Genomic DNA, 42,343 nt, shown 5'->3' with positions numbered 1-42,343 from the left:
TCACTGATCGAAAGTTGATTTTCAAGAACCGTTCTGACAGCTTCGGCTTTGAACTCTTTAGAGTAACGTTGGTTTTTTCTGCTCATTATTAGCTCCTTCTGATGCCATTCTATTTCAGGAAGGAGTGTCCGTTAAACTCAGGCTACCTCAGTCATCGCCACGCATATCGCCAATAAACTGTAAGTTATCACTGTACTGATCGCTCCAGAACCACGGCGGCGGCAGTAGCGGTAGCCCTAACATTGCGGCAGCGGCAATTTGCGCCTGGTTATTGGCGTTTTCCCAGCTTTCGCAGCGGTGTAGTGCACCATTATCAAGACGAGTGATTGCCACATCGCCACCGGCAAAGATCGCGGGATCGCAGGTGCGGCAAGCCTCATCAATGACAATGCCATTGGCAGTATCAAGGTTGGCCTCGCGAGCCAGTTGCTCGTTGGCGCTGATACCAATACCGTAAATCACCACATCAGCCTGAAGCGTTTCCCCACTTTGCAGCGTCAGTTCTACTTTTTCACCATCGACCACATGTTCAATGGCATTATTGAGCAGAATGCGCACACCAGCCTGCTGGTGGCGCTGTAAAAGATAGCGTTGCACGGGCGGTGGTGCATTACGGCCCATGACGGTTGCCGCCAGTTCAATCACTGTCACCTTACATCTGCGCTGCGTGGCGCTGGCAGCCAGTTCCAGACCAATAGTTCCGGCACCGACAATCACGACTGACCGTTCGGGCTGCAGAACTTCTCGCAGTCTGGCGGCATCACCGGCATGGCGTAGGGTAAAGCAGCGTTCTCCCAGTGCATCAAGCAACGGCAGCGGTCGAGCTGCCGCGCCGGTTGCTATAAAAAGCTGATCCCAGTGCCAGCTTTCGCCGTTGGTTAACACTAACTCTCGTGTGTCGCGACCCAGCGTTTTGATGGTTACACCGGAATGCAGATGAACATTGTTTTCCTGCCACCAGTTAGCGGGTAACACCTGCTGTAACTGCGGGGAATCTTCCAGCAACATGGATTTCGAGAGTGGAGGTCGTTCATAAGGAAGATGTCGCTCATCGGAAAACAGATGCAGCTCACCGGTGAACCCTTGCTGGCGTAGCGAGGCCGCAGCCATTGCCGCCGCTTGCACGCCACCGACAATAATGATCGTTTTTTCTTTCATCGTGCTTCCTTAAAGATCCAGCCCAGCCGCTACGTGGCGAATGCCGCGAATCGCTAAACCCGCATCAGCGTTGATCATCACACCGCTTAATGCGCGATTATTGCGCCGCGATGCCAACATCACATACGGCCCCGTAAAATCCGCCGGTTGCGGGAAAAATTGCAGCGGTAAAATGGCGGCAATTTTCTCCGGCGTCAGAGACTGCATTATCGAGGTTTCACTTTGCCCGAGCGCCTGTGGGCCGCGCAGGTCGCTGGCCATACCACACGGGCCGACGCCATTCACCCGCACTTTCGGTGCCAGTTCATAAGCCAGTTGGCGAATAAGTCCGGTTGCGGCATGTTTACTGGCGGTGTACAGCGGGCCACCGCCGCCAGGATACCAGGCGGCATTTGACAGTGTGAAAATCATGCTGCCTTCACTGGCGATTAACGCCGGAGCGCAGGCTTTTGCGCCCAGCAGGTAACCGAGTACGTTGACGTTAAACAGCTCGTGGAAGCCGGTTTCGAGCGTCTCTGCGGGAGTATTAACCAGTGAGGCATTGTGATCCCAGATGCCTGCATTGCCGATAAAACAATCCAGCTTGCCGGAACGAGTCAGGATCTGATCGACCGCGCGTTGATAATCGGCATAACAGGTCACGTTACCTTCCACCGCCAGAATATGTTCGCCAAATCGCTGACGCAGACTGGCGACTTTTGCCGCCGACAGTTCCAGCGTGGCAACCTGCGCGCCTTCTTCGATAAATCGCTCGACCAGCGCCAGCCCTAATCCCGATCCGCCGCCGGTAATAAAAATGGACTCGTTATGCAGATCGCTCATGGCTGCGCCTCCGGTAAGTCGATGAAAATGTCACCACCTTCAACGTGTACTGGATAAGTGGTGAGCGGATCGGTGGCGGGCAGGCATAACGCTTTCCCCGTTTTCAGGCAAAAACTGGCGGCGTGTAGCGGGCACTCCACCGTGGCGTCATCTTCCAGATACCCTTCTGACATCGACGCATTACCATGGCTGCAACGATCGTTAATGGCATAAAACTCGCCGCCAACGTTGAACAGGGCGATGACGGGCGAGGTATCGATCCGGAGAGCCTCACCCTCCGGCACATCCGCAACGGGACACGCATAAATTCGATTCATCAGAACAGTACACTCAGGTTATGGGAAGTGATTACCGCTTGATCCAGGACGATATCCCGTTCCAGCAAGCGCCAGTTGTCATCTTCCAGACGGCGAACTTTGTCGAAACGCGTTCCAACATAGAATGTATCATCGCGCTCTTTTTGTGCCCGATAAAGCAGATAATTTACCCGCACAGCAAATACGTTTGGGATGTCGGTTTCGCTTATCTGGCAGTTGCTGATTAAGTGACGGGTGCGTGACGGCGGCTCTTCTGCCCAGGCCATGCCCGTTTCCAGACGGGCGATTCGCCGCTCCAGCTGGTCTTTGGTGTCATTAAAAATCCAGGTTGTCGGTGGCTGGACGCCTTTGCGGCGGTCGCGTGTTTGCGCGTTAACTGTGGTGCGCATGGTGTAACGAATCTCTTCGTCGAGCTGCGCCAGCCAGTCACGAAATTTCCAGTCGTCCAGTAAGCTGGCTTCGTGAAAGAGAAACTGGCTAATGCGGAGATGTAACTCTAGTGAAACTTGCGCACTCATTTCATCACCTCCTGCTGGTAAGCGGCGGTTTTATCGAGCACTTCCTGCCAGCTTTCGCTACTCAGAAGATCGGCCCAGCGTTGGTACATTCCACGAGCGGCAGTTTCTGAAAAGATATAGTTAGTAATGCCAGGAATGCCGTCGTCGCGGCGCTTTTCCTGACCAAGCCCCATTTCCAGACACAGTTTGCTGTTGCGGGCGCGGTGGCCTTTAAGCAATTTCTGGATTTCACACCAGTTCTCCGAGTCATCCTGCTCGAGAAAACCAGCAGGACCAAAAGCACGAGTGGCGCTGTTTTCAAAAGCGGCTTTAACTTCATCGGAGGCGGCTTTGTCAGTAATACAGAACGCCCACACTTCAACTTGATCAGGGCCGCGCGGATGCCAGACGCGGAGTGTGGCAGTGCCGTTTAGCCATGAAAGCGTGGGGAATATATTGTTATGACCCGCCAGGCGCAGGGCGCAAACTTCACCTAAACGTTGTTCTGCTTCGGCATAGGTTTCGCGGTAATAGCTGGAAACCGCGCCATCGACCCAGACATTAGCATCCGGTTTTTCAGTAAAGAAGAAACCGCTACCGTGACCGTCCTGACCAAATTGCAGCGCATCTTTGGCGGTTTCCCACACCGGGCGGGCGGTTTGTCCATCACCGAGACGCTTATCGCTGCCATCATCTTTCGCCCCTAATACCTGAACGGCAGAAGCATGGCTGAACAGAGCATGATATTGGTCACTGGCGAACTGCTCTGCCGGGGATTTCCAGTTACAGTTGATCACCCACTTTTGTACGCCGCCGACAATTTCGGTGCCGCCTTCGCGACGATCCAGCATGCCATCCAGATACCAGGCAATGTCACCAAGGTAATCACGCAGGCCCGGTGCGCTGGTATCCCAGTTGCCAAAAATCAGCCCTTTATAACTCTCCACACAAGGAACTTCGTTTAGCCCCCAGTGGGATTTACACAACCCTTGTGGGTAGGCGCGAGGTTCCAGCGGTACATCGATCAACTCGCCGTTAATGCCATAAGACCAGCCGTGATACGGGCAGGTAAAGGCGCGAGTGTTGCCGCAATCTGCATAACTCACACGCATGGCCCGGTGGCGGCATTGGTTGAGAAACGCCTTGATGCTGCCGTCTTTCTGACGCACTACGACAACCGCATCTTCTCCCATGTAGGTGTTAAAGAAATCACCGGGTTTTGGGATCTGGCTTTCGTGGGCGAGAAATAGCCAGCAACGACCGAAAATACGCTCAAGCTCCAGTTGGTAAATATCCGGGTCGGTATAAATACGCGGAGTGACCCGACCATTTTGGGTGTCAATCAGTTGGTAAATGTTCAAATCTGAGGGTGTGGTCATATTTTTTAATCCTGAAAGATAAGATGTATTGACCTTCTATTTTTGTGCCATAAGGATATTGCTGGTTGGTTGCTAATATGTGAAATAGTTAATTTCTACCAGCTGAGACGTTTTTTCGATAACAAGGGGAAGGTGATGGAACTACGGCATTTACGCTATTTCGTCGCAGTGGCGCAGGCACTGAACGTTACCCGTGCGGCGGAAAAACTGCATACCTCACAGCCTTCGTTAAGCAGCCAGATCCGCGATCTTGAAAACTGTGTCGGTGTTCCGTTACTGGTGAGGGATAAGCGCAAAGTCGCGTTGACGGCGGCGGGAGAATGTTTTCTCCAGGACGCGCTGGCAATTCTCGAACAAGCGGAAAATGCCAAATTACGGGCGCGGAAAACTGTTCAGGAAGACAGACAATTAACCATTGGCTTTGTGCCATCGGCGGAAGTGAATTTACTGCCAAAAGTATTACCGATGTTTCGTCTCAGACAGCCAGACACCTTGATTGAGCTGGTGAGTTTAATCACCACGCAACAGGAGGAAAAAATTCGCCGTGGTGAACTCGACGTCGGCTTAATGCGCCATCCTGTTTATAGCCCGGAGATTGATTATCTGGAGCTTTTTGACGAACCATTAGTGGTTGTGTTACCGGTTGATCACCCTTTAGCACATGAAAAAGAGATCACCGCCGCGCAACTGGATGGCGTGAATTTCGTCAGTACCGATCCGGCGTATTCCGGTTCGCTTGCGCCGATCGTTAAAGCGTGGTTTGCGCAAGAAAACAGCCAGCCAAATATCGTCCAGGTGGCAACGAATATTCTGGTGACCATGAATCTGGTGGGCATGGGGCTGGGCGTCACTTTGATACCCGGTTATATGAATAATTTTAATACCGGACAGGTTGTTTTTCGTCCCATTGCCGGAAATGTGCCTTCCATTGCTTTACTGATGGCGTGGAAGAAAGGGGAGATGAAGCCGGCATTACGCGATTTCATCGCCATTGTGCAGGAACGTTTGGCAAGCATAACGGCATAATTACGCATTATTTTTGCAACATGCGTCGCGGATCGCAGTTTTTTAGTGCTTGTGAACTGGCGTTACAGACATCGGGAAGCAGGCTCGAATATTCTTATTTTTCAACTTGCACCAACATTCGATTAACCCCAGACTAACGCCTCCTGACGGGAGGGACTCATGGTTTTGCAATCCACGCGCTGGTTGGCGCTCGGCTATTTCACATACTTTTTTAGTTATGGCATTTTTCTACCTTTCTGGAGCGTCTGGCTTAAAGGGATTGGTTTAACGCCAGAAACCATCGGCCTGTTATTGGGGGCAGGTCTGGTTGCCCGTTTTCTCGGGAGTTTGCTCATCGCGCCCCGCGTCAGCGATCCTTCTCGCCTGATTTCCGCCTTGCGCGTGCTGGCAATGATGACACTTCTCTTTGCTGTCGCCTTCTGGGCGGGGGCGCACGTAGCGTGGCTGATGCTGGTGATGATTGGCTTTAACCTCTTTTTCTCACCGCTGGTACCGTTGACCGATGCACTGGCGAATACGTGGCAAAAGCAGTTCCCGCTTGATTACGGCAAAGTGCGACTGTGGGGCTCGGTGGCGTTTGTCATTGGCTCGGCGCTGACGGGCAAACTGGTCACTATGTTTGATTATCAGGTGATCCTCGCGCTGTTAACATTGGGCGTGGCATCCATGCTGCTCGGCTTTCTCATCCGTCCGACGATTCAGCCACAAGGGGCAAGCCGCCAGCAGGAGAGCACCGGTTGGTCAGCGTGGTTGGCGCTGGTTCTTCAGAACTGGCGCTTTCTGGCCTGCGTTTGTTTATTGCAGGGGGCACATGCGGCCTATTACGGTTTTAGCGCCATTTACTGGCAGGCAGCTGGCTACTCGGCCTCGGCGGTGGGGTATTTGTGGTCGCTGGGCGTGGTGGCGGAAGTCATTATCTTTGCGCTGAGTAATAAACTTTTCCGCCGTTGTAGTGCACGCGATATGCTGTTGATCTCGGCGATTTGCGGCGTAGTGCGCTGGGGCATTATGGGAGCAACTACGGCGTTGCCGTGGTTGATAGTGGTGCAAATTCTGCATTGCGGCACCTTCACGGTCTGCCACCTGGCCGCCATGCGCTATATTGCCGCTCGCCAGGGTAGCGAAGTCATCCGTTTACAGGCGGTTTACTCTGCCGTCGCGATGGGCGGCAGTATAGCTATCATGACCGTTTTCGCCGGTTTCCTGTATCAATATCTGGGCCACGGCGTGTTCTGGGTAATGGCGCTGGTGGCGCTTCCGGCAATGTTTTTGCGCCCGAAAGTTGTTCCCTCATGCTGATTCGAGCATTTTGCGGATCTGCTCCTGTTGATGTGTTGTCAGTGTCAGGTCCGTATAGATCAGCGGTGGTGAAAAGAGCGGTAACGGCATGGTATAAGGCGCAATAATCAGTGCCGCGCCGCGCCGCGCCGCGCCGCGCGGAGCGCCTGTCTGCAAAAATGCCTTTACCGACATATGTTTAATGTTGAGCGGCAGTAACGTTAGTTCGCGTAACTGCTGCTCAATCTGCGCTTCTCGCTCGCTATCATTCCCGGTAAGAAGAATAATCTGTTTTTCATGCAGATCGTTTTCCTGCATTAGCTAGGCACCGAAAATCACCGCGACCAGACCACTTTCCTCATCAGAAAGATGGACGCCGTATTCACTTTCAAATCCGGCCAGCGCCGCGCGGGTGGTGCGCACTAGGCGTGGGTACAGTCTGGCGAACTCTTCTGGCAGGGTATTATCAATACCGATGGCAAACAAACTGCGATTTAACGCCTGGGCGAGGTGGGTATAAAGCTGATCGCATAACCCCTGTTCATCATAAAAACGAACATTTCCCAGCTCACGAAAATGGTTTACCAGACGTTTGATAGACTGACGCAATTGTCTGTCTCGCTGATGCGCATCACGCAATGGATCGGGAACCCGCAACATGGAAAAAAGTAATGCCATAAACAGTGGCTCATCAGGCGGTACAGGCTGGAGCGCCCGACGCTGCCAGTGGCGTCCAATTTCCTGCGCTACCTGAAATTCAAGGCAGGATTCCGCCCAGCGACGTTGGAGCGGATTAAACTGAGGCGTAATTCCAGCGTGGTGTTGCCGCAAACAATATTGCAGATACAGACACAGGAAATGAATATCGCGCGTTTCAAAGCGTTTTTGCAGCCGTCGGGAGCAGAGATTCACTAACGCTTGTAGATTGGTATCGTCGTAAAAGTTACGCGCAATTCCGCGCCGCTTCAGTTCACTCTTCAGGGCGGGGGTGAATTGGCTGGTAATAAATGACGGACACAGACGGAAACCACGTCGTAGCCAGTGAAATAAACACAAACGTTGGTTAAGCACTGTACCTTCAACCCGGTAGCTACCGTCATAACCAGTCGTCAGTGTGAGTTGATGATAGCGCAGGATCTCCCGTCCTGTTTCGCTGATATCAAGACTGGCAATATCATCATCCACACCATTAAGCTCGCTGAAGGTTGCCATGGTGGCGGTCAACCCCGGCTGAAAGAGCGTCAGCAAGATCTGGCAGCGGCGCTGGGGAGCCGAAAGGACAGATGGTGGAGCAAGCGTAGGCATCATCTGTAGATCTCCCATAAGCATAATTGATAAGAATAGCTAAAGTTTGCTCAGGGAAATGGCGAAGGGAATGCTAATCATCAGAAATGTTGGCAAGCGTCACAGAATTTTTCTCATCTTAAACTGTTCTGACCAGTGGATTAGCATGTCTTAAGGTGGTTTTGTGAATGATTATCGTGCTAGCGATCATGGGTTAGTTCTGCGGATTCAACGCGCTAAGGATAAAGTCCACCATCTGTTCGCGATAAACATCGCCGTGACGATCGGAAAAAGCATCAATGTGTTCGCCATCCGGGATTAGGATCAACCGTTTTGTCTCTTTTGCCAGGCTATACAACTTTTCGCTGTGCTGCCATGGGATAACGTGATCAGCTTTACCGTGAATGAGTAAAAGCGGGATCGGGCTGACGCTGGCGATATAATTTTCGCCGCTGTAACTCTCATCAAGTAAGTAGCCACTGCCGGGGATCATCTGATTGGCGATGGTTGCATAAGAGGCAAATGTGGAGTCGAGGATCACCGCACGTATGCCTTCACGATCATCCTGACCAATAACAGCAAGAATATTCGCCCCGCCAATACTCTGCCCGAACAGCACCAGCCGTTGTGGGTTTACATCACTACGATGGCGCACCACATTGATGGCACTTTGCGTATCGTCCAGCAATCCGGCCTGGGACGGCGTGCCTTTTGATTTACCAAACCCGCGATAATCAAACATAAAAACGTTGAAATTACGCTCGGGTAACCAACTGACCAGCAGCCAGTGGGCGGACATATTTCCGGCATTGCCGTGAGCATGAATGATGGTTGCGATGGCATTGTCAGCAGGGCCCGTCGAAGAAGGAATAAACCAGCCTTGCAGACGAGTACCGTCCTTAGCCGTAAATTCGACGGATTCCGCCGACCAGGGGTCGGGACCGTAAATTTTATCGTCAGGATAATAGAAGAAGTTGATGGCAACGCGCGGCACTAAATAAACGCAGAAGGCAACAACAAAGAGAATAAACAGAATTTTGAGAACGCGTTTGTTCACTGGCAGGGCCATAACCTTTCCTTGTGACTTCTTTATCATCCATTAATCGGGGAAAGATGGTGGGAGAGTGACGAAAGAAAGTAAAGCGGTGAGGAAGTATTTCGGAATAGCGCCTGAAAGGCGAGGGCGGGTGAGTGACATCACCCGCCTGAGTCATTAACGCTTCAGAGCGTCGCTTAACTCGTCACGCATGTTCGCCAGCATGGCTTTCACAACACGCGGGTTACCAGCAACGATGTTACCGGTCAGCATATAGTTATGACCACCGGTGAAGTCGCTGACGATGCCGCCCGCTTCACGAACCAGCAGCTCGCCTGCCGCGAAATCCCACGGACGCAGACCGATTTCAAAGAAACCGTCAACACGACCCGCAGCGACGTAAGCCAGATCCAGCGCCGCAGAACCGGTACGACGGAAGTCTGCACATTCGTTGAACAGTTTGCCGACGATGTTGATGTAGGTAGTGGCGTACTGTTTTGCTTTGAACGGGAAGCCGGTCGCCAGAATGGTACCGTCGAGATCGCGAGCGGTGCTACCGCGCAGACGGTAGCCGTTCAGCTGTGCGCCCTGACCGCGAGTGGCGGTGAACAGTTCGTTACGCATAGGATCGTATACCACAGCAACTTCGGTGCGGCCTTTGATACGAACGGCGATAGATACCGCGAAGTGCGGCAGACGTTTGATAAAGTTGGTAGTACCATCCAGTGGATCGATAACCCATTGAACATCCTGATCAGTACCTTCAAGTTCACCGCTTTCTTCGGTGATGATGGTGTGCTGTGGGTAAGATTTACGAATCGTGTCGATAATCACCGCTTCGGCAGCTTTATCTACGTTGGTCACGAAATCGTTACTGCCTTTCTGGCTCGCTTCTACAGCGTCCGGGGTTTCATAGTTTTTGGCAATTAAATTACCCGCCTTGCGCGCTGCGCGCACGGCGATGTTCAGCATCGGATGCATCGGTCTCTCTCACTGGATGTTAAAGAACGGGAAAACGGCGCAGAGTATAGCAGCGAGATCGGCATCTGTCTTCGTTTTATGATAAGATGCGTGAATAATCTTTAGATGAAGAAAGACAATGCTGCAAAATATTCGAATTGTGCTGGTGGAGACGTCACACACCGGCAATATGGGTTCTGTTGCCCGTGCCATGAAAACAATGGGATTAACCAATCTGTGGCTGGTTAATCCACTGGTGAAACCCGACTCCCAGGCGATTGCCCTGGCAGCAGGGGCCAGCGATGTGATTGGTAATGCTCACATCGTCGATACGCTCGACGAAGCGTTAGCCGGTTGTAGCTTGGTGGTGGGCACCAGCGCACGTTCCCGCACGCTGCCATGGCCGATGCTCGACCCGCGCGAATGCGGCCTGAAAAGCGTCGCTGAAGCGGCAAATACCCCGGTGGCGCTGGTGTTTGGTCGCGAGCGCGTCGGCTTGACCAATGAAGAGTTGCAGAAATGCCATTATCATGTCGCGATTGCGGCTAACCCGGAATACAGCTCGCTGAACCTGGCGATGGCGGTTCAGGTTATTGCCTATGAAGTGCGCATGGCCTGGCTGGCAACTCAGGAAAACGGCGAGCAGGTCGAGCATGAAGAGACGCCGTATCCGCTGGTCGATGATCTGGAGCGTTTTTATGGTCATCTGGAACAAACGCTGCTGGCAACCGGTTTTATCCGTGAAAACCATCCGGGGCAGGTGATGAATAAATTGCGCCGTCTGTTTACCCGTGCGCGCCCGGAAAGCCAGGAATTGAATATCCTGCGCGGGATTCTGGCTTCTATTGAGCAGCAGAATAAAGGTAACAAGGCCGAATAACAGTAGTTGCCTGATGCGACGCTTAACGCGTCTTATCAGGCCTACAATGTACAGAACCGTAGGTCGGATAAGGTGTTCACACCGCATCCGACAACAGGTACAAACGCCACGATAAAAAAATGGCACTGAAGGTTAAATACCCGACTAAATCAGTCAAGTAAATAGTTGACCAATTTACTCGGGAATGTCAGACTTGGCCCTGCTATTCAATACCCCCACTTTTACAATAAAAAACCCTGGGCAGGGGCGAGTTTGAGGTGAAGTAAGACATGAGACTGACATCTAAAGGGCGCTATGCCGTGACCGCAATGCTTGACGTTGCGCTCAACTCTGAAGCGGGCCCGGTACCGTTGGCTGATATTTCCGAACGTCAGGGAATTTCCCTTTCTTATCTGGAACAACTGTTTTCCCGTCTGCGTAAAAATGGTCTGGTTTCCAGCGTACGTGGACCAGGCGGTGGTTATCTGTTAGGCAAAGATGCCAGCAGCATCGCCGTTGGCGAAGTGATTAGCGCCGTTGACGAATCTGTAGATGCCACCCGTTGTCAGGGTAAAGGCGGCTGCCAGGGCGGCGATAAATGCCTGACCCACGCGCTGTGGCGTGATTTGAGCGACCGTCTCACCGGTTTTCTCAACAACATTACTTTAGGCGAACTGGTTAATAACCAGGAAGTGCTGGATGTGTCTGGTCGTCAGCATACTCACGACGCGCCACGCACCCGCACACAAGACGCGATCGACGTTAAGTTACGCGCTTAATAAAAAGAATTCAGAATCAGGCCGGAGTGCTAAATACTCCGTAAACACGGTCGTACATCCAGCCGCTAGCCTGATTCCTTGCATTGAGTGATGTACGGAGTTTATAGAGCAATGAAATTACCGATTTATCTCGACTACTCCGCAACCACGCCGGTGGACCCGCGTGTTGCCGAGAAAATGATGCAGTTCATGACGATGGACGGAACCTTTGGTAACCCGGCCTCTCGTTCTCACCGTTTCGGCTGGCAGGCTGAAGAAGCGGTAGATATCGCCCGTAATCAGATTGCCGATCTGGTCGGCGCTGATCCGCGTGAAATCGTCTTTACCTCTGGTGCAACCGAATCTGACAACCTGGCGATCAAAGGTGCAGCCAACTTTTATCAGAAAAAAGGCAAGCACATCATCACTAGCAAAACCGAACACAAAGCGGTACTGGATACCTGCCGTCAGCTGGAGCGCGAAGGTTTTGAAGTCACCTACCTGGCACCGCAGCGTAACGGCATTATCGACCTGAAAGAACTTGAAGCAGCGATGCGTGACGACACCATCCTTGTTTCCATCATGCACGTAAATAACGAAATCGGCGTGGTGCAGGATATCGCGGCTATCGGCGAAATGTGCCGTGCTCGTGGCATTATCTATCACGTTGATGCAACCCAGAGCGTGGGCAAACTGCCTATCGACCTGAGCCAGTTGAAAGTTGACCTGATGTCTTTCTCCGGTCACAAAATCTATGGCCCGAAAGGTATCGGTGCGCTGTATGTACGTCGTAAACCGCGCGTACGCATCGAAGCGCAAATGCACGGCGGCGGTCACGAGCGCGGTATGCGTTCCGGCACTCTGCCTGTTCACCAGATCGTCGGAATGGGCGAGGCCTATCGCATCGCAAAAGAAGAGATGGCGACCGAGATGGAACGTCTGCGCGGCCTGCGTAACCGTCTGTGGAACGGCATCAAAGATATCGAAGAAGTTTACCTGAACGGTGACCTGGAACACGGTGCGCCGAACATTCTCAACGTCAGCTTCAACTACGTTGAAGGTGAGTCGCTGATTATGGCGCTGAAAGACCTCGCAGTTTCTTCAGGTTCCGCCTGTACGTCAGCAAGCCTCGAACCGTCCTACGTGCTGCGCGCGCTGGGGCTGAACGACGAGCTGGCACATAGCTCTATCCGTTTCTCTTTAGGTCGTTTTACTACTGAAGAAGAGATCGACTACACCATCGAGTTAGTTCGTAAATCCATCGGTCGTCTGCGTGACCTTTCTCCGCTGTGGGAAATGTACAAGCAGGGCGTGGATCTGAACAGCATCGAATGGGCTCATCATTAATCGGTATCGGAATCAGGAGAATTTATAATGGCTTACAGCGAAAAAGTTATCGACCATTACGAGAATCCGCGTAACGTGGGTTCCTTTGACAACAACGACGAGAACGTCGGCAGCGGCATGGTGGGTGCACCGGCCTGTGGCGACGTGATGAAGTTGCAGATTAAAGTCAACGATGAAGGTATCATTGAAGACGCGCGTTTTAAAACTTACGGCTGCGGTTCTGCTATCGCTTCCAGCTCCCTGGTCACCGAATGGGTGAAAGGGAAGTCTCTCGTCGAAGCGCAGGCGATCAAAAACACCGATATTGCTGAAGAACTTGAACTGCCGCCGGTGAAAATTCACTGTTCTATTCTGGCAGAAGACGCGATCAAAGCCGCCATTGCGGACTATAAAAGCAAACGTGAAGCAAAATAAGAGTTGAGGTTTGGTTATGTCGATTACACTGAGCGACAGTGCAGCAGCGCGAGTAAATACCTTTCTGGCTAACCGCGGCAAAGGGTTTGGCCTGCGTCTGGGCGTGAGAACCTCCGGATGTTCAGGTATGGCTTATGTACTGGAATTTGTTGACGAACCGACGCCGGAAGACATCGTGTTTGAAGACAAAGGCGTGAAAGTCGTGGTCGATGGCAAAAGCCTGCAATTTCTGGACGGTACGCAGCTGGACTTCGTAAAAGAAGGCCTGAATGAAGGGTTTAAATTCACCAACCCGAACGTTAAAGATGAGTGTGGTTGCGGCGAAAGCTTCCACGTTTGATGCGCATACCGATAACCCCACCGTGGTCGCCTGCGCGTGGGGTTTGTTTTACCTGATTCGCCGTTATCGCGGCGGATCGCAGCCCTGAGAATGTTATGGATTACTTCACCCTCTTTGGCTTGCCTGCCCGTTATCAACTCGATACCCAGGCACTGAGCCTGCGTTTTCAGGATCTACAACGTCAGTATCATCCTGATAAATTCGCCAGCGGAAGCCAGGCGGAACAACTCGCCGCCGTACAGCAATCTGCAACCATTAACCAGGCCTGGCAAACGCTGCGTCATCCGTTAATGCGCGCGGAATATTTGCTTTCTTTGCACGGTTTTGATCTCGCCAGCGAGCAGCATACTGTGCGCGACACCCCGTTCCTGATGGAACAGCTGGAGCTGCGCGAAGAACTGGACGAGATCGAACAGGCGAAAGATGAAGCGCGGCTGGAAAGCTTTATCAAACGTGTGAAAAAGATGTTTGATACCCGCCATCAGTTGATGGTTGAACAGTTAGACAACGAGACGTGGGACGCGGCGGCGGATACCGTGCGTAAGCTGCGTTTTCTCGATAAACTGCGAAGCAGTGCCGAACAACTCGAAGAAAAACTGCTCGATTTTTAATTTCTGGAAGCTAAACATGGCCTTATTACAAATTAGTGAACCTGGTTTGAGTGCTGCGCCGCATCAGCGTCGTCTGGCGGCCGGTATTGACCTGGGCACAACCAACTCGCTGGTAGCGACAGTGCGCAGCGGTCAGGCCGAAACGTTAGCCGACCATGAAGGCCGTCACCTGCTGCCATCTGTTGTTCACTATCAACAGCAAGGGCATTCGGTGGGTTATGACGCGCGTACTAACGCAGCGCTCGATACCGCCAACACCATTAGTTCTGTTAAACGCCTGATGGGACGCTCGCTGGCTGATATCCAGCAACGCTATCCGCATTTGCCTTATCAATTCCAGGCCAGCGAAAACGGCCTGCCAATGATTGAAACGGCGGCGGGGCTGCTGAACCCGGTGCGCGTTTCTGCGGACATCCTCAAAGCACTGGCGGCGCGGGCAACTGAAGCCCTGGCAGGCGAGCTGGATGGTGTCGTTATCACCGTTCCGGCGTACTTTGACGATGCCCAGCGTCAGGGCACCAAAGACGCGGCGCGTCTGGCGGGGTTGCATGTTCTGCGCTTACTTAACGAACCGACCGCTGCGGCTATCGCCTACGGGCTGGATTCCGGTCAGGAAGGCGTGATCGCCGTTTATGACCTCGGTGGCGGGACGTTTGATATTTCCATTCTGCGCTTAAGTCGCGGCGTGTTTGAAGTGCTGGCAACCGGCGGTGATTCCGCGCTCGGCGGCGATGATTTCGACCATCTGCTGGCGGATTACATTCGCGAGCAGGCGGACATTCCTGATCGTAGCGATAACCGCGTTCAGCGTGAACTGCTGGATGCCGCCATTGCAGCCAAAATCGCGCTGAGCGATGCGGACTCCGTGACCGTTAACGTTGCGGGCTGGCAGGGCGAAATCAGCCGTGAACAATTCAATGAACTGATCGCGCCACTGGTAAAACGAACCTTACTGGCTTGTCGTCGTGCGCTGAAAGACGCGGGCGTAGAAGCTGATGAAGTGCTGGAAGTGGTGATGGTTGGCGGTTCTACTCGCGTGCCGCTGGTGCGTGAACGGGTAGGCGAATTTTTCGGTCGTCCACCGCTGACTTCCATCGACCCGGATAAAGTCGTCGCTATTGGCGCGGCGATTCAGGCGGATATTCTGGTGGGTAACAAGCCGGACAGCGAAATGCTGCTGCTTGATGTGATCCCACTGTCGCTGGGCCTTGAAACGATGGGCGGCCTGGTGGAGAAAGTGATTCCGCGTAATACCACTATTCCGGTGGCCCGCGCTCAGGATTTCACCACCTTTAAAGATGGTCAGACGGCGATGTCTATCCATGTAATGCAGGGTGAGCGCGAACTGGTGCAGGACTGCCGCTCACTGGCGCGTTTTGCGCTGCGTGGTATTCCGGCGCTACCGGCTGGCGGTGCGCATATTCGCGTGACGTTCCAGGTCGATGCCGACGGTCTTTTGAGCGTGACGGCGATGGAGAAATCCACCGGCGTTGAGGCGTCTATTCAGGTCAAACCTTCTTACGGTCTGACCGATAGCGAAATCGCTTCGATGATCAAAGATTCAATGAGCTATGCCGAGCAGGACGTAAAAGCCCGTATGCTGGCAGAACAAAAAGTAGAAGCGGCGCGTGTGCTGGAAAGTCTGCACGGCGCGCTGGCTGCTGATGCCGCGCTGTTAAGCGCCGCAGAGCGTCAGGTCATTGACAATGCTGCCGCTCACCTGAGTGAAGTGGCTCAGGGCGCTGATGTTGACGCCATCGAACAAGCGATTAAAAACGTAGACAAACAAACCCAGGATTTTGCCGCTCGCCGCATGGACCAGTCGGTTCGTCGTGCGCTGAAAGGCCATTCCGTGGACGAGGTTTAATATGCCAAAGATTGTTATTTTGCCTCATCAGGACCTCTGCCCTGATGGCGCTGTTCTGGAAGCTAATAGCGGTGAAACCATTCTCGACGCAGCGCTGCGTAACGGTATCGAGATTGAACACGCCTGTGAAAAATCCTGTGCTTGCACCACCTGCCACTGCATCGTTCGTGAAGGTTTTGACTCGCTGCCAGAAAGCTCAGAGCAGGAAGACGACATGCTGGACAAAGCCTGGGGACTGGAGCCCGAAAGCCGTTTAAGCTGCCAGGCACGCGTTACCGACGAAGATTTAGTAGTCGAAATCCCGCGTTACACTATCAACCATGCGCGTGAGCATTAACAGAGGTTAGTATGGGACTTAAGTGGACCGATAGCCGCGAAATTGGCGAAGCACTGTACGATGCGTATCCTGATCTTGATCCGAAAACGGTTCGATTCACCGATATGCATCAGTGGATTTGCGATCTGGAAGATTTCGACGACGACCCGCAGGCATCCAACGAGAAAATCCTCGAAGCGATTTTGTTAGTCTGGCTGGACGAGGCCGAATAATTTCCGCGTCATGCTTCACGCCGCAGATGCGTTGGCTGCGCTCGTTCACCCCAGTCACATAGTTATCTATGCTCCTGGGGCTTCACTCACTTGCCGCCTTCCTGCAACGCGAATCATTTAGCGGAAAAATCCTGGGGCTGCCAACTGGCGGCCCTTTTACAAAGAAGGATAACTAAAATGACAGAAGCGATGAAGATTACCCTCTCTACCCAACCTGCCGACGCGCGCTGGGGAGAAAAAGCAACTTACAGCATTAATAATGACGGCATTACCCTGCATTTGAACGGGGCAGACGATCTGGGGCTGATCCAGCGTGCGGCGCGCAAGATTGACGGTCTGGGCATCAAGCATGTTCAGTTAAGCGGTGAAGGCTGGGATGCGGATCGCTGCTGGGCATTCTGGCAAGGTTACAAAGCCCCGAAAGGCACGCGTAAAGTGGAGTGGCCGGATCTGGACGATGCCCAGCGCCAGGAACTGGATAACCGCCTGATGATCATCGACTGGGTGCGTGACACCATCAACGCACCGGCAGAAGAATTGGGACCATCGCAACTGGCACAGCGTGCTGTTGATCTGATCAGCAACGTCGCGGGCGATCGTGTGACTTATCGGATCACCAAAGGCGAAGATCTGCGTGAGCAAGGTTATATGGGGCTGCACACCGTTGGACGCGCTTCAGAACGTTCTCCGGTATTGCTGGCGCTGGATTACAACCCAACTGGCGATAAAGAAGCGCCAGTGTACGCGTGCCTGGTAGGTAAAGGTATCACTTTTGACTCCGGCGGCTACAGCATCAAACAGACTGCGTTTATGGACTCGATGAAGTCGGACATGGGCGGCGCGGCAACGGTTACCGGGGCGCTGGCATTTGCCATTACGCGCGGACTGAACAAGCGCGTGAAGCTGTTCCTCTGCTGTGCGGATAACCTGATTAGCGGCAATGCGTTCAAGCTGGGCGATATCATCACCTATCGCAACGGTAAAAAAGTTGAAGTGATGAACACTGATGCCGAAGGGCGTCTGGTGCTTGCCGATGGTCTGATTGATGCCAGTGCGCAGAAACCGGAAATGATCATTGATGCGGCGACCCTCACCGGGGCGGCGAAAACTGCGCTGGGTAATGATTATCACGCGCTGTTCAGTTTTGACGATGCGCTTGCCGGTCGTTTGCTGGCGAGTGCCTCACAAGAGAACGAACCATTCTGGCGTCTGCCGCTGGCGGAATTCCACCGCAGCCAGCTGCCGTCTAACTTTGCCGAACTGAACAATACCGGAAGCGCGGCGTATCCGGCAGGCGCGAGCACGGCGGCGGGCTTCCTGTCGCACTTTGTTGAGAACTATCAGCAAGGCTGGCTGCATATCGACTGCTCGGCGACTTACCGTAAAGCGCCGGTTGAACAGTGGTCTGCGGGCGCTACGGGACTTGGTGTGCGCACGATAGCTAATCTGTTAACGGCGTAAACTAATATGCCGGATGCGGCGTAAACGCCTTATCCGGCCTACAAATTCTGCAAATTCAACAAATTGCGAATCCCTTGTAGGCCTGATAAGCGTAGCGCATCAGGCATTTGCGCCCCGAACGTTGAATGAATTGTGGTTCTTATGTCCGAAACAAAAAACGAACTTGAAGACCTGCTGGAAAAAGCAGCAACCGAACCGGCGCACCGCCCGGCCTTTTTCCGTACTCTACTGGAATCCACCGTCTGGGTGCCTGGTACGGCGGCGCAGGGCGAGGCTGTGGTTGAAGATAGTGCGCTTGATTTACAGCACTGGGAAAAAGAAGACGGCACCAGCGTCATTCCTTTTTTCACCTCGTTAGAAGCGCTTCAACAGGCGGTTGAAGACGAACAGGCATTTGTCGTAATGCCCGTTCGCACATTGTTTGAGATGACCCTTGGCGAAACGCTCTTCCTTAATGCCAAACTGCCGACCGGTAAAGAATTTATGCCGCGTGAAATCAGTTTGTTGATTGGTGAAGAGGGAAATCCGCTGAGCAGCCAGGAAATCCTGGAAGGCGGTGAATCGCTGATATTATCGGAAGTCGCAGAGCCGCCAGCACAAATGATTGATTCACTCACCACCTTATTTAAAACCATTAAGCCGGTGAAGCGTGCTTTTATTTGTTCAATTAAAGAGAACGAAGAGGCACAGCCTAATTTATTTATTGGCATTGAAGCCGATGGTGATATCGAAGAAATTATTCAGGCGACGGGAAGTGTAGCGACCGATACATTACCTGGCGATGAACCAATCGATATTTGTCAGGTGAAAAAAGGGGAAAAAGGAATTAGCCACTTTATTACCGAACATATTGTGCCATTCTATGAACGTCGCTGGGGAGGTTTTTTGCGTGACTTTAAACAAAACCGGATAATCTAAAATATGCCGCCCTAAAGGGCGGCATTCGGGCTTACTTGCTGCTCTGAAGGTTGTTAACCACCAGTAAATTGTCGCCGGAGAGACTCCGGTTATTATTTACTTGGGAAAACAGCGCACCAGAAACAATAAGTACGATACAGAAGCACCGTATCTTCATTGTGCGGTCCATGCGAAGACCGCATCACGACAGCACCACTGGCGATATTGCCGCGATAGCAAGCGCTGAGACGCGCTTGCTCTAACGGTCGCGGAACATCCTTTCCTTAAGCCAGCGCCCGCTTGCGAGACGGCGGAAAGGGCCGCAGTGGATAATATACTAACAGAACAATAATAACTCTCTTTTGCTTGACAAAAAGAGAGTTACTGGCGAGTATTGTCTCCGCTGAGACGCGCTTGCATTACTACGGTAATACAACCTGCTGGAAAGGCCGCGAACCAGACCAGCAATAAAAAACCGCCAAATTCGGCGGTTTTTTATTGCCTGTAAAATACTTATTTCACTGGCTCAACCGGTAAATCTGCCCGCGCGCCCCATTCACTCCATGCGCCGTCGTACAGTTTCACGTTTGGCACATCCAGCGTCGCGAGTGCTAACAAAACCACGGCTGCCGTTACACCAGAGCCGCAGCTGACGATAATTGGTTTGTCGTAGCTGACGCCGCGACCAAAAAATATCGCATCCAGTTCATCGGTCGTTTTTAGTTCGCCTTCGCGCACCAGTTCCGTCCACGGAACATTCAGTGCTCCGGGAATATGTCCGCGACGTAAACCTGGGCGAGGTTCATCAACTTCTGCGTTAAAACGTGCAGCCGGGCGGGCATCAATAATTTGCGCCGTATTTTCATGGCTTGCCAATAATACATCGGTTACTTTCACCACGGCTTCAGGATTAAACGCGGCGTTAAACTCTCCTTCCGGCAGCTCTACTGCACCTTCTTCTAACAGCAGATCATCGCGCTGCCAGCCTGCAAGTCCACCCCCCAGAATCGACACTTTCTCTACACCAAAGGTGCGCAGCATCCACCATGCTCGTGGGGCTGAGAAAAGATTACCTTCGTCATAGACAATCAGGTGCTTATCCTGGTTAACGCCTAATTCACGCATCGCCACGGCGAACGTTTCCGGGCGCGGCAGCATGTGCGGAAGCGGGGAAGTGTGATCAGAAAGCGCTTCGATATCAAAAAACACTGCGCCGGGAATATGTCCATTCAGATACTCCTGAGCAACGTTACGATCTTCCTGTCCAGGCGACGCCATGCGGGCATCGATAATCTGAATTTCCGGGTCATCAATATGTTCGGCGAGCCAGTCGGCTCCTACAAACCATGTCGTGGACATAGGCATCTCCATTTTTGCCGGGGTTAGGCTAAATTGTCGGATGTTTAGTGAAAAGCGACAAGCGAAAGAGGCTGATTTGGCTGTCTGAGCCACAATTCTCACTAAAATTCGGATTGTATGGGCGTGATACTGAATTACATAACGTAAATTCTCACGCATAATAATTATTCGACGTTGCTAACGGGCCATTGTGGCAGGGATGAAAAATGAAAAAGTTACGCGTAGCCGCCTGCATGCTAATGCTGGCGCTGGCAGGGTGCGACAACAACGATAACGCGCCAACAGCGGTGAAAAAAGATGCGCCTTCTGAAGTTACTAAAGCGGCCTCTTCAGAAAACGCGAGTTCAGCAAAACTCTCCGTACCGGAGAGACAAAAACTGGCCCAACAGAGTGCCGGTAAGGTGCTGACATTGCTGGATCTCTCTGAAGTCCAACTTGATGGTGCAGCCACGCTGGTGCTGACGTTCTCCATCCCTCTCGACCCGGATCAGGATTTCTCACGCGTTATTCATGTCGTCGATAAAAAAAGCGGCAAAGTGGATGGTGCCTGGGAGCTGTCAGATAATCTTAAAGAGCTACGTTTACGCCACCTCGAACCGAAACGTGATTTGATCGTTACTATTGGCAAGGAGGTCAAAGCACTCAACAACGCAACCTTCAGTAAAGATTACGAAAAAACTATAACTACCCGCGACATCCAACCCAGCGTCGGTTTTGCCAGCCGTGGTTCGCTGCTGCCTGGCAAAGTCGTTGAAGGGCTGCCGGTAATGGCGCTCAACGTTAATAATGTCGATGTTAACTTCTTCCGCGTTAAGCCAGAATCTCTGCCAGCATTCATTAGCCAATGGGAATACCGCAATTCGCTGGCGAACTGGCAGTCAGACAAACTGCTGCAGATGGCGGATCTGGTCTACACCGGACGGTTTGATCTCAATCCTGCGCGTAACACCCGTGAAAAATTATTGCTGCCGCTGGGCGATATCAAACCGCTTCAGCAGGCGGGCGTGTATCTGGCTGTGATGAATCAGGCTGGACGTTACGATTACAGTAATCCCGCGACGCTGTTTACGTTAAGTGATATCGGCGTTTCAGCTCACCGTTATCACAATCGTCTGGATATCTTTACCCAAAGTCTGGAAAACGGCGCGGCCCAGCAAGGAATTGAAGTCTCTTTATTAAATGAGAAAGGGCAGACTCTGACTCAGGCAACCAGTGACGCTCAGGGGCATGTGCAGCTGGAAAATGATAAAAATGCGGCATTACTGCTGGCACGTAAAGACGGTCAGACAACGCTACTCGATTTAAAACTTCCGGCGCTGGACTTAGCAGAATTTAACATTGCTGGCGCGCCAGGCTATAGCAAACAGTTTTTCATGTTTGGCCCACGCGATCTTTATCGCCCAGGTGAAACGGTAATCCTCAATGGTTTACTGCGCGATGCAGACGGTAAAGCATTGCCCGATCGTCCGCAGTTCGCCTTGAAATCGGTTTACGATTATCGCACTGACAGCACGGTGAAACAGCCCATTGTTGATGAAGGCAGTAACGCCGCTTTTGACATCGTTTATAGCGATGCACAAGGCGTGAAAAAAGCCGTGTCGGGCTTGCAGGTGCGCCTGATTCGCGAACGCCGCGATTACTACTGGAACTGGTCAGAAGATGAAGGCTGGCAGTCACAGTTTGATCAAAAAGATCTGATCGAAAATGAACAAACTCTGGATCTGAAAGCGGACGAAACCGGCAAGGTCAGTTTTCCGGTAGAGTGGGGCGCTTATCGTCTGGAAGTCAAAGCGCCGAATGAAGCGGTCAGTAGTGTTCGTTTCTGGGCTGGCTATAGCTGGCAGGACAACAGCGACGGTAGCGGCGCAGTGCGACCCGACCGTGTCACGCTGAAACTGGATAAAGCCAGTTATCGCCCTGGCGACACCATTAAGTTGCATATCGCCGCGCCAACGGCGGGTAAAGGTTATGCGATGGTCGAGTCCAGTGAAGGGCCGCTGTGGTGGCAAGAGATTGATGTTCCGGCTCAAGGGCTGGATCTGACGATTCCGGTCGATAAAACCTGGAATCGTCATGATCTGTATTTAAGTACGCTGGTGGTACGTCCTGGCGATAAATCTCGCTCCGCGACGCCAAAACGCGCGGTTGGTGTGTTGCATCTGCCGCTTGGCGATGAAAACCGTCGCCTCGATCTGGCGCTGGAAACACCAGCAAAAATGCGTCCCAATCAACCATTAACCGTGAAAATTAAAGCCAGCACTAAAAATGGCGAGAAGCCTAAACAGGTGAATGTGCTGGTGTCTGCCGTTGATAGTGGTGTGCTGAATATTACTGACTACGTCACGCCAGATCCGTGGCAGGCGTTCTTTGGTCAGAAACGCAATGGCGCAGACATTTACGATATTTACGGTCAGGTTATTGAAGGTCAGGGGCGTCTGGCAGCTCTGCGTTTCGGTGGCGATGGTGATGAGCTGAAACGTGGTGGTAAACCGCCGGTCAATCACGTCAATATTGTCGCGCAGCAGGCGCTGCCGGTAACGCTCAACGAACAGGGCGAAGGCTCGGTTACACTGCCGATTGGCGATTTTAACGGTGAATTGCGCGTCATGGCGCAAGCCTGGACGGCAGATGATTTCGGTAGCAACGAAAGCAAAGTGATAGTTGCCGCACCGGTGATTGCTGAACTGAACATGCCGCGCTTTATGGCGAGTGGCGATACCTCGCGTCTGACGCTGGATATCACTAATCTTACCGATAAACCGCAAAAACTGAACGTTGCCCTGACCGCCAGTGGTTTGCTTGAACTGGTCAGCGATTCACCCGCAGCCGTTGAATTAGCGCCAGGTGTGCGTACTACGCTGTTTATCCCGGTGCGAGCATTGCCGGGTTATGGCGATGGAGAAATTCAGGCCACCATTAGCGGGTTAGCGTTACCGGGTGAAACCGTTGCCGATCAGCATAAGCAGTGGAAAATCGGCGTCCGTCCGGCGTTCCCGGCACAAACGGTTAATTACGGTACGGCGTTACAGCTTGGTGAGACATGGGCGATTCCGGCGGATGGATTGCAAAACTTCTCGCCTGTTACGCTGGAAGGGCAATTGTTGTTGAGCGGCAAACCACCGCTGAACATTGCACGTTATATCAAAGAGTTAAAAGCGTATCCGTACGGCTGTCTTGAGCAAACCGCCAGCGGCCTGTTCCCGTCACTTTATACCAACGCAGCCCAACTGCAGGCGTTGGGCATCAAAGGCGACAGTGATGAGAAACGCCGTGCATCGGTCGATATCGGCATTTCCCGTTTGCTGCAAATGCAACGTGATAACGGCGGCTTTGCGCTGTGGGATAAAAACGGTGACGAAGAGTACTGGCTGACGGCTTACGTGATGGATTTCCTGGTCCGCGCAGGCGAACAGGGTTACAGCGTGCCGACAGACGCCATTAACCGGGGTAATGAGCGTCTGCTGCGCTATTTACAAGATCCGGGCATGATGTCGATCCCGTACGCGGATAATCTCAAAGCCAGTAAATTCGCCGTTCAGTCTTACGCTGCGCTGGTGCTGGCCCGTCAGCAAAAAGCACCACTGGGTGCGCTGCGTGAAATCTGGGAGCATCGTGCAGATGCCGCTTCTGGTTTACCGCTGCTGCAACTTGGCATTGCGCTGAAAACCATGGGTGATGCAACGCGTGGTGAAGAAGCGATTGTGCTGGCGCTGAAAACGCCGAGAAATAGTGATGAGCGGATATGGCTGGGTGATTACGGTAGTCCACTGCGCGACAACGCGTTAATGCTCTCCTTGCTGGAAGAAAATAAACTGCTACCCGATGAGCAGTACACTTTGCTGAACACACTTTCGCAGCAGGCGTTTGGTGAACGCTGGCTATCGACGCAGGAAAGTAACGCGTTGTTCCTGGCTGCCCGTACGATTCAGGATTTACCGGGTAAATGGCAGGCGCAAACCTCTTTCTCAGCTGAGCCGCTGACAGGCGAGAAAACGCTAAACAGCAATCTGAATAGCGATCAACTTGCCACCTTGCAGGTGAGAAACAGTGGCGATCAGCCGTTATGGTTGCGTATGGATGCCAGCGGTTATCCGCAATCCGCACCTTTACCGGCGAACAATGTGCTGCAAATCGAGCGTCATATTCTTGGTACTGATGGTAAGAGCAAATCGCTGGACTCGTTACGTAGCGGCGATCTGGTGCTGGTCTGGTTGCAGGTAAAAGCCAGTAACAGCGTGCCGGATGCGTTAGTCGTGGATCTGCTGCCTGCGGGTCTGGAACTGGAAAATCAGAATCTGGCGAACGGTAGCGCCAGCCTGGAGCAAAGTGGTGGCGAAGTGCAAAACTTACTGAACCAGATGCAGCAGGCGAGCATTAGCACATTGAGTTCCGTGACGATCGCTTTGTGGCGGCGGTTGCCGTTGATGAATACCAACCGGTAACGCTGGTGTATCTGGCGCGGGCGGTGACGCCGGGAACGTATCAGGTACCGCAACCGATGGTGGAATCAATGTATGTTCCCCAATGGCGGGCGACCGGCGCGGCTGAAGATCTGCTGATTGTCCGACCGTAAACGCTTCGCTTGTTAACCAAACGCGGCTGCTGGATAACGCTGGCAGCTGTGCCATTTCTCCTTTTTCTTGCAGCGTGGGGAGCAGATAAACTCTGGCCTCTACCGCTGCATGAAGTCAATCCCGCACGAGTGGTCGTGGCGCAGGATGGTACGCCGCTCTGGCGCTTCGCCGATGCTGATGGCATCTGGCGTTATCCGGTAACAATCGAAGATGTGTCTCCACGTTACCTTGAAGCGCTGATCAATTATGAAGATCGCTGGTTCTGGAAGCATCCGGGGGTGAATCCATTCTCGGTGGCGCGCGCAGCATGGCAAGATCTCACTTCGGGACGGGTTATTTCTGGTGGCAGCACGCTCACTATGCAGGTTGCTCGTCTGCTTGATCCTCACCCCAAAACATTTGGTGGCAAAATTCTCCAGCTCTGGCGCGCGTTGCAACTGGAGTGGCATTTGTCTAAGCGTGAAATTCTGATCTTGTATCTTAACCGCGCTCCGTTTGGCGGTACGTTGCAGGGGATCGGTGCGGCAAGTTGGGCTTATCTCGGAAAATCGCCTGCGAATTTAAGCTATTCCGAGGCGGCAATGCTGGCGGTGTTACCGCAAGCGCCCAGCCGACTGCGCCCGGATCGTTGGCCGGAGCGTGCCGAAGCCGCGCGTAATAAAGTGCTCGAACGGATGGCCGTGCAAGGTGTGTGGTCCCGTGAGCAGGTAAAAGAGTCAAGGGAAGAACCCATCTGGCTGGCACCCCGACAAATGCCGCAACTGGCACCGCTGTTTTCGCGCATGATGCTCGGTAAAAGCAAAAGCGACAAAATCGTTACTACGCTGGATGCCGGTCTTCAACGACGTCTGGAAGAACTGGCGCAAAACTGGAAAGGGCGGTTGCCACCGCGCAGCTCACTGGCGATGATCGTGGTTGATCATACCGATATGCGTGTTCGCGGCTGGGTGGGATCGGTTGATCTCAACGATGATTCACGCTTTGGTCATGTTGATATGGTCAATGCGATCCGATCGCCAGGATCGGTGCTCAAACCGTTTGTTTATGGTCTGGCGCTGGATGAAGGCTTGATCCACCCGGCATCACTGCTGCAAGACGTCCCCCGGCGCACCGGTGATTATCGACCAGGTAACTTTGATAGCGGTTTTCATGGCCCGATCAGCATGAGCGAGGCGCTGGTGCGCTCGCTGAACTTACCTGCTGTGCAGGTGCTGGAAGCCTATGGACCGAAACGGTTTGCGGCAAAGTTACGCAATGTTGGATTGCCGTTATATTTGCCCAACGGTGCTGCGCCGAATCTTTCACTCATTCTCGGCGGCGCTGGTGCAAAACTGGAAGATATGGCGGCAGCGTATACCGCGTTTGCTCGCCACGGCAAGGCAGGCAAATTGCGCTTACAGCCTGACGATCCGCTGCTTGAACGGCCTTTAATGTCGTCGGGGGCGGCGTGGATCATTCGCCGGATTATGGCTGATGAAGCGCAACCCTTGCCGGATAGTGCCTTGCCGCGCGTCGCCCCACTGGCATGGAAAACGGGCACCAGCTATGGCTATCGTGACGCCTGGGCGATTGGGGTTAACGCTCGCTATGTCATTGGGATCTGGACTGGCAGACCGGACGGCACGCCCGTTGTTGATCAGTTTGGCTTTGCCAGTGCCGTACCATTGTTGAATCAGGTCAATAATATCTTACTGTCGCGCAGTGCGAATCTGCCGGAAGACCCGCGCCCGAACTCAGTCACTCGTGGCGTTATCTGCTGGCCGGGCGGACAGTCTTTGCCGGAAGGTGACGGTAACTGTCGCCGCCGCCTGGCAACCTGGCTGCTGGACGGGAGTCAGCCGCCAACTCTATTACTGCCGGAGCAGGAAGGCATTAATGGCATTCGTTTCCCCATCTGGCTGGATGAAAATGGCAAACGTGTTGCCGCTGATTGCCCGCAAGCGCGACAAGAAATGATAAATGTCTGGCCGCTACCGCTGGAACCCTGGCTGCCCGCATCAGAAAGTCGCGCTGTGCGCTTACCACCGGCCTCGACAAGTTGCCCGCCATACGGTCACGATGCCCAGCTCCCGCTGCAGCTGACAGGCGTTCGCGATGGCGCGATTATTAAACGTTTACCGGGCGCAGCGGAAGCGACTTTGCCGTTGCAATCAAGTGGAGGGGCAGGTGAACGCTGGTGGTTTCTGAATGGCGAACCGTTAACTGAACGCGGGCGCAACGTGACCCTGCATTTGACGGATAAAGGTGATTATCAATTGCTGGTGATGGATGACGTGGGGCAAATCGCGACAGTGAAATTTGTCATGCAATAGTCTGTTTTGTCCCTGATTGTTGCTAAAACTCATTTTATTTTAAAAAAATGTTACCTTCATCAATAGTCAACGGCCCTGTTGCTCATTATAATCCGCGCCATCTCGTACGCTGGTACAGACAACAACAGAACAATTTACAGAGGTAAAAATGGCTATTGAACGTACTTTTTCCATCATCAAACCGAACGCGGTAGCAAAAAACGTCATTGGTAATATCTTTGCGCGCTTTGAAGCTGCAGGGTTCAAAATTGTCGGCACCAAAATGCTGCACCTGACCGTTGAACAGGCACGTGGCTTTTATGCTGAACACGATGGAAAACCGTTCTTTGATGGTCTGGTTGAATTCATGACCTCTGGCCCGATCGTGGTTTCCGTGCTGGAAGGTGAAAACGCCGTTCAGCGTCACCGCGATCTGCTGGGCGCGACCAATCCGGCAAACGCACTGGCTGGTACTCTGCGCGCTGATTACGCTGACAGCCTGACCGAAAACGGTACCCACGGTTCTGATTCCGTCGAATCTGCCGCTCGCGAAATCGCTTATTTCTTTGGCGAAGGCGAAGTGTGCCCGCGCACCCGTTAATAATTTCGTAAATGCCGCGTGCAAACGTGGCATCCGTGCGCCAGAATTTGTACAATGCAGCGCCCCCGGACGAGCAGCCGCTCACCGGGGCGTTTCTTTTTTCAACCCTCCAGGGGCCATAACGTGTAATAACGAGGCCGGAATAGCATATGTCTGAACAATTAGTCACACCTGAAAACGTCACCACGAAAGATGGAAAAATCAACCTGCTGGATCTCAACCGTCAGCAGATGCGGGAGTTTTTTAAAGATTTAGGTGAAAAACCCTTCCGCGCCGATCAGGTGATGAAGTGGATGTATCACTATTGCTGCGACAACTTTGATGAGATGACCGACATCAACAAAGTGTTGCGCGGCAAACTGAAAGAGGTGGCGGAAATCCGCGCACCGGAAGTGGTTGAAGAACAGCGTTCATCCGACGGCACCATTAAATGGGCGATCGCCGTTGGCGATCAGCGCGTCGAAACGGTGTATATCCCGGAAGACGACCGTGCCACGCTCTGCGTCTCTTCTCAGGTGGGGTGTGCGCTGGAGTGTAAATTCTGTTCCACCGCCCAGCAGGGCTTTAACCGCAACCTGCGGGTGTCGGAAATTATCGGCCAGGTGTGGCGTGCGGCGAAAATCGTCGGCGCAGCAAAAGTCACCGGTCAGCGCCCAATCACTAACGTAGTGATGATGGGCATGGGCGAGCCGCTGCTCAACCTGAACAACGTCGTTCCGGCGATGGAAATCATGCTTGATGATTTCGGTTTTGGCCTGTCTAAACGTCGCGTCACGCTTTCTACTTCCGGTGTAGTTCCGGCGCTGGATAAACTGGGCGATATGATCGACGTTGCACTGGCAATTTCCCTGCACGCGCCGAACGACGAAATTCGTGACGAAATTGTGCCGATCAACAAAAAGTACAATATCGAAACGTTCCTTGCTGCGGTGCGCCGTTATCTGGAGAAATCCAACGCCAATCAGGGCCGAGTCACTATTGAATACGTGATGCTTGACCACGTTAACGACGGCACTGAACACGCGCACCAACTGGCGGAGCTGCTGAAAGATACGCCGTGTAAGATCAACCTGATCCCGTGGAACCCGTTCCCGGGCGCGCCGTATGGACGCAGTTCGAACAGCCGTATCGACCGTTTCTCAAAAGTGCTGATGAGCTACGGTTTCACCACTATTGTGCGTAAAACTCGTGGTGATGATATCGATGCTGCCTGTGGTCAGTTGGCGGGCGATGTTATCGACCGTACGAAACGTACCCTGCGTAAACGGATGCAGGGTGAAGCCATCGACATTAAAGCGGTCTGATAGCCATTACGCCACGGTTACTTTATGTACCGTGCGTAATCTTTTATGAATGAAGTATTAAGTTGCAATTGTCTGGTCAATATTAACGGTGCGTTTTTGCTGACTTTAAGGCAGTATGTAACGATGCAACAGTAAGTTAGCCTTAGTGAATGTGGGCTTTGTCACGAGCACACAGACGGTCTTATACTGTATGATAACGGTTAACTTAACGGATGTTTCGCGGTGTGGGTGAGCATGATGGTTCACCGGCATCTCAATTCTCATTTAAACGTACCTGCAGCGAATGAATACTGAAGCCACGCACGACCAAAATGAAGCACTTACTACCGGCGCTCGCCTGCGTAATGCTCGCGAACAACTAGGACTTAGTCAGCAGGCCGTTGCCGAGCGACTTTGCCTGAAGGTTTCCACGGTACGCGACATTGAAGAAGATAAGGCACCCGCCGATCTTGCTTCAACATTCCTGCGCGGATATATCCGCTCTTATGCGCGTCTGGTACATATTCCAGAAGAAGAACTGCTGCCAGGGCTGGAAAAGCAGGCTCCACTACGGGCAGCGAAAGTTGCGCCGATGCAGAGTTTTTCCCTCGGTAAACGCCGCAAAAAACGTGACGGCTGGCTGATGACCTTCACCTGGCTGGTGTTGTTTGTGGTTATCGGCCTGAGCGGTGCCTGGTGGTGGCAAGACCACAAAGCTCAGCAGGAAGAGATCACCACTATGGCCGATCAATCTTCGGCGGAACTGAGCAGTAATAGCGAGCAGGGGCAGAGTGTTCCGTTAAATACGTCGACAACTACAGACCCGGCTACAACGTCCACGCCGCCAGCGTCTGTGGATACTACCGCAACCAACACGCAAACACCTGCCGTAACTGCGCCAGCACCAGCTGTTGATCCGCAACAGAATGCGGTTGTTTCGCCTTCGCAGGCAAATGTTGATACCGCCGCGACCCCGGCACCAACGGCAGCAACAACGCCAGATGGTGCTGCGCCGTTGCCAACCGATCAGGCTGGCGTGACCACGCCGGTGGCTGATCCGAATGCGCTGGTGATGAACTTTACTGCCGATTGCTGGCTGGAGGTCACTGATGCTACCGGTAAAAAATTGTTTAGCGGTATGCAGCGTAAAGACGGTAATTTGAACTTAACCGGCCAGGCACCGTACAAACTGAAAATTGGTGCGCCAGCCGCAGTACAGATCCAGTATCAAGGGAAACCTGTCGATCTGAGTCGTTTTATCAGAACTAACCAGGTTGCGCGTCTGACCCTCAATGCCGAACAATCACCGGCGCAGTAACAGACGGGTAACGCGGGAGATTTTTCATGCATAACCAGGCTCCAATTCAACGTAGAAAATCAACACGTATTTACGTTGGGTATGTGCCGATTGGCGATGGTGCTCCCATCGCCGTACAGTCCATGACCAATACGCGTACGACAGATGTCGAAGCAACGGTCAATCAAATCAAGGCGCTGGAACGCGTTGGCGCTGATATCGTCCGTGTCTCCGTACCGACGATGGACGCGGCAGAAGCGTTCAAACTCATCAAACAGCGGGTTAACGTGCCGCTGGTGGCTGACATCCACTTCGACTATCGCATTGCGCTGAAAGTAGCGGAATACGGCGTCGATTGTCTGCGTATTAACCCTGGCAATATCGGTAATGAAGAGCGTATTCGCATGGTGGTTGACTGTGCGCGCGATAAAAACATTCCGATCCGTATTGGCGTTAACGCCGGATCGCTGGAAAAAGATCTGCAAGAAAAGTATGGCGAACCGACGCCGCAGGCGTTGCTGGAATCCGCCATGCGTCATGTTGATCATCTCGATCGCCTGAACTTCGATCAGTTCAAAGTCAGCGTGAAAGCGTCTGACGTCTTCCTCGCTGTTGAGTCTTATCGTTTGCTGGCAAAACAGATCGATCAGCCGCTGCATCTGGGGATCACCGAAGCCGGTGGTGCACGCAGCGGGGCAGTAAAATCCGCCATTGGTTTAGGTCTGCTGCTGTCTGAAGGCATCGGCGACACGCTGCGCGTATCGCTGGCGGCCGATCCGGTCGAAGAGATCAAAGTCGGTTTCGATATTTTGAAATCGCTGCGTATCCGTTCGCGAGGGATCAACTTCATCGCCTGCCCGACCTGTTCGCGTCAGGAATTTGATGTTATCGGTACGGTTAACGCGCTGGAGCAACGCCTGGAAGATATCATCACTCCGATGGACGTTTCGATTATCGGCTGCGTGGTGAATGGCCCAGGTGAGGCGCTGGTTTCTACACTCGGCGTCACCGGCGGCAACAAGAAAAGCGGCCTCTATGAAGATGGCGTGCGCAAAGACCGTCTGGACAACAACGATATGATCGACCAGCTGGAAGCACGCATTCGTGCGAAAGCCAGTCAGCTGGATGAAGCGCGTCGAATTGACGTTCAGCAGGTTGAAAAATAATAACGTGATGGGAAGCGCCTCGCTTCCCGTGTATGATTGAACCCGCATGGCTCCCCAAACATTGAGGGAAGCGTTGAGGGTTCATTTTTATATTCAGAAAGAGAATAAACGTGGCAAAAAACATTCAAGCCATTCGCGGCATGAACGATTACCTGCCTGGCGAAACGGCCATCTGGCAGCGCATTGAAGGCACACTGAAAAACGTGCTCGGCAGCTACGGTTACAGTGAAATCCGCTTGCCGATTGTAGAGCAGACCCCGCTATTCAAACGTGCGATTGGTGAAGTCACCGACGTGGTTGAAAAAGAGATGTACACCTTTGAGGATCGCAATGGCGACAGCCTGACTCTGCGCCCTGAAGGGACGGCGGGCTGTGTACGCGCCGGCATCGAGCATGGTCTTCTGTACAATCAGGAACAGCGTCTGTGGTATATCGGGCCGATGTTCCGTCACGAGCGTCCGCAGAAAGGGCGTTATCGTCAGTTCCATCAGTTGGGCTGCGAAGTTTTCGGTCTGCAAGGTCCGGATATCGACGCTGAACTGATTATGCTCACCGCCCGCTGGTGGCGCGCGCTGGGTATTTCCGAACACGTAACTCTTGAGCTGAATTCTATCGGTTCGCTGGAAGCACGCGCCAATTACCGCGATGCGCTGGTGGCATTCCTTGAGCAGCATAAAGAAAAGCTGGACGAAGACTGCAAACGCCGCATGTACACTAACCCGCTGCGCGTGCTGGATTCAAAAAATCCGGAAGTGCAGGCGCTTCTCAACGACGCTCCGGCATTAGGTGATTATCTGGACGAGGAATCTCGTGAGCATTTTGCCGGTCTGTGCAAACTGCTTGAGAGCGCGGGGATCGCTTACACCGTAAACCAGCGTCTGGTGCGTGGTCTGGATTACTATAACCGTACCGTTTTCGAGTGGGTGACTAACAGTCTCGGCTCCCAGGGCACCGTGTGTGCAGGCGGTCGTTATGACGGTCTTGTGGAACAACTGGGCGGTCGTGCAACACCGGCTGTCGGTTTTGCGATGGGCCTCGAACGTCTTGTATTGTTAGTACAGGCCGTTAATCCGGAATTTAAAGCCGATCCTATTGTCGATATATACCTGGTGGCTTCAGGTGCTGATACACAATCTGCGGCTATGGCATTAGCTGAGCGTCTGCGTGATGAATTACAGGGCGTGAAATTGATGACCAACCACGGCGGCGGCAACTTTAAGAAACAGTTTGCCCGTGCTGATAAATGGGGTGCCCGCGTTGCTGTGGTGCTGGGTGAGTCTGAAGTGACTAACGGCACAGCAGTAGTGAAGGATTTGCGCTCTGGTGAGCAAACGGCAGTTGCGCAGGATAGCGTAGCCGCGCATTTGCGCACGTTACTGGGTTAAGGAAGGAGAAGGACAGCGTGGAAATTTACGAGAACGAAAACGACCAGGTAGAAGCGGTTAAACGCTTTTTTGCTGAAAATGGCAAAGCACTGGCTGTTGGGGTGATTTTGGGCGTTGGCGCACTGATTGGCTGGCGCTACTGGAACAGCCATCAGGTTGATTCTGCACGCTCCGCTTCTCTTGCCTATCAAAATGCGGTTACCGCAGTGAGCGAAGGCAAACCGGATAGCATCCCGGCGGCGGAAAAATTTGCTGCTGAAAATAAAAATACTTATGGTGCGCTGGCTTCTTTGGAACTTGCGCAGCAATTTGTTGACAAAAATGAACTAGAGAAAGCTGCCGCCCAGTTACAACAGGGGCTGGCAGACACGAGCGATGAAAATCTCAAAGCCGTGATAAATCTGCGTCTTGCTCGCGTTCAGGTACAGCTCAAGCAGGCTGATGCCGCGCTGAAAACCCTTGATACCATCAAAGGTGAAGGGTGGGCTGCCATTGTTGCCGACCTGCGTGGTGAAGCATTGCTGAGCAAAGGTGATAAGCAAGGTGCGCGTAGTGCATGGGAAGCAGGCGTGAAAAGCGATGTTACTCCGGCACTGAGCGAAATGATGCAGATGAAAATTAATAATTTGTCCATCTGAGAGGGACCCGATGCAATTGCGTAAATTACTGCTGCCAGGACTGCTTTCCGTTACCCTTTTAAGCGGCTGTTCGCTGTTTAACAGCGAAGAAGATGTGGTAAAGATGTCCCCATTGCCAACCGTTGAAAACCAGTTTACGCCGACCACGGCGTGGAGTACTTCCGTTGGTAGCGGCATTGGCAACTTCTATTCCAATCTTCATCCGGCACTGGCGGACAACGTTGTCTATGCAGCGGACCGCGCTGGTTTGGTAAAAGCGCTGAATGCGGATGATGGCAAAGAAATCTGGTCTGTCAGCCTGGCCGAGAAAGATGGCTGGTTCTCTAAAGAGCCTGCATTACTTTCTGGCGGTGTGACCGTGTCTGGTGGGCATGTCTACATTGGCAGCGAAAAGGCGCAGGTTTACGCGCTGAATACCAGCGATGGTACTGTGGCATGGCAAACTAAAGTCGCGGGTGAAGCACTTTCGCGCCCGGTGGTCAGCGACGGTCTGGTGTTAATCCACACCAGTAACGGTCAGTTACAAGCGCTGAACGAAGCTGACGGCGCTGTCAAATGGACAGTTAACCTCGATATGCCTTCGCTCTCTTTGCGTGGCGAGTCTGCGCCGGCAACGGCTTTTGGTGCGGCCGTCGTGGGGGGCGATAATGGTCGCGTCAGCGCAGTGCTGATGGAACAGGGCCAGATGATTTGGCAGCAGCGTATTTCCCAGGCGACCGGTTCTACCGAAATTGACCGTCTGAGCGATGTTGACACGACTCCCGTCGTTGTTAACGGCGTTGTTTTCGCGCTGGCCTATAATGGTAACCTGACGGCGCTTGATCTGCGCAGTGGTCAGATTATGTGGAAACGCGAACTGGGTTCGGTGAATGATTTCATCGTCGACGGCAATCGCATCTATCTGGTCGATCAAAATGACCGGGTGATGGCGTTGACCATTGATGGCGGCGTTACGCTGTGGACACAAAGCGATCTGTTGCATCGCCTGCTGACTTCTCCGGTGCTGTATGATGGCAACCTGGTGGTCGGTGACAGTGAAGGTTATCTGCACTGGATTAATGTCGAAGATGGTCGTTTCGTTGCCCAGCAAAAAGTTGATAGTTCCGGTTTCCAGACTGAACCGGTTGCCGCTGACGGCAAACTGCTGATCCAGGCAAAAGACGGAACCGTGTACTCTATTACACGTTAATCGTCTCTGTCGTTCACTTTGAAAACGGCTCCTGGACAGGGGCCGTTTTCCTGTTTTTAACAACGACGCGAATATAGCGTGCGTTGTCTGATGATTTATAAAAATGAGGCTTTAAACATGGTACCTGTGGTCGCGCTTGTCGGGCGCCCTAACGTAGGAAAATCCACGTTATTTAACCGTCTAACTCGCACCCGAGATGCGCTGGTTGCGGATTTCCCGGGTCTGACTCGTGACCGTAAGTACGGTCGTGCGGAAATTGAAGGCCGTGAGTTTATCTGTATTGATACCGGCGGGATTGATGGCACAGAAGACGGTGTAGAAACCCGCATGGCGGAACAGTCGCTGCTGGCGATTGAAGAAGCGGACGTCGTACTGTTTATGGTGGATGCGCGCGCGGGCCTGATGCCGGCAGATGAAGCGATTGCCAAACATCTGCGCTCCCGTGAAAAACCGACCTTCTTGGTGGCAAACAAAACTGACGGTCTGGATCCCGATCAGGCAGTGGTTGATTTCTACTCGCTTGGCTTAGGTGAAATCTACCCGATCGCCGCGTCTCACGGTCGTGGCGTATTAAGTCTGCTGGAGCATGTGCTGCTGCCGTGGATGGAAGATCTCGCACCGCAAGAGGAAGTCGACGAAGACGCTGAATACTGGGCGCAATTTGAAGCGGAAGAGAACGGCGAAGAAGAAGAGGAAGACGACTTCGACCCGCAAAGTCTGCCGATCAAACTGGCGATTGTGGGTCGTCCGAACGTAGGTAAGTCTACACTCACTAACCGTATTCTTGGTGAAGAGCGCGTTGTTGTTTATGACATGCCTGGCACGACGCGTGACAGTATCTACATTCCAATGGAACGCGATGGACGTGAGTATGTGCTCATTGACACCGCTGGCGTACGTAAACGCGGCAAAATCACCGATGCTGTAGAGAAATTCTCCGTAATCAAAACGTTGCAGGCCATTGAAGATGCCAACGTGGTGATGTTAGTGATTGATGCGCGCGAAGGTATTTCCGATCAGGAGCTCTCGCTGCTGGGCTTTATTCTCAATAGTGGGCGCTCACTTGTCATTGTGGTGAATAAGTGGGATGGCCTGAGCCAGGAAGTGAAAGAGCAGGTGAAAGAAACGCTGGACTTCCGTCTGGGCTTTATCGATTTTGCTCGTGTGCACTTTATCTCTGCCTTACACGGCAGTGGTGTTGGTAACTTGTTTGAATCAGTACGTGAAGCGTATGACAGCTCCACCCGTCGTGTGGGGACCTCTATGCTGACGCGCATCATGACGATGGCTGTTGAAGATCACCAACCGCCGCTGGTACGCGGTCGTCGTGTGAAGCTGAAATATGCCCACGCTGGTGGTTATAACCCGCCGATTGTGGTGATTCACGGTAATCAGGTGAAAGACCTGCCTGATTCCTACAAGCGCTACTTGATGAACTACTTCCGCAAATCGCTGGACGTAATGGGATCGCCGATTCGTATTCAGTTCAAAGAAGGGGAAAACCCGTATGCGAACAAGCGTAACACCCTGACGCCAACCCAGATGCGTAAACGTAAGCGTCTGATGAAGCACATCAAGAAAAATAAATAATTATCCGTAAGTATTTTATCTGCCATTCCCTCTATGAATGTAGAGGGATGGCTACCGGAGGAATTCATATGGAACTGCATTGTCCACAATGTCAGCATGTGCTTGATCAGGATAACGGCCATGCGCGTTGCCCATCCTGCGGGGAACTTATTGAAATGAAAGCTCTTTGTCCAGACTGCCATCAACCGTTGCAGGTGTTAAAAGCCTGCGGTGCAGTAGATTACTTCTGTCAGCACGGGCATGGCTTGATATCGAAAAAACGCGTTGAATTCGTGCTGGCTTAATGCACCTTTTTACGCGATTTTTTTACTGGCTGGATGTTTTTAACTTCACTTTCTATCCAGCCGTCTTCCAGACGTGTGGTTAGCATTTCACCCGCTTTAACTTGCTTCACTTTTTTCAGTACATTGCCGTCAGTAGCAGTAGTAACGCTGTATCCACGCGCCAGCGTTGACAGTGGGCTTACGGCTTCGAGGTGCGTTACTGCATTACCGAAACGTTCACGCGTGGCGCTAAGCTGTACGCGCAGGGTTTCTGCTAAACGATATTCCAGTTGCTGAATGCGCGTTTGCGCGCGATGAATCTTCGGCTGTGGATTTTGCTGATTCAGCCGCTGTGTTAACCGCTGCTGCTGTTGCCCGGTACGCTTAAGTTGATTTTCCAGCGCAAAGCTCATCCGCTTTTGCAGGCGCTCAAGCATGGTTTGCTGGCGTGCCAGCCGGAGCTGCGGATGCTGTTGCTGTAATCGGTGATGGATCTGCGTAAAGCGACGCGTGCGGTTGGCGAGATAATAATCCATCGCCATCTCCAGCCGTTGACGGGTCGATTGCACCTGGCGCAGTAACTCTTGCTGATTACGGCTCACTACTTCAGCGGCGGCAGACGGCGTTGGCGCACGCAGATCGGCAACAAAATCGGCAATGGTCACATCCGTCTCATGCCCGACGGCGCTGACGACCGGAATGCGGCTGGCAAAAATCGCCCGCGCTACGCGTTCGTCGTTAAAACTCCATAAATCTTCCAGCGAACCGCCGCCGCGCCCAACGATCAACACGTCGCACTCATTGCGCTGATTCGCCAGTTCAATGGCGCGAACAATTTGCCCCGGTGCGTCATCGCCCTGAACGGCGGTGGGGTAGATGATCACCGGTAGAGAAGGATCGCGACGTTTTAACACATGCAAAATATCATGTAGCGCAGCACCGGTTTTTGAGGTGATCACACCAACGCAATGCGCAGGGGAGGGAAGTGGTTTTTTGTATTGCTGATCGAACAAACCTTCAGCCTGCAACTTCGCTTTGAGCTGTTCGTACTTCTGTTGCAGCAGCCCTTCACCGGCCGGCTGCATACTCTCAACGATTATCTGGTAGTCACCGCGCGGCTCGTAGAGCGTAATATTGGCGCGAACTAAAACTTGTTGTCCATGCTGTGGACGGAAGGTCACCCGGCGGTTGCTGTTGCGGAACATCGCGCAGCGTACCTGGGCGGTGTCGTCTTTGAGTGTAAAGTACCAGTGACCGGAAGCCGGTTGTGTGAAATTAGAGATTTCGCCGCTGATCCAAACCTGTCCCATCTCATGCTCAAGCAGCAGACGAACCGTTTGATTCAGGCGACTAACGGTAAAAATTGCAGGGGATTGAGAAGGTAACATGTGAGCGAGATCAAATTCTAAATCAGCAGGTTATTCAGTCGATAGTAACCCGCCCTTCGGGGATAGCAAGCATTTTTTGCAAAAAGGGGTAGATGCAATCGGTTACGCTCTGTATAATGCCGCGGCAATATTTATTAACCACTCTGGTCGAGATATTGCCCATGCTACGTATCGCTAAAGAAGCTCTGACGTTTGACGACGTTCTCCTCGTTCCTGCTCATTCTACCGTTCTGCCGAATACTGCTGACCTCAGCACCCAGCTGACGAAAACTATTCGTCTGAATATCCCTATGCTTTCCGCAGCAATGGATACCGTAACGGAAGCGCGCCTGGCTATTGCTCTGGCTCAGGAAGGCGGTATCGGCTTTATCCACAAAAACATGTCCATTGAACGCCAGGCAGAAGAAGTTCGCCGTGTGAAAAAACACGAATCTGGTGTGGTGACTGATCCGCAGACTGTTCTGCCAACCACGACGCTGCGCGAAGTGAAAGAACTGACCGAGCGTAACGGTTTTGCGGGCTATCCGGTTGTTACCGAAGAAAACGAACTGGTGGGTATTATCACCGGTCGTGACGTGCGTTTTGTTACCGACCTGAACCAGCCGGTTAGCGTTTACATGACGCCGAAAGAGCGTCTGGTCACCGTGCGTGAAGGTGAAGCCCGTGAAGTGGTGCTGGCAAAAATGCACGAAAAACGCGTTGAAAAAGCGCTGGTGGTTGATGACGAATTCCACCTGATCGGCATGATCACCGTGAAAGACTTCCAGAAAGCGGAACGTAAACCGAACGCCTGTAAAGACGAGCAAGGCCGTCTGCGTGTTGGTGCTGCAGTTGGCGCAGGTGCGGGTAACGAAGAGCGTGTTGACGCGCTGGTTGCCGCTGGCGTTGACGTTCTGCTGATCGACTCCTCCCACGGCCACTCAGAAGGCGTTTTGCAGCGTATCCGTGAAACCCGTGCTAAATATCCGGATCTGCAAATCATCGGCGGCAACGTGGCAACAGCTGCAGGTGCACGCGCTTTGGCAGAAGCTGGTTGCAGCGCGGTTAAAGTCGGTATCGGCCCTGGTTCTATCTGTACGACTCGTATCGTTACTGGCGTAGGTGTTCCGCAGATCACTGCCGTTGCTGACGCAGTTGAAGCGCTGGAAGGCACAGGTATTCCGGTTATCGCAGATGGTGGTATTCGCTTCTCCGGCGACATCGCCAAAGCTATCGCCGCTGGCGCAAGCGCGGTAATGGTGGGTTCCATGCTGGCGGGTACTGAAGAATCTCCGGGTGAAATTGAACTCTACCAGGGCCGTTCTTACAAATCTTACCGTGGTATGGGCTCTCTGGGTGCGATGTCCAAAGGTTCTTCTGACCGTTACTTCCAGAGTGACAACGCTGCCGACAAACTGGTGCCGGAAGGTATCGAAGGTCGCGTAGCCTATAAAGGTTGCCTGAAAGAGATCATTCACCAGCAGATGGGCGGCCTGCGCTCCTGTATGGGCCTGACCGGCTGTGGTACTATCGACGAACTGCGTACTAAAGCGGAGTTTGTACGTATCAGCGGTGCGGGCATTCAGGAAAGCCACGTTCACGACGTGACCATTACTAAAGAGTCCCCGAACTACCGTCTGGGCTCCTGATTCTCTTCGCCCGACTTCATGTCGGGCGATTTATATTATCTGTTTCACTTGCCTCGGAATAAGCGTCAATGACGGAAAACATTCATAAGCATCGCATCCTCATTCTGGACTTCGGTTCTCAGTACACTCAACTGGTTGCGCGCCGCGTGCGTGAGCTGGGTGTTTACTGCGAACTGTGGGCGTGGGATGTGACAGAAGCACAAATTCGTGACTTCAATCCAAGCGGCATTATTCTTTCCGGCGGCCCGGAAAGTACTACTGAAGAAAACAGTCCGCGTGCGCCGCAGTATGTCTTTGAAGCAGGCGTACCGGTATTCGGCGTTTGCTATGGCATGCAGACCATGGCAATGCAGTTGGGCGGTCACGTTGAAGCCTCTAACGAACGTGAATTTGGCTACGCGCAGGTTGAAGTCGTAAACGACAGCGCACTGGTTCGCGGTATCGAAGATGCGCTGACCGCAGACGGTAAACCGCTGCTCGATGTCTGGATGAGCCACGGCGATAAAGTTACCGCTATCCCGTCCGACTTCGTCACCGTAGCCAGCACCGAAAGCTGCCCGTTTGCCATTATGGCTAACGAAGAAAAACGCTTCTATGGCGTACAGTTCCACCCGGAAGTGACTCACACCCGCCAGGGTATGCACATGCTGGAGCGTTTTGTGCGTGATATCTGCCAGTGTGAAGCCCTGTGGACGCCAGCGAAAATTATCGACGATGCTGTAGCTCGCATCCGCGAGCAGGTAGGCGACGATAAAGTCATCCTCGGCCTCTCTGGTGGTGTGGATTCCTCCGTAACCGCAATGCTGCTGCACCGCGCTATCGGTAAAAACCTGACTTGCGTATTCGTCGACAACGGCCTGCTGCGTCTCAACGAAGCAGAGCAGGTTCTGGATATGTTTGGCGATCACTTTGGTCTGAACATTGTTCACGTACCGGCAGAAGATCGCTTCCTGTCAGCGCTGGCTGGCGAAAACGATCCGGAAGCAAAACGTAAAATCATCGGGCGCGTTTTCGTTGAAGTGTTCGATGAAGAAGCGCTGAAACTGGAAGACGTGAAGTGGCTGGCGCAGGGCACCATCTACCCTGACGTTATCGAATCTGCGGCTTCTGCAACCGGTAAAGCACACGTCATCAAATCTCACCACAACGTGGGCGGCCTGCCGAAAGAGATGAAGATGGGCCTGGTTGAACCGCTGAAAGAGCTGTTCAAAGACGAAGTGCGTAAGATTGGTCTGGAGCTGGGCCTGCCGTACGACATGCTGTACCGTCACCCGTTCCCGGGACCAGGCCTTGGCGTTCGTGTGCTGGGTGAAGTGAAGAAAGAGTACTGTGACCTGCTGCGCCGTGCTGACGCCATCTTCATTGAAGAACTGCGTAAAGCGGACCTGTACAACAAAGTCAGCCAGGCGTTCACTGTGTTCCTGCCGGTACGTTCCGTTGGCGTAATGGGCGATGGTCGTAAGTATGACTGGGTTGTCTCTCTGCGTGCTGTCGAAACCATCGACTTTATGACCGCACACTGGGCGCATCTGCCGTACGATTTCCTCGGTCGCGTTTCCAACCGCATTATCAATGAAGTGAACGGTATTTCCCGCGTGGTGTATGACATCAGCGGCAAGCCGCCAGCTACCATTGAGTGGGAATGATTTTAATCCCTGCACTATGAATGAACAAAACCCTCTGTTACTACAGAGGGTTTTTTATCTTCAAGAATCATAGGCTTGAAGTTACTAACATCGATTAATTAAACCAGCTGTCCGATTTGTTCTCTTCTGCTTTGCCCACGCTTTTCATCAGATCGCGACCGCCTTCAGTCATATTTCTGTTGGCGTCAGCTTCAGATTGCACCACATCGGTTTGCGCAGCTTTGTGCTTCAGTTCCTGATCGATAAATTCGTTTTCTCGCTTAACGCGGGCTTCTTCTTTTGCCAGCGCCAGTTTTTGTTTCTGAATCTCTAAGCTGCGTAGCTCATCTTCATAACTTTGATCGCGTTTTTTGTCCGCAGAGGCTTCGGCGTCCAGTTTATCCTGACGAGCTTTCTTATTTGCTGCTGCCGTTGCCGCTCTTTTGTTAGCGGCGACCTGGGCATTTGCGCGACGTTGCTTCTCTTGCTGGATTTCCCTGTTGCGCTCCGCGACCCATTCGTCATGCTGCCTTTGCTCTTCATTTTTACCTTGCTGTTCCGCTTCTGCTACAGCAGAGAGTTGATCCTGCAATGATGAGGCGATAGCCGGATAGCTTAAGGAGGCCAAGATGGCGCAAAGAAAAACTTTCTTCATGACTCCTCCTGATTATTAGCTCTTTTCAGGACATTTAGTATTTGGCTGAATACGCGTTTCGTTATACGTTGTGGTAATAACAACGGCTAAACCTGTCGTAAACTGGCACTCTTTACCCACCTGTGTAGAGGTATACACTTTGGTGCCTTCCTTATATGTTAAAGAAACACCTTCCACTAAGGTTTTATCATTCACCATAGAACCCGCTGCCGCGCCTACAGCTCCGCCGCCAACTGCCCCTGCCGTCGTTCCGGAATTGCTGCCAGAACCGACGTTGTGGCCGATAACACCGCCAGCGACTGCGCCAATAAGCGCGCCGAAGGCTTGTGCGGGTAATGCTGCCAACTTACTGATTTAGTGTATGATGGTGATTTTAAGGTGCTTGCGTGGCTTCCATTTCCATCAGATGTCCTTCCTGCTCCGCTACTGAAGGCGTGGTGCGTAACGGCAAAAGCACTGCCGGACATCAGCGCTATCTCTGCTCTCATTGCCGTAAAACATGGCAACTACAGTTCACTTACACCGCCTCTCAGCCCGGTACGCACCAGAAA

Annotated in this window: 37 protein-coding genes and 4 pseudogenes; 27 read left to right on the top strand and 14 right to left on the bottom strand. The window is 52.7% G+C overall.

The features are described from left to right. The 6 genes and pseudogenes from BGK49_RS29035 to hcaE form a co-directional block, all read right to left on the bottom strand. The coding region (locus BGK49_RS29035; protein ID WP_069375691.1) for a transposase at positions 1–86 on the bottom strand (86 nt) is incomplete at its 3' end. Positions 87–150: 64 nt separating this feature from the next. Continuing rightward, positions 151–1,158 (bottom strand): annotated as a pseudogene (hcaD, locus tag BGK49_RS04455) (phenylpropionate dioxygenase ferredoxin reductase subunit); the annotation flags it as partial. A gap of 9 nt (positions 1,159–1,167) precedes the next feature. Then, complete coding sequence (hcaB, locus tag BGK49_RS04450) at positions 1,168–1,980, bottom strand: 3-phenylpropionate-dihydrodiol/cinnamic acid-dihydrodiol dehydrogenase (protein WP_001281377.1); 813 nt, start codon at positions 1,978–1,980, stop codon at positions 1,168–1,170. Further along, positions 1,977–2,297: a bifunctional 3-phenylpropionate/cinnamic acid dioxygenase ferredoxin subunit gene (locus BGK49_RS04445; protein WP_001080102.1), complete on the bottom strand. Its 321-nt coding sequence runs from the start codon at positions 2,295–2,297 to the stop codon at positions 1,977–1,979. Before BGK49_RS04445 ends, hcaB begins: the two co-directional genes overlap by 4 nt. Beyond that, entirely contained in the window at positions 2,297–2,815 is a 519-nt protein-coding gene (gene hcaF / locus BGK49_RS04440) for a 3-phenylpropionate/cinnamic acid dioxygenase subunit beta (protein WP_069375695.1), read from the bottom strand. Before hcaF ends, BGK49_RS04445 begins: the two co-directional genes overlap by 1 nt. Further along, a complete protein-coding gene (gene hcaE / locus BGK49_RS04435) occupies positions 2,812–4,173 on the bottom strand; it encodes a 3-phenylpropionate/cinnamic acid dioxygenase subunit alpha (protein WP_000211181.1) in 1,362 nt (453 codons plus the stop codon). The genes hcaF and hcaE overlap by 4 nt, the downstream gene beginning before the upstream one ends. A gap of 135 nt (positions 4,174–4,308) precedes the next feature. Here hcaE and hcaR point away from each other — a divergent pair, with 135 nt between their 5' ends. Further along, positions 4,309–5,199: a DNA-binding transcriptional regulator HcaR gene (gene hcaR, locus BGK49_RS04430; RefSeq protein WP_000423271.1), complete on the top strand. Its 891-nt coding sequence runs from the start codon at positions 4,309–4,311 to the stop codon at positions 5,197–5,199. 159 nt (positions 5,200–5,358) lie between these two features. Continuing rightward, a complete protein-coding gene (locus BGK49_RS04425; RefSeq protein WP_000244212.1) occupies positions 5,359–6,498 on the top strand; it encodes a 3-phenylpropionate MFS transporter in 1,140 nt (379 codons plus the stop codon). On the opposite strand, the pseudogene csiE reads toward BGK49_RS04425, so the two are convergent. The 3 genes and pseudogenes from csiE to suhB all read right to left on the bottom strand — a co-directional run bounded on the left by csiE (position 6,490) and on the right by suhB (position 9,778). Then, positions 6,490–7,785 (bottom strand): annotated as a pseudogene (csiE, locus tag BGK49_RS04420) (stationary phase inducible protein CsiE). The gene BGK49_RS04425 and the pseudogene csiE overlap by 9 nt on opposite strands. Before the next feature lie 190 nt (positions 7,786–7,975). Further along, positions 7,976–8,830: an alpha/beta hydrolase gene (locus BGK49_RS04415; RefSeq protein ID WP_005043504.1), complete on the bottom strand. Its 855-nt coding sequence runs from the start codon at positions 8,828–8,830 to the stop codon at positions 7,976–7,978. Between the two features lie 144 nt (positions 8,831–8,974). Continuing rightward, entirely contained in the window at positions 8,975–9,778 is an 804-nt protein-coding gene (suhB, locus tag BGK49_RS04410; RefSeq protein WP_000553451.1) for an inositol-1-monophosphatase, read from the bottom strand. Positions 9,779–9,896: 118 nt separating this feature from the next. On the opposite strand from suhB, the gene trmJ reads away from it, so the two are divergent. The 11 genes from trmJ to sseB all read left to right on the top strand — a co-directional run bounded on the left by trmJ (position 9,897) and on the right by sseB (position 18,881). Next, positions 9,897–10,637 carry a tRNA (cytosine(32)/uridine(32)-2'-O)-methyltransferase TrmJ gene (gene trmJ, locus BGK49_RS04405; RefSeq protein WP_000940019.1) on the top strand — a complete coding sequence of 247 codons (741 nt, stop codon included), beginning with the start codon at positions 9,897–9,899 and terminating at the stop codon, positions 10,635–10,637. 269 nt (positions 10,638–10,906) lie between these two features. Next, complete coding sequence (gene iscR, locus BGK49_RS04400; protein WP_001241357.1) at positions 10,907–11,395, top strand: Fe-S cluster assembly transcriptional regulator IscR; 489 nt, start codon at positions 10,907–10,909, stop codon at positions 11,393–11,395. A gap of 111 nt (positions 11,396–11,506) precedes the next feature. Then, positions 11,507–12,721: a cysteine desulfurase gene (gene iscS / locus BGK49_RS04395; RefSeq protein ID WP_001295373.1), complete on the top strand. Its 1,215-nt coding sequence runs from the start codon at positions 11,507–11,509 to the stop codon at positions 12,719–12,721. Between the two features lie 27 nt (positions 12,722–12,748). Beyond that, positions 12,749–13,135 carry a Fe-S cluster assembly scaffold IscU gene (gene iscU / locus BGK49_RS04390; protein WP_000331709.1) on the top strand — a complete coding sequence of 129 codons (387 nt, stop codon included), beginning with the start codon at positions 12,749–12,751 and terminating at the stop codon, positions 13,133–13,135. A 16-nt stretch (positions 13,136–13,151) separates the two neighbouring features. Next, complete coding sequence (gene iscA, locus BGK49_RS04385) at positions 13,152–13,475, top strand: iron-sulfur cluster assembly protein IscA (protein WP_000028953.1); 324 nt, start codon at positions 13,152–13,154, stop codon at positions 13,473–13,475. 95 nt (positions 13,476–13,570) lie between these two features. After that, on the top strand, positions 13,571–14,086 hold the full coding sequence (gene hscB, locus BGK49_RS04380) for a co-chaperone HscB (RefSeq protein ID WP_000384422.1): 516 nt from the start codon (positions 13,571–13,573) through the stop codon (positions 14,084–14,086). Positions 14,087–14,102: 16 nt separating this feature from the next. After that, on the top strand, positions 14,103–15,953 hold the full coding sequence (gene hscA / locus BGK49_RS04375) for a Fe-S protein assembly chaperone HscA (RefSeq protein ID WP_001196598.1): 1,851 nt from the start codon (positions 14,103–14,105) through the stop codon (positions 15,951–15,953). A gap of 1 nt (position 15,954) precedes the next feature. Next, positions 15,955–16,290, top strand: coding sequence for an ISC system 2Fe-2S type ferredoxin (gene fdx / locus BGK49_RS04370; protein ID WP_001124469.1), 336 nt, complete (start codon positions 15,955–15,957; stop codon positions 16,288–16,290). A gap of 11 nt (positions 16,291–16,301) precedes the next feature. Further along, the gene (iscX, locus tag BGK49_RS04365) at positions 16,302–16,502 is read left to right on the top strand and encodes a Fe-S cluster assembly protein IscX (protein WP_000523616.1); all 201 of its coding nucleotides are present in this window, start codon (positions 16,302–16,304) and stop codon (positions 16,500–16,502) included. Between the two features lie 177 nt (positions 16,503–16,679). Further along, entirely contained in the window at positions 16,680–17,963 is a 1,284-nt protein-coding gene (gene pepB, locus BGK49_RS04360) for an aminopeptidase PepB (RefSeq protein WP_000133575.1), read from the top strand. Between the two features lie 141 nt (positions 17,964–18,104). Continuing rightward, positions 18,105–18,881, top strand: coding sequence for an enhanced serine sensitivity protein SseB (sseB, locus tag BGK49_RS04355; RefSeq protein WP_005007820.1), 777 nt, complete (start codon positions 18,105–18,107; stop codon positions 18,879–18,881). Positions 18,882–18,912: 31 nt separating this feature from the next. On the opposite strand, the gene timP is transcribed toward sseB, so the two are convergent. Together timP and sseA are read right to left on the bottom strand one after the other, a co-directional pair. Then, complete coding sequence (timP, locus tag BGK49_RS31380) at positions 18,913–19,038, bottom strand: small toxic inner membrane protein TimP (protein ID WP_001385884.1); 126 nt, start codon at positions 19,036–19,038, stop codon at positions 18,913–18,915. 335 nt (positions 19,039–19,373) lie between these two features. Beyond that, positions 19,374–20,219, bottom strand: a complete 846-nt coding sequence (gene sseA / locus BGK49_RS04350) for a 3-mercaptopyruvate sulfurtransferase (RefSeq protein ID WP_000108626.1) — start codon at positions 20,217–20,219, stop codon at positions 19,374–19,376. 206 nt (positions 20,220–20,425) lie between these two features. Here sseA and BGK49_RS04345 point away from each other — a divergent pair. From BGK49_RS04345 to BGK49_RS04295, 11 genes and pseudogenes are all read left to right on the top strand, one after another. Further along, positions 20,426–24,792: pseudogene (locus BGK49_RS04345) on the top strand (alpha-2-macroglobulin family protein). A 9-nt stretch (positions 24,793–24,801) separates the two neighbouring features. Further along, complete coding sequence (pbpC, locus tag BGK49_RS04340) at positions 24,802–27,105, top strand: peptidoglycan glycosyltransferase PbpC (protein ID WP_000956432.1); 2,304 nt, start codon at positions 24,802–24,804, stop codon at positions 27,103–27,105. 148 nt (positions 27,106–27,253) lie between these two features. Beyond that, on the top strand, positions 27,254–27,685 hold the full coding sequence (ndk, locus tag BGK49_RS04335; RefSeq protein WP_000963837.1) for a nucleoside-diphosphate kinase: 432 nt from the start codon (positions 27,254–27,256) through the stop codon (positions 27,683–27,685). Positions 27,686–27,834: 149 nt separating this feature from the next. Continuing rightward, positions 27,835–28,989, top strand: coding sequence for a bifunctional tRNA (adenosine(37)-C2)-methyltransferase TrmG/ribosomal RNA large subunit methyltransferase RlmN (locus BGK49_RS04330; RefSeq protein WP_000003317.1), 1,155 nt, complete (start codon positions 27,835–27,837; stop codon positions 28,987–28,989). Between the two features lie 283 nt (positions 28,990–29,272). Beyond that, entirely contained in the window at positions 29,273–30,286 is a 1,014-nt protein-coding gene (gene rodZ / locus BGK49_RS04325) for a cytoskeleton protein RodZ (RefSeq protein WP_001090844.1), read from the top strand. 26 nt (positions 30,287–30,312) lie between these two features. Beyond that, a complete protein-coding gene (gene ispG, locus BGK49_RS04320) occupies positions 30,313–31,431 on the top strand; it encodes a flavodoxin-dependent (E)-4-hydroxy-3-methylbut-2-enyl-diphosphate synthase (protein ID WP_000551834.1) in 1,119 nt (372 codons plus the stop codon). Between the two features lie 110 nt (positions 31,432–31,541). Next, positions 31,542–32,816 carry a histidine--tRNA ligase gene (gene hisS / locus BGK49_RS04315; protein WP_001107159.1) on the top strand — a complete coding sequence of 425 codons (1,275 nt, stop codon included), beginning with the start codon at positions 31,542–31,544 and terminating at the stop codon, positions 32,814–32,816. 17 nt (positions 32,817–32,833) lie between these two features. Beyond that, positions 32,834–33,454, top strand: coding sequence for an ancillary SecYEG translocon subunit YfgM (yfgM, locus tag BGK49_RS04310; protein ID WP_000409205.1), 621 nt, complete (start codon positions 32,834–32,836; stop codon positions 33,452–33,454). Between the two features lie 10 nt (positions 33,455–33,464). After that, positions 33,465–34,643, top strand: coding sequence for an outer membrane protein assembly factor BamB (gene bamB, locus BGK49_RS04305; protein ID WP_001177044.1), 1,179 nt, complete (start codon positions 33,465–33,467; stop codon positions 34,641–34,643). A gap of 117 nt (positions 34,644–34,760) precedes the next feature. Beyond that, positions 34,761–36,233, top strand: coding sequence for a ribosome biogenesis GTPase Der (der, locus tag BGK49_RS04300; RefSeq protein WP_005043528.1), 1,473 nt, complete (start codon positions 34,761–34,763; stop codon positions 36,231–36,233). 68 nt (positions 36,234–36,301) lie between these two features. After that, positions 36,302–36,517, top strand: coding sequence for a zinc ribbon domain-containing protein (locus BGK49_RS04295; RefSeq protein WP_001344398.1), 216 nt, complete (start codon positions 36,302–36,304; stop codon positions 36,515–36,517). Here BGK49_RS04295 and xseA read toward each other — a convergent pair. Next, positions 36,514–37,884: an exodeoxyribonuclease VII large subunit gene (gene xseA / locus BGK49_RS04290; protein ID WP_000937933.1), complete on the bottom strand. Its 1,371-nt coding sequence runs from the start codon at positions 37,882–37,884 to the stop codon at positions 36,514–36,516. The two genes, BGK49_RS04295 and xseA, sit on opposite strands and share 4 nt — an antisense overlap. 161 nt (positions 37,885–38,045) lie before the next feature. Here xseA and guaB point away from each other — a divergent pair, with 161 nt between their 5' ends. Then, positions 38,046–39,512, top strand: a complete 1,467-nt coding sequence (gene guaB, locus BGK49_RS04285) for an IMP dehydrogenase (RefSeq protein WP_005028285.1) — start codon at positions 38,046–38,048, stop codon at positions 39,510–39,512. Positions 39,513–39,580: 68 nt separating this feature from the next. Beyond that, the gene (gene guaA / locus BGK49_RS04280; RefSeq protein ID WP_000138275.1) at positions 39,581–41,158 is read left to right on the top strand and encodes a glutamine-hydrolyzing GMP synthase; all 1,578 of its coding nucleotides are present in this window, start codon (positions 39,581–39,583) and stop codon (positions 41,156–41,158) included. Between the two features lie 94 nt (positions 41,159–41,252). Here guaA and BGK49_RS04275 read toward each other — a convergent pair whose 3' ends face one another. Beyond that, complete coding sequence (locus tag BGK49_RS04275) at positions 41,253–41,792, bottom strand: DUF5384 family protein (RefSeq protein WP_000755183.1); 540 nt, start codon at positions 41,790–41,792, stop codon at positions 41,253–41,255. Between the two features lie 15 nt (positions 41,793–41,807). Continuing rightward, positions 41,808–42,122 (bottom strand): annotated as a pseudogene (locus tag BGK49_RS04270) (glycine zipper 2TM domain-containing protein); the annotation flags it as partial. Positions 42,123–42,178: 56 nt separating this feature from the next. Here BGK49_RS04270 and BGK49_RS25330 point away from each other — a divergent pair. Next, positions 42,179–42,343, top strand: a 165-nt coding sequence (locus BGK49_RS25330) for an IS1 family transposase (RefSeq protein WP_047664789.1), incomplete at its 3' end; no start/stop codon positions are given.

Source organism: Shigella sp. FC1544, assembly GCF_001722145.1.
In the GTDB taxonomy this organism is placed as follows: Bacteria; Pseudomonadota; Gammaproteobacteria; order Enterobacterales; family Enterobacteriaceae; genus Escherichia; species Escherichia coli.
This window is presented reverse-complemented; position numbering and strand designations above follow the sequence as displayed.

Excerpts from the sequence above, each read along its gene's own strand:
- hcaB (WP_001281377.1), bottom strand. The coding sequence starts at position 1,980 with ATGAGCGATCTGCATAACGAGTCCATTTTTATTACCGGCGGCGGATCG.
- BGK49_RS04445 (WP_001080102.1), bottom strand. The coding sequence starts at position 2,297 with ATGAATCGAATTTATGCGTGTCCCGTTGCGGATGTGCCGGAGGGTGAG.
- hcaF (WP_069375695.1), bottom strand. The coding sequence starts at position 2,815 with ATGAGTGCGCAAGTTTCACTAGAGTTACATCTCCGCATTAGCCAGTTT.
- hcaE (WP_000211181.1), bottom strand. The coding sequence starts at position 4,173 with ATGACCACACCCTCAGATTTGAACATTTACCAACTGATTGACACCCAA.
- hcaR (WP_000423271.1), top strand. The coding sequence starts at position 4,309 with ATGGAACTACGGCATTTACGCTATTTCGTCGCAGTGGCGCAGGCACTG.
- BGK49_RS04425 (WP_000244212.1), top strand. The coding sequence starts at position 5,359 with ATGGTTTTGCAATCCACGCGCTGGTTGGCGCTCGGCTATTTCACATAC.
- BGK49_RS04415 (WP_005043504.1), bottom strand. The coding sequence starts at position 8,830 with ATGGCCCTGCCAGTGAACAAACGCGTTCTCAAAATTCTGTTTATTCTC.
- suhB (WP_000553451.1), bottom strand. The coding sequence starts at position 9,778 with ATGCATCCGATGCTGAACATCGCCGTGCGCGCAGCGCGCAAGGCGGGT.
- trmJ (WP_000940019.1), top strand. The coding sequence starts at position 9,897 with ATGCTGCAAAATATTCGAATTGTGCTGGTGGAGACGTCACACACCGGC.
- iscR (WP_001241357.1), top strand. The coding sequence starts at position 10,907 with ATGAGACTGACATCTAAAGGGCGCTATGCCGTGACCGCAATGCTTGAC.
- iscS (WP_001295373.1), top strand. The coding sequence starts at position 11,507 with ATGAAATTACCGATTTATCTCGACTACTCCGCAACCACGCCGGTGGAC.
- iscU (WP_000331709.1), top strand. The coding sequence starts at position 12,749 with ATGGCTTACAGCGAAAAAGTTATCGACCATTACGAGAATCCGCGTAAC.
- iscA (WP_000028953.1), top strand. The coding sequence starts at position 13,152 with ATGTCGATTACACTGAGCGACAGTGCAGCAGCGCGAGTAAATACCTTT.
- hscB (WP_000384422.1), top strand. The coding sequence starts at position 13,571 with ATGGATTACTTCACCCTCTTTGGCTTGCCTGCCCGTTATCAACTCGAT.
- hscA (WP_001196598.1), top strand. The coding sequence starts at position 14,103 with ATGGCCTTATTACAAATTAGTGAACCTGGTTTGAGTGCTGCGCCGCAT.
- fdx (WP_001124469.1), top strand. The coding sequence starts at position 15,955 with ATGCCAAAGATTGTTATTTTGCCTCATCAGGACCTCTGCCCTGATGGC.
- iscX (WP_000523616.1), top strand. The coding sequence starts at position 16,302 with ATGGGACTTAAGTGGACCGATAGCCGCGAAATTGGCGAAGCACTGTAC.
- pepB (WP_000133575.1), top strand. The coding sequence starts at position 16,680 with ATGACAGAAGCGATGAAGATTACCCTCTCTACCCAACCTGCCGACGCG.
- sseB (WP_005007820.1), top strand. The coding sequence starts at position 18,105 with ATGTCCGAAACAAAAAACGAACTTGAAGACCTGCTGGAAAAAGCAGCA.
- timP (WP_001385884.1), bottom strand. The coding sequence starts at position 19,038 with ATGAAGATACGGTGCTTCTGTATCGTACTTATTGTTTCTGGTGCGCTG.
- sseA (WP_000108626.1), bottom strand. The coding sequence starts at position 20,219 with ATGTCCACGACATGGTTTGTAGGAGCCGACTGGCTCGCCGAACATATT.
- ndk (WP_000963837.1), top strand. The coding sequence starts at position 27,254 with ATGGCTATTGAACGTACTTTTTCCATCATCAAACCGAACGCGGTAGCA.
- BGK49_RS04330 (WP_000003317.1), top strand. The coding sequence starts at position 27,835 with ATGTCTGAACAATTAGTCACACCTGAAAACGTCACCACGAAAGATGGA.
- rodZ (WP_001090844.1), top strand. The coding sequence starts at position 29,273 with ATGAATACTGAAGCCACGCACGACCAAAATGAAGCACTTACTACCGGC.
- ispG (WP_000551834.1), top strand. The coding sequence starts at position 30,313 with ATGCATAACCAGGCTCCAATTCAACGTAGAAAATCAACACGTATTTAC.
- bamB (WP_001177044.1), top strand. The coding sequence starts at position 33,465 with ATGCAATTGCGTAAATTACTGCTGCCAGGACTGCTTTCCGTTACCCTT.
- der (WP_005043528.1), top strand. The coding sequence starts at position 34,761 with ATGGTACCTGTGGTCGCGCTTGTCGGGCGCCCTAACGTAGGAAAATCC.
- BGK49_RS04295 (WP_001344398.1), top strand. The coding sequence starts at position 36,302 with ATGGAACTGCATTGTCCACAATGTCAGCATGTGCTTGATCAGGATAAC.
- xseA (WP_000937933.1), bottom strand. The coding sequence starts at position 37,884 with ATGTTACCTTCTCAATCCCCTGCAATTTTTACCGTTAGTCGCCTGAAT.
- guaB (WP_005028285.1), top strand. The coding sequence starts at position 38,046 with ATGCTACGTATCGCTAAAGAAGCTCTGACGTTTGACGACGTTCTCCTC.
- guaA (WP_000138275.1), top strand. The coding sequence starts at position 39,581 with ATGACGGAAAACATTCATAAGCATCGCATCCTCATTCTGGACTTCGGT.
- BGK49_RS04275 (WP_000755183.1), bottom strand. The coding sequence starts at position 41,792 with ATGAAGAAAGTTTTTCTTTGCGCCATCTTGGCCTCCTTAAGCTATCCG.